The organism is Paenibacillus tyrphae, assembly GCF_027925525.1.
Taxonomy (GTDB): domain Bacteria; phylum Bacillota; class Bacilli; order Paenibacillales; family NBRC-103111; genus Paenibacillus_G; species Paenibacillus_G tyrfis_B.
In genome coordinates, this window is the sequence record NZ_BSDJ01000048.1 from 1 (window position 1) to 44,333 (window position 44,333).

Genomic DNA, 44,333 nt, shown 5'->3' on the forward strand with positions numbered 1-44,333 from the left:
ATCATTTGCGGCAGGGTCGATCTTCCGTGTCATAGTTTGTAATAATTTATCCATTTATTCGAATACAGCGAAAAATAGTCAGCCACCAACTCATTTTGCTCATGGAAGCTTAAATCCGTGAAACCTCTTATCTCTTCCATCGTCTCACTATGATCTATGCCGCTTTTTACAATGCCCTCTTCAAACCGCAACTCAAGAACATCCCGGAAATGATGCGTACATTCATAATCACTAAACCAATCATCGTACCCTACGACGTCAGCGCATAAAATTATGCCTCCCGAATAACCAAGGGGCAGATTCACCTGCTTGTATTCCCAAAAACCGCCGTAGCCCTTCTTTCCCGAAACGCCATTCAATTCAGGAGGACTAACAACCGAACAATTCAGAGTTACACAAAAAGACTTGAGAAGAAGCTGTAGATCATCCATTTCATATAGACAATGGAAACCTCTCCAGCATGCTGTAGAACGCTCAACAGGATGATACCCAAATTTTTCGGGAGTAAACGGCCAGTCCTTCTCGATAGCCGCCAGTTCATAGTGCTTTTTCTTGCTGTATTTATTGTCGTTTTCCTTGTTGTATTTGAAATAATCGGGGATCTGTTCAGACATATGGGTGTGCGCAGCTCACTTTCTATACGTTCTTTCGTAATCCTCAAAGCGGATTTTTCTAATCTGCTTGCGGTCCGACGTGCGAACGATAATGCCTTCGGACTTGCCTCTGGCATCGATCCCGACTTGGGTTTGCTCAAACTGCTTCAAAAAAGAAAACGTCTCTTCCAACGACTGCGGAAAAGCCGAGCCCTTCACGTTAGTCAACAGCGGCGCATATGCCAGCTCCATCGTTTTAACAAAATCGAGCTTCTCCGCCTCATGATAAAAAGGCTGGTTTCCATGATCGCGCCATTCCGCTATTTTTTCTTGCGGCAGCGTAAGGAGATGCTCCAATTGCTTCCTATCCAATGAAAACACGTCAAAAACTCTGTACGCTTGCGTCTTGTTTTCCGTGTAGTTTTTAGCCGCCTTCGTTTTCCCTCCGTACGATTCCTGATAGATGACGGTCAATGCCCAATCCTCGTCAGCACAAATCCGGTCTGTTAATTGATCGGCCAACGGGCGCAGAAATTCGGCAATATTCCCGTAAGGGTTGCCTATCCTGTCTCCTTTGGCAAACAACAGTTCCTCTCTGGAGCCGATGAGATAATCGATGTCGTTCCCATTTTTGAACAAAATGATCCTGGCGTTCTCCCCATCCACTTTTTCGTAAACAAATACATCGTCGGCCTCGGAGAAGCCTCTGGCTTCCGATAATTCTTCAGTTAAACGGCCTCTCTCCCCCAATTGATGATAGGTAAGAATGCTCGGATATTTCGTCAAAGAGTTCATTTTCTTTAAGTCCATGAATGGTTATCCCCCTGAATATCTCGTATGTTTTACCATAATAAGGTTTCTACAGATTCATTATCGTCTCCTTTGGGCAAAATTGTTATTTCTATTTTGGGATGGGCGATTTCGGGGCAAATGTCCGGATATTAACTAAAGTAAGCTTCCATATCCACCAAAATGTGCTATGATGCCTGATAACTATTTCCGAAAGACAGGTGTCCTGATGTCAAATACTTATGCCAACCATCGAATCGAAAAAGCCGATCTTGATTTTGACGGGGTCAACGGAACGTATTTTAATGGCGCCGCATATTTGTTTTATCACAAAAGGTCTACGACCCAAGGAGATCGTATCGTGTACTCCCGTGTCATCCTCAAAAACGAGAAGGGCAAGGAAAGCTTGGAAACGTACGATGCCAATACGGTGATGCATAATAAGAAAAACTACAACGTCAACGGCCATACTGAAATCTCCAACGTTGCCAGCGTCGTGCACCAAGGAGCGTTGTATGTATTTTGGACGGAGGACGGCCACCTCTGGCACAAGAAAACGGCGGACGGCCAGACGTGGACAACGGCCGAACAGATCGGCTTTGCCTTCAATCGGCGCACGCAATTCGCGGCCGTGTCATTGGGCGGACGACTGTATCTCATCGGCGGACGCCATGTGGACAACAAGGACACCTTGGTTGTGGTTTTCCTCGATAACGACGGAAAAACGTGGCGTTCCGAGAACCATCTCAACTGGAAAAATATTCGGAACGTGTGCGCCTGCGCCTACCATGACGCAAACGGCAGCCTTAGCATCATGATCGGCATCGTGACCACCAACGCGAATCTGTGGACGGCAGTGTATCGCTGCAGCATCGACCCGAACAGCGAAGGCAGCGGGCTGCGGGAGGTCAGCAGCCAGCGGCATAACGAATACGACGGACTTGTCGACTTCCTTGCCTTGGAGACCGGTACCGTTCAGGACGGCCTACAAGATCCTGCGATCCAGTTGTTCATCAATGGCTGGCACCGACCTCACGTCTGGGCCGGGTACAAAAACAACCAGAAGAAAGAATACAACATCCGTACAGGCGTATGGGGACCGAAAATGACCCGCTCGCACGGTCATACGAAATACCCGACCTGGAAATACATGGGTACCCTGCAATACTTCGCACCGTTCGGGGATAAGGGCGAAATGCAGCAAGAAATCTGGCTCTACATGTGTTATAACGACGACAGCGTCGTGCAGCAGGGGAGGAGCCAACTGGTGCTCTGCCGCTACAAGTCGGACAAGATGAAATATGTAAAGACGGAAGACGGCACGGTCAGCAAAGAATTCCGGGCTCTGATCGGCGTAGTGGAAGGCGCTCCTCCCTATGTGCGGAACGGCAGCGAATCCGGCAACTACGGGTCTACCTTCTATTATGGCCGTACCGAGACCAGTCAGGTAGCGATTTCCACCCAGTTCAAGTTCAGCGCGTATGTCAAAGCGGGCGGCAGTCTGCCTGTCGGCGTGGAGGCCACTTTGAAATTCACCACCGAGCATTCGTACAAAGCGACACAAGCCTCGGAAGTGACCACCCTGTTTGACAAAAGTATCGTTCCTGTCCCGGGGGAGAATGCCGTAACTTACATTTACCTCGCGCCTCATGTCTTCAAGACAACCTATGAGATGTACGACTGGAAAGGAGAAAGACCGTTCGGCATTCAGAGCTGTTTATTCCATGCGAAGAAGGCTAGTGTCGATTTTGACATGCACGATATTCTCCATACCTACGTGAACAACCCGAACACGCACAATTACGAGACCTTCCTTCTCCGTTCCGGCGACTTGGCTCCGTATGCCGACACCGAGCGCAGCCTCTCGCTCGATGTCACCTGGGTCCCGGGCGAGACCAGCGTCTTTTTCCAAAAGAAGACCTCGGCCGTCGAGATTGAGAGCAGCAAAGTGTCGGCCGAATTTGCGGAGGGCATCAAAAACATCTTCGACATCGGCGGCAATCTATCCTACGAGTATGAATTCTCTCACCGCTCCGACGTGTCGGAGAAGGTCGGTGTAAAATTGAATTTCCCGTTCCCACGACCCGATCACCCGGAAGACGTCAAAAAATATGTGCTTCGCATGCATCTGTTGGTGCCCGGCGAGAATCAGACCAAGCCATGCTATTGGATTCCAGAGGGCAAAGAAGAGCAGCGGCCGTGGTGCGTGGCATGGTCGGTTGAGGAAGTCGTCAAGCAGGGAAAGAAAACAACCTAGGCGAAATCCGTCCGGCTGGAACGACAGGAGCCAGACAAAAAGCGGCCCGATTGGATCGGAACCGCTTTTTTGTCTTCACTCCGCAGGAAGCCCCTTCACCTCGCATCCGGGACAATAGCGGATGTAGTTGAAGTTTTCGGTCGGAACGGTTTTGACCGTCTTGCCATTCCGATCTTTATAGATCTCGTATTGCCGGTAAGCTTCCACCAAGTAGCTTCCGTCTTGATACTGATCGGCCAATTTCCACTGCGTGAATACCGAGTATTGCTTGGCTCCGTTTATGGAGGAACCGGAAGTGGAGAATGCCCCGGTAGTAGCGATGGCCGGTTCACCGCCGACCTCAATTTTGCCTAACAGGCTCATCGCCCCATCGGATAAAAAAGGAAAGCTATGTTTCCTGTCCACCATAATGAGCAGAGCCAGCAGCATATTCAAAAACACAACGATAGAAATCCATACCGATTTCTTATGAACGATATTCATTGTTCGCTGCAGCACCGTATCCCCCCTCTATAAGACAAGTTGTCTTTTATCATTAGATATGCGCTTCAAGGGCGGAACATGCTTCGACTGGAGGTCCGGTCCGCAGGAACCTAGGGACCACGCGGGCTGCGGCCGTATCAAGCAAGCCAGCGGTTCAAATGGTCCATCGTCGGCCGATGAATTTGCATCTTTATTCGCTAAAGGATCTTTTATGAAAAGAAACAGGAATTTAACAGTTAACGTTGAATGTTGATAATACGGAGGAAAGATAACGTTTTCATAGAGGGGGCGGTTTTCGGATGCGGTTTCCACGCTACGAGGTTCGCGAAGAAATTCAAATCGGCAAGCTGATTTCCTGCTTCTATTTCGAGTTATCCAAAAACTACAGGTACGCCGGCGAAAAGCACGATTTCTGGGAAATATTTTACGTGGACAAGGGTGAGATCGAAATCGACACCGATTCCGGCCATTTCAACTTGAAGCAGGGTGACCTGCTGTTCCACGAGCCCGACGAATTCCACAGTCCGAAAAGCAACGGAAAAGTATCCCCGAACGTCTTCATCGTCACCTTCGAATGCGAATCCGAGCCCATGTCGTTCTTTCTCAAGCATAAGCTGTTCCATCTGGACGACAAAATACGTCCGGTGCTCGCCCGGCTGATCGAGGAAGGCTGGAACGCCTTCGGGCCAAGCCCCGCAGGCAGCGGCAGAATCCTGTATCCGCGGGACAACGCCCCGTTCGGAAGCGAGCAATTGTTCAAGCTGCATCTGGAAACGCTGCTGATCCACCTGATCCGCGCAAGCAACGAAGAGCGGGATATCAAATCGCCCCCCGTCCCCCGCAGCAAGCAAGAAAGCGGCATGGCCGACCAAGTGATCGGCTACATGAACGAGCATATCGGTGATAATTTGACGCTGGATATGCTGTGTGACCACTTCGCCATCGGGCGGACCCAAATGAGCATTATGTTCAAAAAACGGGTCGGCTGCGGCGTTATGGAATATTTAAACCAGCTCAAAATCGACCGCGCCAAAACCTACATCCGCGAAGACGTTTACAATCTGACCGAAATCTCCGAGCTCCTCGGCTACAGCAGCGTCCATTACTTCTCCCGCCACTTCAAGAAAGCGACCGGCATGACGCCGTCGGAGTATGCGAAGACGCTATCCGCCGGATACGCCCGGATCGTCAAATAAACGCCCGAACGCAGACGGCCCTCCGTTCCCATCGAGCAAGCGGGGAAGGAGGGCCGGACCGTTACAATAAAATTTCGCGGCGGCTCCGATACGATTCGTACGTACTGAGAATGATCTCCAGCGAATGCTTCCCGTCATGGCCGGTCACGACCGGCTCGCGATCGTGCAGCACCGCCAGCGCCATATCGCGGATCTGTGCGGCGTGACCGTCAGGAATGACGGTAAACGGCTCGAACTGCGGAATATCCACCTGCTCTCCGATCACATCAAGCGTCGTAATCTCGTCGCCGGTCAACACAATCGTGCCCTTGTCGCCGTGAAGGACGATCCGGTGGTCGGGCTGATTGTAGGCCGTTGTCGTCGCTTCAATCGACCCAAGCGCGCCGTTTTTGAACTGCAGCGAAGCGACAGCGGTATCCTCCACCTCGATATCCCGCAGGACGTTGCGGGCGTAGCCGTGCAGCGAATCGACCGGCCCGGCCAGCCATTGAAGCAAATCGATCGTGTGGATACCCTGATTCATCATCGCCCCGCCGCCGTCCATCGCCCAAGTGCCGCGCCAGCCTGCACTGTCGTAGTACGCTTGGTCACGGTAAAACTTGACGTAGCCGGAGCACAGGCTCAGCCGGCCGAGCTTCCCGTCGTCCAGCAGCTTCTTGACGAATCGCGAAGCGGGCGACATGCGCCGGGGAAAGATCGTCGCCAGCTTCACGCCGATGACGTCGCAAGCTTCGATCATCCGCTCGGCATCCGACAGCCGGATGGCCATCGGCTTCTCGCAGACGACATGCTTGCCCGCCTCGGCCGCCTGTATCGTCTGCCCGGCATGCATGCCGCTCGGCGTACACAAGCAGACGACGTCGACGTCAGGGTCCGCCAGCAGCCGTCCGTAATCGGTGTATGCCTTCACCCCGTACTTTGCCCCATACTGCTCCGCCCGCCCTGCATCGACGTCGCAGACGGCCGCAAGCTCCGCTTCCGGAGTCCGCTCGATGCCGGTAAAATGACTCGACGATATGCCGCCGCAGCCGACGACGGCAAACCGCACCTTGCGTGGTAGATCGCTCATTTCGTATCCTCGCTTTCAATTACTCGTATTCATCGTTCACGGTATGAATCAGCGTCGCATTCTCGTCGGCAAGGACGGTCGCCCGGCTCGTCGCGATAATGTCCCGGTGCGTCAGGAGGCTCGCCTTCCCTTCGATCCGGTTCAGAAAGTCGCGCGTAATCGTAACCTTTACGGGCTCCGGCTCCATGCGGACGAAAGGCTCCCCTTGCGTTATCCGGTAGTACAACTCGCCGCTCGCATCGCAGGAAGGATCGCCGTTTAAGCGCAGCTCCGCGCAGCCTTCCGTTCCGGTCACAAACAGGCGGCAATCGCCCCACGTCCAGCTTCTCTCCGGCGTATGCCAATCCGTGTACAATTGCGCCATCGTGCCGCCGTCCAGCAGCACCTGCGCGCAAGCCGTATCGTAGAACGTCAGGTGCTCGGGCAATATATGCTTGGCCATCAGGCTGTTCACCGACGCAATCTCCTGTCCAGTCAGCCAGCGCAGCAGATCGAAGTCGTGCACGAACAGGTCGATGATAATCCCGCCGTTCCGTTCCTTGGAGAAATGCCAGGCGTGACGGGTAGCCGGCGACAGCCGGTGCGGCTTGCGCATCGTGATGCCGACGATGCGGCCGAGCGTTCCCGCATCGATCTCACGCTTCAAAGCCGCCATCGCCGGGCGGAACCGCTCGGTCAACAGCAAGCCGATCTGGATGCGCCCGCGTCCGGCAACCGCCTCCAGCCTGCCAAGGTCGCCTCTTCCGGTAACGGCCGGCTTGTCGAGCATGACGTGCTTGCCGTGATGCTCGCACCATTCGATCACGTCGATTTTGTCGCCGTTGACGGCGGACGACCCGATGATCCGGATCGACTCGTCCTGCAGCGTATCCGCGCTGTCAAGCAGCGGAATGCCGTGCTTCTGTGCCAGCGACCGGGCCAGCGCGTTGCGCTCCGGCTCGTAAATGCCCGCGCACTCGGCCCCCTCCGCCATCATCTCGTCGACAAACGTCGCGATATGGCCGTGCTGGCAACCGTATAACGCAAATCGGATGGACATAAGACAGCTCCTTTCTCTTTTTACTGCGTTACCGCTTCCTCATTCCACGAGCCCCGTCCTCTCGACGCCTTCCACGAACCACCGCTGGGCGATCATGTAGACGAGGAGCGGCGGCATGATGATCAGGAAGCTGGCCGCCATGCGGACCGTTTCGTTCAAGTCGAAGCTGCCCTCCGTTTCCGGGTACATTCCCGTCAGCACCTTGTTCAGATTGAACAGGCTGAGCGACAGCGGCACGTCTTTGCCGCCAAGCAGCATGCCGGTGACGAACGTTTCGTTCCAATGCCAGACGAACGAGAACAGAAACACGACCAGAATAGCCGGCTTCGCAAGCGGGATCATGACCCGCCAGTACACCCGGAACGGTCCCGCACCGTCGATCAGTGCCGCATCCTCCAGTTCCTTCGGCAGTGTCAGGAAAAACTGGCGGAAAATGATCACGAACAACGCGCCCCGCACCCCATGCCCGAGCAGCGCCGGCAGCAGAATGCCCCAGTGCGTGCCAAGCAGGCCCAAATTTTTGAACAGCACATAAAGCGGAATGATGAGCGTCTGCGGCGGAATGAGGAAGCTGAAAATAAGCAGCAGGAACAGCGCGTTTCTGCCCGGGAACTTCAGTCTGGCGAAGGCATAGCCGGTAAGGGAGCAGAAGAACACCTGTCCCACGGCCGAGCCGCCGGACACAATCAGCGAGTTTTTCAACGCGTCCGGGAACTTGAGCCCCTGCCAGGCCAACTTCAGATTGTCCCAAGCCAGCGACGTCGGCACCCACTTGATCGTCGGGTCGAGCAGATCGGCCGTCGTCTTGAACATCGTCGACAGCATATACAGGAACGGCGTCAAATACATAAGCGCGACGTCGAGCAGGACGAGGTACAGCAGCGCCAGCACGACGATCCCCTTGCGCTCCCGGTCGCCGAACAGCAAGACGCGCGTCCGGTCCACCCACTGTCTCCATACCATGGCCTCCCCTACCTTTCTCCCGAGTAATGAACGAATTTGCGCGACAAGCCGAGTACGGCGAGCAGCAGGACGAAGACGGCCGTAAAGTAGATCCACCCCTGCGCGCTCGCGTAGCCGTAGCCGAGATTGGCCGTCGTCATGTTCGTGACGATCATATTCAGCACCGGATTGAGCAGCGGAACGGTAAACATGTCGACGATCGTATAAATGACGTTGAGCAAAATAAACGGAGTCAGCGCGGGCAGTGTAATTTTCCACAGCATCTCCCAAGGAGTCGCCCCGTCGATGAGCGAAGCCTCGTACACACTCGCCCCGATCGTCTGAAGACCGGCCAAATATAACAAAATCTGTACGCCGGAATACCACAAAATGACGACGAACAGGTTCAGCACGGTCAGGATCGGATCGGCCCAGAACGTCGGCACGTTGGCCGAGATAAAGCCGGCGATATCATATTTGTTCAGCATGTCGAGGCTGCCCGCCTTCTGGTTGAAAATTTCCGACAGCACCTGGCCGGTGCTGAAAATGACCGGAAGGAAGAAGACGGCGCGGAACGCCATCCGTCCGCGGAATTTCAAGTTGAGCAGAAGCGCCACGAACAGCGAAAACAGTACGATGATCGGGATGACGAGCAGCGTGTTTTTCATCATACCGACAAGCGCAGCAACAAACGTGTTGTCGGATAAAAACGCGTACGAATAATTTTCCCAGCCCTTGAACTCAAACTTCATCCCCTCCCCGGTAAACCGCACCTTCTGAAAGCTCATGTAAAGCGAGAAGCCGAGCGGGAACAGGACGAACAGCCCGAGTCCGGCCAGCCACGGAATGAGAAACAAGTAACCGGATATCGCCTGCTGCGTCTCGATCGAGAGGCGGGATCGCTTGGGACGCGTGAAAGACGAAGGCTGCATCTTACCCCTCCTTGCCGACGACGGCGAACTCGCGCGGCTTGACCGTGATGGCGCCCGCCGAATAGGCCGTATCATTGTAATTGACGACAATCGCCGTCCCGTTCTCGTAGCGGGTTTCGAACACGCCGTCGGCCAGCTCGCGGTGCCCCAAGATAAACAGGCCGCGCACCGGGCCGAGCGCTTCGTTCCAGCGTTTGTACTCCGAGGCGATCTGCTGCTTCCACACGTCGTATTGGCTGCTGTAAATAAAATCTCCCGGCGTATGGCGCAGCAGCGCGGGATCTTCGTAGGTGAGCAAATAGTGCGGAACGGCGCCGAACTCGATCGAGCGCAAAAACTCGGTCGTTCCCGTTTCCCGCAAGTTGCCCCATTCCCCCGAATAATCGACCAGACCATGAACGGCAATCGGCAGGAACGGAACCGCCTTGGTGGCGACCAGATCATAGCTGACGCCGATCGGCATCCGCTGGACGAAATCGAGCTGACCGATGAGGTAGCTATTGCCTTCCGCCGCCCCGGTGAAGCCAAGACGCTCCTTGGCGAGCCGGAGCAGCTTGCGGTAGCTTTCCGCCGCATCGGCGCGCGTCGCAGGGTGGGACGAACGATAATCCGAGTACAGGCTGCCGAGTCCTTCGAAGTACATGCCATCGATGCCGAGCGCCTCGTAGCTCCCGACGTGCTCCTCGAACAACCGCAGAGCGACGGATGCGGGATTCACGTATTCGGCCTCGCCAAGCCTTTCGTCGTAGCGCGCCTTGTTGTTGATGTCCCGCATCACGTCGCGGGACGGAACGAAGCCGCCGTTCTGCCGCGAGCGCGTAAAATCGGCCTGCAAGTAGACGCGGTCGCCCCGCTTCCGCGCTTCGCGGGCAAAAGCCCGTAGCCCTTCGTCGCCTCCGAGCCCCTTCTCCGCCGGCGGCACGTCGGGCATGACGCTGCGGTCCCCGCCTTTCGCCCAGCCGTTGTATAGTACATGAATTGGTCCGATTCCCGAGGCGTGCAGCCCTTTTAAAATGTCGATCCCCTGCCCGAACGTCGTGACGGGCACGAAATTCGGCGAGAACAAGCCTTTTTCCTCGGCGCCGCCGTAGAGCGTCACAAACAGCGGAAGTCCGTTCGCGTCGGGCGCGATTTTTTTCATCCCTTGCGTTTCCATCAAGTAGCTGCGGTAATCGGCCGCCATTCCGGCGTAATCGGCTTTGCTGCCGTTCTGGAAGTAGTAGCGGATGCGCCGGTTTTCCGTCGACCTCGTCTTCTCCACCGTCTTATACCCGGCCCCGAGCTTGCTCGTCTGACGAAAATACTCGTTCCGGTACACGAATTGCGGCGCAATCCAGTGGAACGACGTGTACAGCCCGGCGGGCGTCGCGTGCACGGTCGACGTCGCTTCCCCCTCCTCGATGACGGCCAGGTACGAATGATCGTCCCGCTTCAGGCCGAATGCCGGAAAAATCGTATGGGTCCCCGGCTGGCCCGGAATCGCGTCGTCGCTGCCATAAATTTTCGCGGAGACGCGGGACAGCAGCTGATGCTCCGCCTTCATCGGAACGAGCGCGCCCATCTGCAGCGGCACCAGCATGTAGCCGTCCCGCTGAATCGACTGCTTCTGGACCGCGCCGAAGAACGGGAACGGCCAGATCGAGACGACCTGCTTGCCCGCGCTTTCGGCGATTTGGTCGCTCGGCACGCTCACTTCCAGGTACCCGTTCTTCAACCGGACGACCGTCTTGAACCGGATGCCGAGCGTCTGCAGGTCGAACGTCAGCTCCGCTCCACCCTCGACCGGGGCGATCGTCGTTCTCGTTTTGGCGTCGCTCCCGTTCGCGGTGTTGATCAGCACGCCCGTGCTTTGCTTCGCGGCATCGACATAGTCGAGCATGAACGGGGAATCGGCGTTGCTTTTCCATAGCCCTTTCAAATCCGGCTCCAGCTTCGTGTCCGGATCGCTTCGCCAGACGAAATCGCCTTGTTTGTCCCGGACCCGGATATGCCCGGCGTCGTTCACGAGCAGCTCCAGCCGGCCGTCCTCGGCCATTCGCCGGTAGCTGTCCGGGTTGTAGTCGATCCGCTGAATCGAGGCCGGGTTGATCGGGGGTGGCGAACCTGCCTGCCGCTGCTCCGGCTTACCGACGAGGGCCCCCGCGAAGCCGAGCGCATACGCAGCTCCGGCCGCCGCCGCCAGCAGGAGCAGGCCCGTTACGATACGTCTAAACACGGTAGGCTACCTCCTTCACGATCTGCGCGACGAAGTCGTAAAGCTGGAACGTCAAGCCCGCGAGAATAAACAGCAGAATCCAGATCGCGAACATGAACAGCACCGACAGCACGACGTTGACGGCGGTCTCGCCGATATCGTAATTGTGAATTTCTTTGACCATGATGAAAAAGAGCAGCAGCGTCCAGCCGATCATCACTCCGTTGCCGAAATCGTATACGACCTTCTCGTTCAGCGTCAGCACGTTGGACAGCAGCGCGAGCGGCAGCGAAAGGAGCAGGAACGGCATGAGCGCATACGTACTGCCGACGAACACTTCCGTCCATCGGCCCTGCCCTTTCATGATCGAACCGATCCAATAGTTGGCGGCGACCCACGTCAGCCACGGCACGAAGAATTGCAGCAGCAGCGTCAGCGGACTGACGTTCTCGACGCCCGACGGATTGAACAAATACGATGTGGCCAGCTTGCTGAGCAGCAGTACCGCGAAGGCGGCGATCAGCAGCAGCACGGCCGCGAGGAAGCTGCCTTCGCTGCGATAGCGCAGCTCCCCGAACGCGTCGAACGGATGCTTCAGCACCCGCAGCGCCTGCTTCCATTGAAACCTCACGTCCTTCGCCAGCTGCCCCAAGTACGGCGACAAATGCATCGCCTTGGCGGACCCGGCAGACCCTGAGACGCGGCGCTTGTCATCGGGCGACATATGTAACGCGGTCATCGTTCTTCCCCCTCGATGCTTCGCGGCGTAAGCCACAGCTTGCGCTGCCGGTTCCCGAGCTTGTTCTTCAGTCTCCGCCCCAGCGCAGCCGCAATCAGCAGCACGGCGCCGCCGAAAGCCAGCTGCGCAAAATGCTTCTGCATCCACAGCAGCCGTACTTGCCAGAAAGCGTCGGAATAGCCGTTAAGATCGCCGCCCGCCCGGAATTCCCGCATCGCCTGCGCGTAATCGCCGTTCTTGTAGTACGCTTTCGCCAACCCGAGATGGGCGCGGAAATATTTGCTGTTCCTGTGCAGCACTTCGCGCCACGGGCCTGCGCTCTCTTCGTAATGGCCTTGGATGAACAGGTCGGTCGCCTGTTGGACGAGCGACCCGAACTCGGTCCGCTTGAACGTCTGGATCACGTTCGCTGTCCGGTCCAAGACGAACAGCTTGCCGGCCGAATCGATCGCCAGCGCCGACGGGTATTGGAACAAGCCGAGCTTCTGAAACCCTTCGTCCCTGGAGCCGAAGGCAAACATCAAATCACCGTTCGAATTATATTGGAACAACATGCCGAACTGCGCATCGACCGCAGTGATGTTACCGAGCGAATCGACGGCGATGTCGGTGAACTGCTTTTGCTGTCCGGCTAGCAGCTTCGTAACGCCGTAGTCTTTTTCGCCGAGCAGATCCTTGCCGTCGTAGTTGAGCTTCTTAACCTGACCTTTCGTCACCTGCATGGAGGTCGTATACAGCAAGCCGTTCGGCCCTATCGACACGTTCGATACGGAGCCCGGCAGCTTGAGCAGTTCCTTCTGCAGCTGCTCCTTCGTGAAAAAGAGCCGTTTCAACGCGTCAGTCAAGCCGAAGTCGACTTTGTTGGCGCCGAAAAACCCTTCGAAAGCGCCCTCCGGATCGAGCAGCAGCAGCCCTTGATAGCCATTTCGCGTCGCCACGTACAGGTACCCCCGCTCGTCGACGGCCAGCTTTGTCGGCTGGTAGACGAAATTCGGCGGCAATACCGCCGATTGCGGCCGACGGATCGCGCGGATATACCGCCCTTCGGCGTCGAACACCGCGATGCGCTCATTCTTCGTATCGGCCACATAGATCATGCCGTCGGGACGCACGAACACGCCGTTCGGCTCGTTCAGCTTCCCCTCCCCGTCAGGCTGAAGGATGCGCACCGTCCGGCCCCGTTCGTCCAAATGGACGATCCGGTTGTTGCCGGTATCGGCCACGAACAAATGATCCTTTGCGTCAATGTACAAATCCTCCGGATTTTTCAGTCCGCCGTGCATGAACGTATCCGGCACATAAGCAGGTTGAACCGGAATTTCTTGGCCCTCCAAGTCGTAGATGAACGTGCCGTACGGCACATCGGCGCTCGCGATCCCACCGCTCCATAGGCCTAACGCGGCGAGCAGAAGCAGCGCAGTCAAGCAGCGCATCCCCCGCCTTCTCATCGCCATCCCTCTCCCCCTTTCCTCGTCCGGACGTCGCAGCCGGTCATTTCAATCCCGAATGCGCCATTGTCGAAATAACTTTTCGTTGGAGCAGCAGGAACAGGATAAAGCTCGGAAGGAACATGAGCAGCCCCGCCGCAGCCGCTACCCCTTGACGCGCCACGCTGTTCGCGAGTCCGCTGGTCAGCGTGCTGACAAAGAACGGCAGCGTCTTCATCGTCTCGTCCTCGACGTACAGCGTGGACGTCTCCATGTTCCCCCAGGTCGACTGGAAGATGAGAATGCCTGCGGTCGCCACCGCCGGCATGCACAGCGGCAGTATGATTCGGCCAAACAGAGTGAATTCGTTCGCTCCCTCCAGCCGGGCCGCTTCCAGCAACTCGTCGGGCAGCAGATCGATGAACTGCTTGAACAGAAAAACGATGACGGGCAGCGCAATCACCGGCAAAATGTGCGCCCAATAAGTATTAATCAAGCCAAGCTGGCTGATCACGTAATAACGCGGAATTTGCACCGTCTCCGGGGCGAACATCAACGAGACGATAATGACGGAAAACATCCACTTTTTCCCAACGAATCGGTGCTTGGACAGCGCATAGGCGCACAAGGCGCTGATCAGCGTTCCCAGCACGATGGTGGCGATCGCGACGATGCTCCCGTTGAACAGGTAGCGGCTGACCGGTACGACCGCCGTCTTCGTCACGACAAGCAGATCGTAGAAGTTCTCGAACGTCGGCTGACGCGCCAAAAATGTCGGCGGATACAGAAACAGCTCGTGGTATGGCTTCAGCGCATGATTGAACAAGTACACCATCGGCAGCAGCATGAACGCCGCCAGCAGCGTCAGCATGACGGTCAGTGCCCATTGGAAAGGCGTCGTCCGGTTCAGCCTGCTCTTTTTCCGGAACCGCAGGTTCGCCATCGGTCATTCCCCCTTCGAGCCGAATAGCTTCCAACACAGCTTGCTGGACAAATAAATAATGACGAGCAGCACGACCGACACCGCCGAAGCGTAACCCATCTCGTAGCGGATAAAGCCGAAGTCGTCGATATGGTTGATCATCAGATGCCCCGCATAGTTGGGCGACGGGTTGGAGCCGGTCAGCTCGACGCTGATCGCTCCCGCCTTCAGCGTGCCGACAACGGACATGACGGCGCCGAACAGCATTTGCGGCTTCATCGACGGGATCGTGATATACCAAATCTCCTGCAGCCGGGAACGGATGCCGTCGATCCGGCCGGCTTCGTATAGCTGCCGGTCCACGTTCTGGATGCCTGCCAGCATCGCCAGAAAACCGACGCCCATGCTCGACCAGAGCGAGACGGCGATCATGATTTTCATGATGTATAGCGGCGAAGTCGTCCAGAGCTGCGGCTCGTTGATATACCCGATGTTGAGCAGGAAGCTGTTCAAATACCCAAGCCGGTCGCCGCTGAACATAATGAGCCAGACGACGGACATGGCGATGCCGGCCGTCATCGAGGGCGCATACATGGCCAGCGTGTAGAACGCACGGATGTTGTGCGGCAGTTGGGCGATCAGCCAGGCGAGCGCGAACGATAGCGCATACCCTACCGGGCCGACGATGACCGCGAACAGGAACGTATTCGGCAGCGCATACTGCCAGAAGACGAGGTCCTGCGTCAGCAGTGCCTGATAGTTGAACATACCGATAAAGGCAGGCCGCTCGATGGCGTTGAAGCTTGTGAACGAAAGCGCAATTGCCGCGACCGTCGGCAGCGCAATGAACAGCAGGAACAGCAGGAAGAACGGCGACACGAACAAGTAGGAAACCCACGTCCGCTTCATATCGGCCACAGCCGCCCGGACCCGCTCCCCCAGCGAGACGGCGGCCTTCCGCTTCTTGCGGGTGACGCTGGAAGCAGGGGCCATCGCGGCCCCGGTATGGCGAGACGGATTCGTCATGGCTTGCCCGCTCCTTCCGATGGCTGCTTGATGTCAGGCACTTTCAGCTTGCGCACGATGCTGCCTTGCTTATCGACGAATCCAAATTCCCGCTGCTTGCGCTTCAGCTCGCTATCGATTTGGAATACCGCCTTTTCGAGCATTTCCCGGTAGTTTTGGTTTTGCAGCACGGTGCGCGTCCAGGCGAAGTTCAGCTCCCGAGGCGTAAAGTAGCCGCCAGGCACGTTCGGCATTTCCTTGTACCATTTCCATTGATCCAAAATCGCCTTGCTCTCTTTCTCGGGCCACGGCAGCTTTTTGAACGCTTCGACATTCGCCGTATTCCAGCGGAATTCGACGCCGTTCAGCAGCTCGATCTCGTTACCAAACTGCGACTGCGTCTCGGTCGACGTCCACCATTTCAGAAACTCCCAGGCATCCTGCCTGCGTTCGGACGAGCGGAAGATCATCCCGGAGGACAGGTTGCCGCCGGACCAGCGGACGACGGTGCCGTCCTTCCGTTTCATTCCCGGAATCGGGGCGATCTCCCACGACCCGGCCAGCTCGGGCGCGGCGACAAGCAGCTGCATATACGTGTTGTAGTCGGCGATGCCAACCGGCATATCACCGCTGCGGAAGTGCATGTAAAAGCTCGGCACCTCGGTCGGCAGCCCATATACCGTAAATAGCTCTGTCCACTGCTTGAACGAGTTGAACGCCTCGCGCGAATTAAGCCCCGAATTCAGCCCGTCTTCCGTATAGAAGGAAGCTCCGTTTTGCAGGAAAATCGGCACATAGTTCAGCTTCGCAAAATAAAAATTGTACCCCTTCTGCTGGAGCGTCGGCAGTATCGCGTACAAGTCGTCCCACGTGTCCGGCGGCTTCAACCCGATGCTTTTCAGAATGTCCGTACGGTAAAAAAGCACGTTCAGCGCCACGGTCTCGGGCAGCGCGTACACGCTTCCGTCGTAGGTGAACGGAATGAGCGTCCCCGGCTGGAACTGTTCGGACACGCTCGCAAAATCGGGAAATTCGCTCAGGTTGACGAGCGAGTTCCGCATCGCGAAATCGGCCGGAGTTCCTTCGGCGATACCGAGAGCGACATCCGGCTCCCGGCCGGCGGAATTGCTCAAGATGAGCTGACCGGGATTCGGCATCAGGTTGACGTTGACTTTGATCCCCGTCTTCGCCGTAAATGACTCGTCCGCAAGCTGCTGCATCAGCGCCACGTAATCGCGGCCCCGGTTGACCCATACGTCGATTCCGTCCAGATCGCGTCTGCCGTAATAATGGTAGTTCGGCGAAAACGTGCGGAAGAAGTTGCCGACCAAGTCGCCGACAACGGTCAGCGTTCCCGATGGCTCGACCGGCCGCTCGGGAGACGAGGAAATAAAGATCCGGTCGAGCGTCAGCGGCTGACGCCCGAGGCTGTCGATAAACGACGTGATTTTCTCCAGGTTTTGGGCATGCATCTCCGGCGGACGCTTTGACAGCAAATCCGGGCTTTCCGCCATGTTCCGCAGATCGAAAATGACCGAGCGCAGCCCTTCCGCACCCTGCAGCGAATTACCGTACAGCCCTTGCAGCCGGTCGACCTGCTCCTGCAGCCGGTCGGCCAGTGCGCGAAGCTTGCTAGCCACGTCCGGCATCGTTTCCGCCAAGTTCCAATCGCGGTTCTGATCGACCATGTTGCGGTTTTTAATGCCGGTGACCATCGCCACCTGACGATTGATCTCCTGGTAGCCGTCCACAATCGATTGGAGCGACTCGCGGACGGGCGTCGTCGGCGACGGAGCGGCGGTCAGTCCGATCCGGTGCGTCCCTTGGCGGAAATAAAACGCGAACGGCGCGCCCTTGTCGTCCTGCAGCGCCTCCACGCTCCATTTCCGCGAATACGGAAACGGATACGATTGCAGCTCGCGGAACGGCACCTGGCCGTCGATACGGATTTCCCGGAAGCTGATGACGTCCTTCGTGAAGTTCTGCAAATATTGGAAGTGGATGTAGTACAGTCCGTCTTTCGGAACGTCGAAGGTCCACTCCGCCGATTGGCCGCCCCGGCTCCAGCGGGCTCCGCCCATCGTGTTGTAGATTTGCCTGCCGTCGGACGCCGGACTCGCCAGATTGTCGTTGCTCGCCTGAACTTGCACGGAAGGGTCCGATTTGGCGCTCATCTGCTCCGCCTCGACGCTGAGCAGCCAGCCGGGCTCCGCGCCGTTCGGCAGAGCTTTCCAGTCGGCCGCGGCCTGTTCGTACGCCGGCAGCGGGCGCGGAGCCTTCACGGCGATTTCCGCCAAGGCGAACGAATCGAGCACCGACTCCAGCCGGATCGTATGCCGGCCATTGGCCAGCCGGAAGCGAAGCGGGTCGGGGCTCGTAAATTTGGCATCCGTCAGCAAGCGAACGCCCCATTCGGACAATTCCTGCTGCGACGGCCGGATTTGATCGCCGTGCTCGTTGAGCTTCGGCGGATAGACCGAATCTTTCCATTTGCGCGGGATCTGAATAGTTTTCGCTTCGAAATAAGGAAACTCGCCATCAACCTTCACCCCGATCTGTACCGGGCCGGACGAGCCTTCGCCGGGCAATACGGTCAATTCGAGCTGGTATAGGCCGTCCTGCGGCGCGTCGATTTCGTACTCGACCCAGGCTTTTGGCTGCGGTACCTGCACGACGCCGTTCTTCCCTTCCAAGACATCGGCACGCACCGTGACGTCCGGGGATGCGCTTTTGTACCGGCTGCCCGGCAGGCGGTCCGCATCGGAGGGCGCATCCTTCCAGCCCTGCTCGTGCCACGCAAGAAGCGTCTGCGAGTAAAGCGACGCATACGCCTCGGGCAGCTTCCGGACCGGCGGCAGGATGAGCGAGCCGGACCGCTCGCCCTTCGCGGTTCCGCTTTCGAACGGGCCGACGGCAGGCAGCGCGAGCAGCAATCCGGCAAGCGCAAGCTTCGTAACGGTTACAGTCTTCGTTCCCATCGGCAATCCTCTCCACCTTTAGCCTTTATGCGATGACCTGCTGCGTATCGCGGTTGAAGAAGAGCGTAAACTTCGGGTTCAGCGTTAGCTCCAGCTTCGTCCCGTCCGCAACGCGCTCGTAGGCGGCCGCCCGCATGACGATTTTGTCTTCACCGACCTTGACATGGATGAACCGGTCGGCTCCGACCAGCTCGCTGAAGTACACGTCGCCCCGGATCGGCGCTTCCGTCGGCAGGCCGAGTCCCGGCACGTCCTCCGCTCGGTGCACGTACTCGGCGCGAATGCCAAGGACGACCGCTTTGTCCACATAGCTTTGCTCCAGCAGCGCCTTGCTTTTCTCCGGCGACAGGGGGAGCGCAAAACGCGGCGTATCGAACACGAGCCCCCCTTCCTTGCCCAGCCGCAGCCGGCCTTCGAGGAAATTGATCGGCGGCGAGCCGATGAAGCTCGCAACGAACATGTTGGCCGGTCTCATGTACACTTCTTCCGGAGCCCCGACCTGCTGGATGATGCCGTCCTTCATGATGCAGATGCGCGTCCCCATCGTCATCGCTTCCGTCTGGTCGTGGGTGACATAGATCATTGTCGTCTCCAGGCGGCGGTGCAGCTCGATAATTTCCGTCCGCATCTGCACACGCAGGCGGGCATCCAGGTTCGACAGCGGTTCGTCCATCAGAAACACCTTCGGGTGACGGACGATCGCCCGCCCCAAGGCGACCCGCTGGCGCTGGCCTCCGGAAAGCTCCCGGGGCTTGCGGCCAAGCAGGTGCTCGATCTCCAGCGTTCTGGCGTTTTGCCTCACCGACGTGTCGATGAGATGCTTCTCCGTTTTACGGAGCCGGAGCCCGAACGCCATGTTCTCGAACACGCTCATATTCGGATACAGCGCGTAATTTTGAAACACCATCGCAATGTCCCTTTTCTTCGGAGGAACATGGTTCACGAGCTCGCCGCCGATGTAAATCTCCCCTTGGGTGACCCGCTCCAGACCCGCCACCATGCGCAGCGTCGTCGATTTGCCGCAGCCGGACGGTCCGACGAACACCATAAATTCGCCGTCCTCGATATCCAGGCTGACGTCCTTGACGACGAACGGACTGTTTTTGCCGTAGCTTTTGAACAAATGCCGTAGCGATACCCCTGCCATACGGATTCCAGCTCCTTTGTGTCGGATTCGCGCACCAAGCATAGAAATCAAATTGATAGCGTTTTCATTCGCATTATACCTACATGATACAGGGCGGAGTCGAGAAAAGCTTTAGCCGATCTGCCGTACTTTTTGCATTTCCGTTTACACAATATTCCGCTTCTTTTGCACTCCCTTTCATTTCGCGCAAATCGGGAGCTTCGTTGCATACAAGGGACGCCCGCCGCCTTTTCCCCCATAATGAGAACAAACGATTCCGCCTATCCGGAACCGTTTGCTTCCTCGCTTATTTTTTCTTGCTTGCGTAAAAGTCGTCGATCCGTTTCTGCACTTCTTTGTTCACGTGGTCCATCATTTCTTTGGCCGTTATTTTGCCCGCCATGAAGTCCGGGAACAGCTTCTTGTACTCGGTGTCGTACGGCACCGGGAACTGCGGAATCCATTTTGTAGCCTGCCGACTAATATCCAGAAACACCTTCAGATCGGGGTCGCTTTTGCTTTTCCCCTCCAGAAATCGGCTCGATTTCATTGCCGTGAGCAGTCCGAGCCGGTTATACAGCGACTCCGCGCCCGCCTCGGTCGAGGTCATCCATTTGATGAACGCCCAAGCAGCATCCTTGTCTTTCGCGGCCTTGACGATCGCCAGATTCGAGCCGCCGTTCCACAAGCTCGCTTGCGGCGCCGGTAGGACGGTCATGTCGAGGTCCGGCTTTGCCTTGCGGAAATCCTTCACATGATTGGATGTCACGATCAGCATGGCTTGCTTTTCCGCTACGAACGGATGCGTGTTTTTCGGCAGCTCCGCTTTCATTTGCGTATAGGCTTGCTGGTTGATCGTGTCGCGGTTGAACTTGAACATCCAGTCGAGCGCATCGACGATTTTCGGATCGTTCAAGCCGACCTTTTTCGTCTCCGGATTCCAGAACGTGGACGGCTCTGCGCCGTTCAGATAGGAGACAAAGAACAAGCCTGACAGATTGCCGTAATAGAACAGCGGATTATCCCCGGTCATTTCGTACTGCCCGTTTTTCATCACCCAGAACTTTTTGAAAAATTCGTCGGTATCCTTCAGCCCTTGCAGGCTCGGAATCGATTTCTCGCCGTACTGGTTCATGACTTTGTTGTTGACGATGAGCGCATACGTCGGATTGGAGTACATCGGAATGCCGTACTGGCCCTTCTCAAACTGCGGAATTTCATACAGCACCTGCTGGAACAGCGCCTCGGGCTTGTAATCGGGGTCCTGCTTAAAATAAGGCGTCAGCTCCTCGAACAAGCCGTCCATAATCCAGCCCGCTTCCAGCCGATTGTTCGTTGCGACATTCGGCGGATTGCCCGCCGCAATCATCGGCTCAAGCTGTCCGAGCACCGGCTTCACCGTAATGTTCGGGTACGTCTTGTTGAAGTCGGCGATCAAATTTTTCAGCTCCGCCTCGGGCCACGTCGTATTGCCATACTGCCAGACGACCTCGCCTTTGATGGAAGCCGGATCTGCCGTTGTCGTCTGCGGTCCGCCCTCCGTGCCGGAAGGGCTACCGCCCGGTTCCCCGCCAGAAGCGCTGCATGCCGCTACGATTAGCGAAACCAGCAGGACCACCATCCAAGCCGCTGCGGAACGCTTGTGACGCTTCAAATTCATCATGGCCGCCTCATGCTCCTTTGTCCGTGATCTGTTGTTCACCGTGCACGCTACCAACTCTGCCGCGCGTTTTAGGCCAACACTCCGTAGCTGCGCATCGCCTGCTTGAGCCGGTTTACCTCCGCTTCCAGCTCGACGAGCGTCAAGCCGCTCGTATCGGCGATGCCCGGCAGCTTCCCGATCGGACCGAACGGTATAAATTCGGGAGCGGCAAAAGCAACCGGGCTCGGCACGGATACGCTGGCCGCCAAGCCGACATGCAGGCGCACTTTGTTGCCGGAAATGCGTACGATGCGGTAGGACTGGCTGCCTGGTTGGATGCGGACCCACTGCCCCGGCTTCAAAGGCGAAGCGTCGTTGACGACGATGGTCGGGTCGCCGCCGGTGCCTGTCGCCGTTACGCCGGCGAGTGTGCCTGCCGTACCGGTCGCGCTCACCTTGTAGCCGGCGGCCGTCTGGCCGGAAGTCACGTCTGTGCCCGTGACGAGCACGATCTCTCCATGGTAGAACGTGCCAGCTTCCGGGGGATACGAAGCCACCGTCTTCACCGGCGGCGCATCCGTCGTCACCGACGGACCGAGGCTCAGCCATAGGCCACCCTGCTTCGACGCGATCAAATTGTTCGTCACCGATACGCCACGGAACGTACCGTCCGCCTCGTTGACCCGGATCGAGAACATGCCTTGCGCCTCGTCGTAAGTGTCCGTGATGAAGTTGCCCGAGATGTTCCCTCCTTCGACCGTCGAACGCAGCAGAATACCGGCGCGGTATGGCTCGTACGCGGGCAGCGCGGGATAATGACCGGCATTTTCAATCACGTTGCCGGTAATCTGGATATTGCGGGAGACGCCGACCTTCGACGTGCTGCCGATCCGGATGCCCGAGACGGGGGCGTTCTTGATCGTATTGCTGCTGATGACGACATTCGTCATATCGATGTCCTTGACCAGACCGATGCCGTAAGCCGCATCGTTGAAGGCAGCCCGCTGCGTTCGCTCTTCCTGGAACACGATCGTGTTGCCGGTAATCGTAATGTTCTCGAATGCCCCCTTCTCTTCCGGGCCGCCGGCGCTCGATACGCCCGTTGTCGTATACCGCTTATGTACGGTATTGGCCAGATGAATCGTATTGCCGGCAATCGTCACATTCCGGAGCGCGTAATTTTTCCATGGCCATAGCTGGATGCCCTGGTTCGCGTTGCTGAACGTGTTGTTGCTGACCGTGATGTCGCCGTGCTGGTCGGAGCCGTTCGCCTGAATGTTGACGCCGGTGTAATATCCGTCGCTCACGTTGTTCGAGACGACGCTTTGTCCGCCGTGCGTCTCGATCGCCCCCCGCGCCTTCTGGCCCGCCGCCGCATAGAACAAACAATTGGACACCGTATGGTTGCGGCCGTTCAAATAGATCGCCGAATTATCGTACCCTGCCGGGTCGTCGCTCTTCGCCATGACGAAGCTGAACCGGCAGTTCGTCACCGAAGCGTTATTTCCCCGCTCGTTGTTCATCGTGATCGTGTTGATCCCGCAGGTCGGATCGAACGCGACGTTGTCGACGAACACGTTCTCGTAATTGTACAGGCCGATCGCGAACTGCCAGAAATACGGGTCCTTCCGGCGCAAATCGACGTTGCACGTCAAATTGTTTTGCGTATTCTGATCAACGCGCAGGTCGGAGATGCGGACGTTCCGCAGCGGCACTCCCGACGAAGCGGCCCCGAAAATCATCCCGTAGTCCCCGGCGTTGTCCTTCACCTTAATCACCGAAGCGGTCCCTTCGCCTAACACATGGACATTGTCGCGCAAACTGATTTTAGTGCTTCCCGACGGCGATACGATGTACGTCCCCTTCGGAAGGAACACCGTCCCCCCGCCCAATGCAAACGCGGTATGGATCGCGTTCTGGATGGCTGCCATATCGTCCGTTGCTCCGTCGCCCTTCGCCCCGAACCATCTGACATTCAAATACGGCGTCTCTAGCAGCCGCTTCAATCTCGCGCCTGAAGCGGCTACGAGCACCGTGCCCGTGTTGTCCGCCGTCGTGTGGTCGTCCGGATCGACGATAAAATGACCTTCCTGCCCTTTGTCCGTTACCAAATAGACGAAAGACGCATCCGGCGCCGTCATTGACCGCAGCTCCGCGACCGTTGCAGGTACGACGTATTGGAGCGCCGCCAGCCGCTTGATCTTCTCGAATAGGCTGTCGGGGTTTCCATACCCGGTTAAGCCGTACACCGACCCGGTCACCGAGCCGCCGCCATTCCCGCTCGCCGTGCCGAACGCCGCACCGTACATGACCGCCGCCGCTCCGGCTATGCCAAGCGACGCGAGCAGCTTTCGCCGGCTAAGCATCGGGCCGCCCGGCTGCTGCGGTGACGCGGCGATATCCTGTCCTTGAAGCCGGTCCCCCTTTTGTTCCTCGCCGGGTATCCGTTCTTGCGCTTCCTTCATTGCAATTCCCCCTAACGGATAGAATGGAAGATCGAAGCAAGCCTTTTGATTAGCCCTCTTATTGGTAAGCGTTTTCATTCAGCGATTACCGCTATCATAGCGCGGTTGCCGGGCGAAATCTTTGTAGCTTGAATCGTTCTTTTTGCATTTCGTGTTGGATATTCGTTCAATTTTTTTGCACTACGTTGCATGCGGCATGTTCTTTATGCAACCCCCATAAAACGGGATTTTCGTCCGAGTCGCAGCTCCAAAAAGCCAATTTGCGCCCTATTTCGATATGATGCAACAATTTTTGCATTCAATAAACAACAAAATGTGATGCGATTTGCCACCATGAATACTACAATTTTAGTATAATTATGGAATTTCAATTAGGGATTTGGGATAACCGACAGCAACGAATCCCAAGGATGGAGGATACCCGATGCGCACACTCAAAGACGATTGGCTCATTCAATGCTACATGGATGCGGTCCACCTTCAGCTCGATCCCGAATTTATCGATCTGCTGCTAGAAGAAATCCATAGACGTTCGACCGATCCCGCTTTCCGCCGAATGTGGATGGCCGTCTCCCACTCTCTATGGGGGCAAAAGGCTGCGGCTGGCGCCGTTCTCCATGCGAATTGAACCTCGCCATCCTTTTCTTATTTTTCCGGGCTCTTACGCTGTGCCGTACGAAACGCGCAGCGCAGGAGCCTTTTTGGTCTGTTCCGCAGACTTGTTGGGGACGGGAAGAAGATGATATAATTTTGACCAAATTAACTTGTGCACAATCAATCCTTCCGGGACATGAACAGGATTGAGGAAAGAAGGTTCCTCCCATGAGTCATAATGAATATTTGAAACTCGACAATCAGCTATGCTTCAGTCTGTACGCCTGTTCGAGAGCGATTTCGCGAATGTACCGGCCGCTGCTCGACGAGCTTGGGCTGACCTACCCCCAATATCTTGTGTTATTGGTTTTGTGGGAAAAGGAAGAAAGCACGGTCAAAGAGCTGAGCGAAATCCTCGATCTCGACTCGGGAACCTTGACGCCGATGCTGAAGCGGATGGAAGCGGCCGGGCTGGTGCAGAGGAAGCGGTCCAGCGAGGACGAGCGCGTCGTGATCGTCCGGATCGCGGACAAAGGCTTGGCGCTTCGGCACAAAGCGGTCTGCATTCCGCAAACGCTTTTCGCCTCCAGCGGCATGACGCTCGAGCAGATGACCGAATTGAACCGGCAGGTCAAAGCCATGATGGCTCATATCCATGAGCTGAGCGGCACGGTTGCCGGGGAGTAACCGTCCTCGCTTCCGGCCGCCTGCGGCCCTTTCTCGCGAGATGCTTAGCAGGACTCCGATGCTGACCATACACAGCAGCAGCGACGAACCGCCGTAACTAATGAAAGGAAGGGGCACCCCCGTGATCGGAATGCTTCCGGTAACTCCCCCCAGATTGATCAGCGCCTGAATCCCGATCGTCGTAACAATCCCGATACCGCACAGGGTACCGAACAAGTCGGGACTCCGCAGAGCGATGATGAGGCCCCTCCATAGAAAAGCCAAATAAATCAGCAAAAATAAGGCGCTTCCGATGAAGCCGAATTCTTCGCCTATGGTTGAAAAAATAAAGTCCGTATGCGCTTCGGGCAAATAGAACAGCTTTTGAACGCCCTGCCCGAAACCGGAGCCGGCCAGACCGCCATGGCCAAAAGCATATAAAGACTGGACCAGCTGATAGGAGGAGTTTTGCGTATCGCTCCAAGGATCCATGAACGAGGTCAATCTTTGAATCCGGTAGCTTTTGGCCATCACAATCACCAGTCCGACCGGCATCGCACATAGGGCAACAAGCAATAGATGCTTCCTGTTGGCCCCGCCTACGATCATCATGATGACGGATGCGGAAACAATAATAATGTTCGAGCCGATATCCGGCTGCAGCATAATCAATCCGGCGATGAACCCGACAATGAGCAGAACGGGCGCCAAGCCTTCTTTAAAATTTTGAAAACGGGCACCCTTCTTTTCGATCAGAGCCGCCAAATACAAAACGAGGCTCAGCTTGGCCAATTCCGTAGGCTGCATACCCAGCGATCCGATGCCGAACCAGCTTTTATGTCCGTTCACCTTCGTCCCTACAATAAGGACAAGCACAAGCAATACAACCGTGAGCAGAAAAAGCGGGCGAAACCATTTTTTTAGCTTTCGGTACCGTATATTCATAAAAAAGAAAAGCAAAAACAATCCTGCGAAAGCCCACGTCACTTGTCTTAGTTCAAAATACCACATGTTATGGTACTTGATGGACGAAGTCATGGCACTGGAGCTGAATACCATGACCAAGCCGATGGCAGCAAGCAGAACGGTCAAAAAGAGCATGAGAAAATCGGGCCGGCCTCTGTTGGTCGTGTTCATAGGCGGAACGCCTCCTCTAATCGCATGGGTCTATAAATAAAACATCCGGTCACGGTTACAACGTCGGTCGTCATCAAAGCGCCTGCCGAGCCTTGTTTATACGTCAGCAGCTGCTTGATCTCGTCGGCTTCGTGCCTCCTTGTCAGACAACAGACCGAAGAAATCGGCCGCATCGTCGGAGGGCAGCTCGCTCAGCATCTCAATTGCGTAATGGCGATCCAGCTCGGCGATACATGTTTTCTGTATAAACGGGTCCAGTTCGCCGAAAATGTCCCCGAACTCTTCCGGAGACAGGAAAGCGTACACCCGCGACCGTCTGGCTTCGTCCAATTCGATGAAAAATTGCATCTGATCGGTCGGATGCAGGTTCAGAAAATCTTTGCGGAACGCCTCCTTCTTCCCTACCTTTAACGCTTGGAGCATATAGTACGTATATTCTTCCTTGAATTTGTATTGATCCAGTTTGAACATGCGAGCTCCTCCTCCCATTTACAGATTTTCAATTTCAACGCTGAGCACATGATCGATCTTCTTGATGTAATAATAAATTTCCGTCGTATACTGTTCTTCCGGTACCGAGAGTACGAAGTCCATCCGTTGGCGATCTTCATCGATATCTTTAAGTTTAAAATGCCGGATTTTATATGCTTCCTTGGGGGAATATCCGCTTGTTCCTTTGCGCTCGATCCTTTGGATCAGCTCGGTCATCCGGTAATTCGACTCCACCACAATCCGAACGGCCACTTCGTGCCGGCTCAGCTTGGCGGGACCGACGGTTTTGATCAGAAACGGGACGACATTCACCGCAGCCATCAAAAGAACGACTGCACATGCCGCTTCCAGATAAAAGCCCGCCCCTATCGTGATGCCGAGCGCCGACGCCGACCAGACGAGCGCCGCGGAGGTGAGCCCGGAGATGACCTCGTTGCTTCTGCGCAAAATAACGCCGGCTCCGATGAAGCCGACTCCGCTCACAATTTGCGCCGCAAGCCGCATCGGGTCCATATTCGGGTGATTAGGGCCGCCGAACTTGCCGAACGCTTCGATCGATACGATCGTCACCAGACAGCTTGCAACACAGATGACCATGCTCGGCCTTAGCCCCAGCTGCTTCTGTTTAATTTGTCTGTCAATGCCGATCAATAATCCGAACAATAAGGCAAGGCCAAGCTTCATGATCATTTCCATCGTCATCTTTATCACCTCTTCAGCCATGAAATGCGAAAACAAAAAAAGCTCTCCCGCAAAGAGAGAGCTTGTCGCTATACGTCTGTTCTATGGTCCGGCTCACATGTCAAATAAGCTTGCCGAATAGACCCGTCCGGATAAAAGCCGACGGGCAGCGCAGCAAGGGGAGCATGGAAGGGACAAGCGAACATCGCGTTCTCTTTGGTCTACATCATAATGAGGATTAAAGTGAAGTAAGTTTCGACTCGCATAACTGTCCATTCGGCTGTCCCCCCCTTATTTGGCGTCAAAATCGAAAAGCCCTCCAGCAACAAACCTGGAGGGCTTAAAAAGACGCACGACGACGCTTCCGCTCCCCCTGGTCGAGTTTTGGCACTATACAACGTAAAGAGCAGCGCTCTTAGCCACCTTAAGAAAAGCCTTAATCCGGCAGTTCCTGTTCTACCCATGGGCATCTTTCGATATTTCTGGGCAGTGGCCTATGTTTGTATAGGAGCCTCACCTAACGAGGACTTCTTCGTTACAGATGGATTTTACTTCGGGTCATGGAGATTGTCAAGATTAAACAGTTGACTTCACGCTTACGCGCCGATCAGCCGCTTCACCGTTTCCCTGAGCGTCGTGGCGCTCCGGCCGATCAATCTTTCCAGATCCGGGGACGTGGAGGAGGTATCGATCCTGGCCAGAAAACGGTACAGCCAGCTGTCGGCCGCCGAATCCTCACGATGAATAACGGGCTTACCCGTAAGCTCGGATACCGTTTGCGCCAGTTCGCCGAAGGTCCAGGAGCGGGGCGCGGTAAGCTCGTAGCTCCGCTGATCATGGCCCTCTTCGGTCAGAACGGCCGCTGCAGCGAGAGCAAGATCGTCCCGTGTGACGGCATTAAACGCCCAGTCTCCCGGGTATGTAATCAACTCGCCCCGGGCGGCGGCCTCCTTCAGACCGATCGCGGCAAGGAAGTCCGTATACAGAGCGCTGCGCAGAAACGTGTACGGAATTCCGGTCGTACGGATGGCATACTCCGTCGCCAGATGAAGCTGCGTGAGCGTGACAGAGCTTTTTTCCGGATAAGCGAAGCCCGTGTACACCAAATGCCCGACCTGAGCTTGCTTGGCCGCTTCGATCGCATGAACATGCTGGCGGATGCGGACCGTATCGTCGGGGTGAGGGCTGGAAATCAGCAGCAGCTTCGCTCCCCCGGCCCCGGCGTAAGCCTCCGCGAGAGATTCAGGCCGATCGTAATCGCCGTAGCGGACCTCGATTCCGAGACGGGCGAAGTCCGCCGCCTTTTCCGGATGACGCACGCACGCGATGATTTGACCGGCTTCGACTTTCTGCAAGAGATGTCCTACGATCAAACGGCCTAATTGTCCGGTGGCACCTGTAATAAGAATCGTCATTGCTTCGAAACCTCGCTTTCGTCAAAGCTGCTTTAAGCTTGTTGAGAAAGTGATCGAAACGGGAGTATAGAGAAGTACGAGGGGGCGGGGTATCTACTTCCGGTCGCTGTTGTCTGCAGGAAATTTTCATTAGAATCCGCTTAACAGCGGGTATTTCCCGCAGACAAAGGCGAACGCTATCGCTCCTCCAGTAGATACCCCACCTCCGATGTTTCTCTTTCTCAACACTCTGCTGCTTTTCCGCTTCCGTTTAAGCATGCGTATGAATCTTGTTTAGTAACGAAATCAATTGCTTCAGCTCCTGCTCCTCCAAGCCTTTCATGCGTTCGGCGATTTCCTCGCGGTTGCCCGGCAAGTAACGCTGCAGCAGTTCCCGGCCTTCGGCGGTTATCGAAATCACCGTCTTCCTGCCGTCTTCCGGATGGCCGGAGCGGCGGATATAGCCGTCGTGCTCAAGCGGAGTAAGCAGAATGCTAATATTCGGCTTCGTCACCCCGATTCTCCGGGCTAACAAGGACGGGAGAATCGTCCCGCCTTCCTTGGAGATTTCGACCAACACGCGCATTCGGGCGCCATGAAGTCCTTTGGAATTCCAGTACCGCTCGGAAGCCCCAACTAAATTTGCCGTCGCATCGACCAACGCGAAGAAAGCCTGCGTAGGCAGCGGTGGATCGAGTACGTAAGCTTGAAGATCCTGCACCAGTAAATCACCCGCAGTCCAACATAGTTAAATACTTAACTAAATTCACAATAGTATAAGCGTTACGCCGCTGTCAACGTTATGTTTTTGATTTTGCGTTCATTTTCCATATATTGCAATCCTTTTTGCCATCGGACGAAAAACAAAATGTGATGCACACGCGACCAACTAATACTATCATTTTAGTATAAATATGGAAACGCTTTGAGTGGGGGCAAGTAATGGCAAGCATGCGTTCTCTTAAAAACGATTGGCTCTTGGACTGCTACACCGACGCAGTCCAGCTTCAGCTTGATCCGAAATTTATTCGTTTGCTGCTGAATGAAATTCATCGGCGATTGGACGATCCGGTTTTCCGCCGGACCTGGTTCGTTCTTTCCGGAAAATAAGTTCTGGAAAGAGGAGAGAAAGCAAGGGCTTGAGCTGCCGCTCGGCAGCGATTCGAGAAACTGAATTCTGGCATGGAAGGACTACTGGATATGATATTTGAGGGAGATATTACAAACGACTCTTTTAAATCGATCGGTTTTCGCGAGTCGCATCTTTTTTTCAACAGCGTTCCGCTTACGGAAGACACCCTGCGCATCGGCGCCTGGGGAATAGATATCAGCAAAGACTGGTGCGTCCGGAATCGGATTCATAGGCCGGACGAAGGCAGTCATTTTTATTTGGCCGGCATGGCGAAGCTCGAGTTCCATCAGGTATCGAAAGTAAGCGTTTCGACCGTTCTGTATCAATCTTTGGAGCAAAACAACGATTTTGTCCGAACCGCCGACGGCAGCAAGGTTTCCTTGGCCAAAGAATGGGCCATTCGGGGATTCACCCCCCGGAGCCCTTATCTGTATCGTCTGACGGGAATGCTGGATTGGCCTCACGGGTACTGCGATCTCGACATTTATGCCGAGGGCCCCGTCCGTATAAGCTTCGATCCGGGCCGATTGGTCAACGTCAGCCATTTCTTCGAAGCACCGCAAAACTACGCGTACCCGTTCGTTTAGGGGAGCCGCCTCCGGAAGGAGCGGACCGGACCGCGTCCGAACAAGCACCTGCCAAGCCGTTCCTTGGCCAGGTGCTTGTTTGCGCTGCCTCTACATGGATGGCGCCGGAGGCGTCGGTACGGCCGGGTCGCTATCCCGTCCGAGCCTGCGCGCAGCGGTTTCACGGCGCCCGGTGGCGGGCACGTGCCGGCCGGCCTTCGCCAGCCCGAAGACGGGCACGTTATGGTACAAGCACTCGTACTGTCCCTGCTGGACGATGAACGTCTCGTGAAATATGCCGACGGCCCCGCTGGCCGCCACCTTCCGATTGAACTCGCGCCAAGCTTGCAAATGCACGGCGCCGTGTCGCGCATACCGTTCCAGGTGCTCGAACGAACGCCAATATTGCAGGATGACCGGCCCCCGCAGCGTCACATAGTAATTGGCGTGCAGGAACCCGAGCTCCGGGTTCTCGTACAGCTCCCGGATCATCGGCGGCATCGCCTTGAATACCGGAAGCCACTTATGGACCGCCCACGGCTTGTTGATCCTCATCCCGATCTGGAATACGACGAAGTCCCCGTCGATCTCGGCCGTATAGCGGCCGTTAACCACTTTGCTCATCCCTTATCTCCCCTTCTCCCGGTCAGCGCACAGCACCTCCAGATGCGTTTCGTAGACTCCCATCAAATCCGTGCTACCGTACAAATGCCCGGTCAAATAAGCGCCGTAAAAAATCGTATGCAGCAGTACTACCGCCGATTCCGCGGATACTCCCGGACGTAGCTCCCCGTCCTCGGCCGCTTCCTGCATCCGTTTCGTAAATTCCTGATGCAAATCCGGCTCCTGCGCCCCCAGCTCCTCTTGGCCCGGGAACAACAAGCGGACTTCCGCCGCACTTAACTCCGGCATACACGGGTGCATCTTCATTTCCGACAAAAAACCAATCAGACTCAGCATCAAGCCCGGCTTCGTCTCCGCCTCTTCGACGACCTTCCCGAGCATATGCCGGATGGCCGCCATTCCCCGCAGCGGCCGCTCCGCCAGCTCGATCCGCCGGAAGGTCAGCCATACCCGCATGAAGTAGACCAGCACGTCCTCTTTTTGCCGGAAAAACTTGAAAAACGTCACCTTCGACACTTCCGCCTTGCGGCAGATGTCATCTACCAGCAGCTCGCGAAACGAACGTTCGCCGATCAGCTCCAAGCTCGCCTCGTACAGCGCCAGCTTGGTCCGCGCTTTTTTGAGTTCCCGCAGCGGGATCGATTGCGCGTCCATAGAGCGAAATCACCTCACACAATTTACTTTTGTTCCATTGTAAACTCCAATAAATAAATTAACTCAAGTTAACTTAATAGTCAACACTTATCCATCACCAAATTCAAATAAATCTATCGAATTCTATACATTTCTATTAGAAGATTTTACTATAATATATGGTATATATTTGAAATAGGTGATACAATAAATTCTTGTAAATGCTGTAAACACAAGTCGAATCGGGGGTGACGATTCACTTCAGCTCTCAAAATCATAGTGAAAAGGAGTTTTGATATGAGAAGAGCAAAGTTTTCGCGTCTCTCACTGCTGTCTACTCTATTAACCGCAGGTTTAATGATGCAAAGCGTTGCACAGGCGGCGCCTTTGACATCGGTATCGGGTACCCCGTCCGGCATCGTCGATGCGCAAATCATCCGCACTCTTTCTTTTCATCCGAATGCCAATGCCTTTATTTCCGACAAGCTGGACACCACCTCCACGAACAAGGTGAACGTCATCGTCCAACTGAGCGGACAGCCGGTATCCGTCGGAAAATACGCTGTCGAGCTGGGCCAGCAGCAGCTTTCTGCAGAATCTTTAGAAAGCGCTGTCAATAGCGAACAATCGTCCATGATCAGCTTGGCGAAATCCGAAGGCATCGATTTGAAAGTCAACTACCAATACAATACCGTGCTCAACGGCATGGAAATTACGCTGCCGGCCAACAAGATCCCCGAGCTGGCCGCCATCCCCGGCGTCAAGTCGATTCATGAGAACCGGACCTATTATGCTTTGCCCGTCGAAGCTCCGCAGCCGGTCGATGCCGTGACCGGCAGCTACGATGTCGCGCCCATCAAGCAAATCGGAGCCCAGGACGCTTGGGCCAAGGGCTTGACCGGCAAAGGCTTGAAGGTCGGTGTCATCGACAGCGGCGTCGATTATTTGCACCCGGATTTGAAGGATGCCTATAAGGGCGGGTACAACTCTTCATTCAATACGCCCGATCCTTATGAGGAACCGCCGATTCCGAAGGCTCAGGACCCGTTTGGAAAAGGCTTCGAGGGCACGTCTCACGGCACGCACGTATCCGGTACGATCGCCGGCCGGGCCAAGAATACGAACACCGATATCGTCCAAAAAGGCGTGGCCTACGAAGCGGACCTCTACGTCTATAAAGTGTTGTCCCGCGACCCCAAAACCGGCAGATCGTCCGGCTCTTCGGCCCAAGTGATCGACGGAATCGAGCGCGCGGTCAAGGACAAAATGGACGTGATCAACCTGTCGCTCGGCTCGGACGAGGAAAAGGACCCGAACTCCCCGGATTCGATCGCGATCAACAATGCCGTTCTCGGCGGCATCGTCGCCGTCGTGGCCAGCGGCAATGCGGGAGATAAAGGGCCGTACTTCTACTCGATGGGCTCGCCGGCTTCTTCGCAGCTTGCGATCTCCGTCGGCGCGGTGACCAGCCCGTCCAACCGTTATAAGGCTTCGGTTACCAGCTCCGTGTACGAAGCCGTTTATTATCCGTTGAACGTCATGGCCTGGAAAACCGGGCAAGAGGACTTTAAAGCGATCCTCGGGACGAACTCCATCGAAGCTGTATATGCAGGGCTTGGGCAAGAAGAAGATTTCGCAAACGATAAAGCGAAAGGCAAGATCGCCTTCGTATCGCGCGGTTCGCTGGCCTTCGTAGACAAAATTAAAAATGCGAAAAAGGGCGGAGCCAAAGCCATCGTGATTTTTAACGGCAATATCACGAAGGATGCCAGTGGCAAGGACATACCGGATCTTTCCCCCAGCATAAACGGACGGGACGGGCATATCGACTCCTTCATTGGGGACGACTTTGAATATATTCCCGCCTTCGACATGTCCGGACAGCAGGGACGCGCATTGGCCACTGCCGTATTGGCCAATCCGGCCAAGCCGTTCCGCCTGACGTTCGGCCCAAGCTATCCGCAAACGATCGATAAGGGCGATACGATGGCAACGTTCAGCTCTCGCGGTCCTCTGTCGGACGACAAGCTGAGCATTAAGCCGGATATTAGCGCGCCGGGTGTGAACGTGCTGTCGACTTATCCGGCCTACGGCAAAAGCATTCCCGGCGCCTCCTACGCGCAAGCGTACAAGCGGAGCAGCGGAACCAGCATGGCGACTCCGCACGTAGCGGGCGTCGCCCTGCTTCTGAAGCAGCAGCACCCGGATTGGACGCCGTTCGATATCCGCGCGGCGATGGCCAATACCGCGGACGGGATCAAAGACGCTAAGGAAACGCCATACGATGTATATTCTCAAGGCGCAGGCCGCATCAACGTGTCTCAGGCGGTCTATACGCCGGCCGTGCTCCAGACGGTTGAGCAGATCACCATTCTTGACAAGAACCTGAATCCGCAAGAGGTCGTCAACTATGGCAGCAGCGCCAGCTTCGGGTTGATGGCTGCCGGAAGCAATGCGAAGAAAGAGCAACTCCAGCTCAAAAACACTTCGGACAAAGCGGTAACGTATAAAGCGTCGATCAAGCTGCATCCGAACGTCACATCCGATCCGAACAACCCGGTGAAGACACCGGACGTGAACAACATCGTCGCGACGCTGGAAGGTCTCGGCAGCGGCAATACGATTTCCGCCGGAGCCAAGTCGACACAGAAGTTCTCCCTTTCCGTAGCGCCCAAGGCTACAGCCGCCGACGGCGTGTATGAAGGAGAAGTGCTGCTGGAGAGCGCCGGACTGCCTTCGCTGCACCTGCCGTTCGTCGTGCATGTCGGCACAAAACGGCCGGACAACGGCTTCGGGCTGCAAGACGTGACGCTGACCCGAACCGTCATTACGCCAAGCAAGTCGACGGACGTCTCCGTGACCCTGACGGCGAAAGACGCGAACTATTTGGATCTGAACGTTTACGGCGTGGATGACAAGTACGTCGGCACCATGGGACAAATTCTGAAGCAAGACGCAAGCGGGAAACCGCAATTGCTTGCTCCGGGGACCTATACGTTCCAGAACGTCGACGGCACTTATATTAACGATAAAGTGGATGGCAACGGAAAGCCGATTGTTCAGCGCCTGAAGGAAGGCACGTATAAACTCATGGTCCGCGCTCTTATCCTGGATGCGAAAGGGCAACCGAAACGTGATGCCAGCGGCGAGCTTATTCAATATGTCGCATGGAAAACGCTCCGCGTCAGCAGCACGGACGACAGCAGTACGCCGATTTACAACAGCGGCAGCGGTGGCGGCGGCTTCTATTATGGCGGATCTGTAAGCGGCAGCACGGAGACGCCCGGCAGCACTCCTTCTGTCGATGCAGTCGTGAATCAAGGACAAACCTCCGCTTCGCTGAAACGGACGGTAACGACAGACGGCAACACGCTGACGGCGACCATTACGGACACAGACCTGAAAGCCGCTTTAAAAACGGAGTCCGGCACGCCGGTTGCCGTGGTCGTCTCCGTCTATGCAACGGCGTCCCAGCAAGTCATCGTCAAGCTGACGCCTGATCAAGTGAACACGTTGAAAGCGTCGGGCGAGCAAAACTCCGTTGTCGTCAGCAACGGAAATGCGTCGATTTCGCTCCCCGTTTCGGTATTGAAGCGCGTACCGGCAGCGGCAGGGCTGAACGTAACCGTCCGGTATGACGCGGAACGCGCATCGGCCTTCGCCGACGGGTTCCCGGGAGCCAAAGTGGCCGGTACACCGGTTTCCTTTGCCGTGAACACAGTGAACGGCAGCGATACGCAGCCGCTTGCCGTATCCAACCGCGATTTCCTGAAAAGCTCCTTTACCGTGAGCGGCAATACCGACGCTAACGCACTGGGCGTCTTGTATATCGACAACGGAAAGGTTTATGCCGTTCCGGCGAGCGTCGCTCAGAACAAAGACGGCACGCTCACCGTAACCGTCAACCGCCCGGGCATCTCGACCTATGCGGCTGCAACCCGTTCTATCGCGTTTACAGACATCGGCACGTCTTGGGCGCAATCGCACATCCAGGCCTTGGCCAACAGGCTGCTGCTGAACGGAACTTCAGCTTCGGCGTTCTCGCCGAAAGAACAGGTAACCCGCGCGCAATTCTCGGCCATGCTGGTCCGCGCGCTCGGTCTGCATGCCGGCTCGAAAGCTCCGTTCCAAGACGTGAGCGCCTCCGACTGGTTTGCCGACGATATTGCCGCCGCCTATGAAGCGGGTCTGATCAACGGCGTGGAAGAAGGGCGATTCGCTCCGCATGCCAGCATCAGCCGCCAAGACTTGGCCGTGATGCTGTCCCGGGCATCGTCCCTCATCCAGCTTACGCCGAAGAGCAATCCTTCGCGCAAGCCGTATGCGGATGCTTCCGAATTTGCCGAGTACGCCATGAACAGCATCGATGCGGTTACAAAAAGCGGTTTGATGAGCGGCGACGAGATCGACGGAACGCCGCACTTCCATCCGGCCGACCCGACGACCCGGGAAGCCGCCGCAACCGTCCTGTACAATTTGTTGCAGAACGGCAGCTTGATTAACTAAGCTATTGGACCAGCCTTTCTTACACACAGAGCCCCATTGCCTGCTTATCCAGGCAATGGGGCTCCTGCTTTTGTCGGTCTGCGAGCCGTAAACCCAATTTGTTACCGGCGGCTTTTCTTTCGGATCGTTCGTTCCACCACCCGCTTCATGCCGGCCCCGGCACGGTTCCACGTGAACTGCATCACGTCTCGCCTGCCTTGTTTTCCTTTCTTTCGACATACGGCGCGCTGCTGAAAAGCAGTTCTCATCTGCCTCTTCAAGCTGCCGATTTTCGGCTCGGCCCAGCGCTGCCCCTTTTGCGCAAAAAAACTGCGGAAGAGGTGCGAGATCGCATGCTTGCTTCTCATGCTGACACCCGGGTTTTGCAGCCGGTATTTGACCAGGAACGAATTTCGGCGCTTGACGAAATCCATGTGTCCGCCCCAGCCCGTTGCGATGACCGGCACGCCGCTTGCCAGCGATTCGAGAAACGGCAGTCCGACCCCTTCTCCCCTCGTTGGAAGCACGAACGCGGAACCGAGCGTATACAGCCCCTTCAGCCGATGCTCCGGCATGCGGCTGGAAATTAAAATTACCGGGGCCGTTTTCCGAAACCCGAGCCTTTTTTTATACCCGTTGATTTTATTTTTGATCCACTTCTCGGTTTGCCGGGAACCGTACCCGTTCGTCTTGATCACCAGCGCAACCTTCTCGGAGGGTTTAAATTCTTCCCAGTAAGCCCTTAGCAAGCCTTCCGGATTTTTGCGGTGCTGGAAGCCGAAGACGGAGACGAAAACAAACCTTCCGGCCGTCCCCTTTACTGCCAGCTTCTTGTTCCGTGGCGTAAACTGCTTGGTGTTGACTCCATGCGGTACGATATAGATCGGTACCTTCACCCCGCTGCGGAGCAGGGCGGCTTTGTTATGCCGGGAGGGAACGAGGATGGCGTCGAAGCGGTTAAGATTTGGGAACCAGTTCCGGGGCACGCGCGTTGTCTCCCAGACAGTATTCAATATGATATGGTCGTATTTTTGGCGTTCCTTCCGCATTCGTATCATATAAGGGAAATAATGGTAAATCAAAATTTTGCGTTTGCCTGCGGCACGTGGCTTGCGAAGCAGACGCGCCAAGGCGCTGCCTGCTGCCGGCTTCTTCTTCCCAGACCTTCCTACCTCTACCCTGACATCCACGCCTTGTCGGCTTAAGGCAAGCGCATATTCCCGGCTGGCTCTTCCGATCCCGCCGTACCTTGTGACAGGGCCCTTCCATGTGACCTGATACGATGTCATTTCCCCAGCCCCCTCGGTTTGAGCGAGTACCCTCTGCGCTTGTGGAAGGAAAGCGACCGGAAGGAGCCGGCCAACGCTTTTATGCGCTTCGGCGAAAGGCTCTTCACGCTTTGGTTCAAGCTTTTGTTCTGGCATCGTTTGAGCACGACGCCCCTTGGATTGGCGGCATAGACGAAGTTGCCGTACAATTCGAATTCCGAGAAGCCGAACTGCTTCGACCTGTCAATGCTGCGAAGAATGGCTTGGTACCAGCGCGTCCCGTGTCTAGCTTCCATTCTCTTTTTCATCCGGGCCAGCTTCGCTTTCTCGAACAGCATGTAATGCGCGACGAACGACGAGGGGGCGGCGCGTTTGCGGCCCATTAGCCTCTGGCTGACTCTGAAGTATTCGGGATGGCTCCAGTTGCGGCAATAAAACACGGGTTTCCCCTTTTGCCAGAATACGTGCGGGCGGATGAGCACCGTATCGGCATCCATCGTCAAAAAATACCGACTCGAACCCAGCCTGTCGCCGCTCAGCTTAAGCAGTTGCTGAAGCAGCCACCCGGAGCGTTCCCATCGTTTCGAACGGTAACGGATTTGTTTTTTGGTGAGCGGCAGCACCGTCCGCTCATGCACGAAAGTGCATTTTTTTTTGGCGCACAGCGCCTTAATTCTCGGGCTATTCGGAGAAACGATCATCATTTTGCCGATCGGATGCTTGACCTGCTTCCGGATGGCGTCGATGACGAACGGCAAGGTTTCCAGATCTTTGTCAATGGCAGGGATCAGAACATCAATTTTGATCCTGCCGCTCCGGGAACGAAGGGGGGCGAGAGACATCTCTTCAACTCCATTTGCAAGGTTTTGCACCAGTTTATGTCATGAAGGCAGGGTTGGTCCCGGCACCTGTCCGAGCGCCGGACAGGCGCGCAAAATTTCTGTCGAAATGGGAGAACTTACTTTAAACTTTTTGTCGATTCGACTCGTCAAAGTATTTGCAAAGCACGAACTTGTGAAAGAGGAATGCTACATGGCCATACGAATCCTATCCGACCGAAAACTAGTCGTACTCGGCGCATCGCTGCTCAGCGCCACGACGATTGTCATGTTCGGCATCCATGCGGCGGAGACGCGGCAGCCGCTATCTCCCGGCCAGCACGAGGCCCAAACGCCGAACAACGCGTCTGTACCGGGGGTAGTCCCCGAGCAGGCGATCCACGCAAAATACACGGGGGACCCGAAATCCTCTCAAGAGGCCGGTTCGCCGACCACGCCGGCCATGCAACCAGCCGACGGACGGACGCCGGAGAGTAAGCCGGGAGCCGCCGCGCAGCAAGGAAATTCTGAGCCGGTCAAAGCGACGAAGCAAGTAGCGCTGACGTTCGACGACGGCCCGGATAACAAGTATACGCCGCTGGTGCTGGATATTTTGAAGCAGCATGAAGTGAAGGCCACCTTCTTCGTCGTAGGCAGGCAGGTAGTCAATCACCCGGATGTGCTGAAACGCATTCATGACGAAGGCCATTCCATCGGCAATCATTCCTGGGATCATGCGAACCTGACCAAGCTGTCTGCCGACAAGATTCAGAAAGAAATCAAGAGCACGGATGAAGCGATCGAAAAAGTAATCGGCTCCTACACCCCGATGGTCCGGGCGCCTTATGGCGCCGTCACCGCTTCGATCAAGCGCAATCTGACCTCCGCGGGACGTCAGATCGTCAATTGGACGGTCGATACGAAGGATTGGACCGGAGCGGCTTCGGCCGACATGGTAGAGCTCGTTCGCAATCGGACGAAGAACGGCGGCATCATCCTGATGCACAGCTTCGGCGGGAAAAACGGCAAGCTGGACAATACGGTAGAGGCACTGCCGCACATGATCGAAGCGCTGAAACAGGACGGGTATGCCTTCGTTACGGTACCCGAGCTTGGGGTAAAGAAAGAGTAAGGCTTGCATGACCGATTCGGTCAAGCCGCAACTCATCTCTCAGCAAAGGAGTGCTTGCCGCATGCATACGATCAAGAGAATGAAGCTGCTCACCGCAGCGGCCGCCGGTTTGCTTGCGCTGACCGCCTGCCAGTCCGGCGCGCCGTCCGCAGCGTCCAAACCGCCCGAATCCGCAGCGCCATCGCAGCAGCCGGGGACGGCGACAACGCCCGAAGCCCCGGCCAAGCCTGCGCCGTCTTCTCCCGCAGCGCCTTCGAACGCGGAGCCTGACTCCGCGTCTGTCGAAACACAGCTCAAGGATATGCTGGTCCTCGCCCGCAAAGGTCAGGTGAAAGGCAGTGAATACGCTGCACACACGGGTCTGATTGACGAAGTCGAGAAAAAATGGGGCAAGGCGGACCAGATCGATTCGGCCGGCAAAGGGTTGTACGCCACCTACAAGAAACGTGGCATCACGTTCGGCTTCAACAAAGGTGAGCTGATCTTCGATGTCCGCTCCTATGATCCGGAGCTTCACAAGCTGACGCTGCCCGTCATCGAGAAGACGCTCGGCAAACCGAAGGAGACGGCGAAGAACGGCGACGATCAGATCTACGTCTATCAAGCAAGTGAACAGTTCGAGTTGAAGTTCGTCATTCCGGCTGCCACCGGCAAGGTCGACCATATTTCCGTGTTCAGTCCGCAGGACGCGAAAAACAATATGGCCGGGTAACCGGCGAGCTGGAAGCGGTTGACGTTTCGTCAGCTTCATTTTGCCCCTTTCTTTCGTCGGACGATCGCAGTACACTGGGTAGAGAAGGCACGGACCTGGGCCCCTTTTGCGGGTCCGGCTCCGTTCCGATTGAACCGTAATGTCGGGGAGATCGTCTAAAATTAGAGGTGGCAGCTTTGGAATCGAATGTCAATTTTGACTATTTGAAATACCTGTCCGCGAGCTCCGACAAGAAAACCATTTTGAACGAGCTGATGAACGCGTACGGGAAAGACGTATGGAATTACGCCTACAGCATCACACGGAAGTGGGATCAGGCTGACGATATAACCCAAGAGGTTTTCATCAAGGTTTACCGCAATTTGAGCACGTTCCGCAGCGAATCCTCGGTGAAGACGTGGCTGCTCGCCATCACCCGCAACATGACGCTCGATTACCGCAAGGCGGCCTTCTACCGCAAGGTGACGCTCGTCGACTTCATCGCCTCGCGCGGGGAGTACGAGCAGGCCGCCGCTTCTACGGAACACGAGGTGCTTAACAAGATGGCCGTGAACGAGATGTGGGATATGGTGCTGAAGCTGCCCGTCAAATACCGCGAGGTGCTGATCCTGCACGCTCACCATCAACTGTCCATGAAAGAGATGGCGGAGGTGCTCGGCGTAAGCGAAGGAACAATTAAATCGAGGCTGTTCCACGCACGGGGGAAAATATCGAAGATGAAGGAGAGTCGAAGCCTTGGATCCGATGGATAACGAGCTCAAGAAAGAATTGGCCCGCGGGCCGTTCAGCCAAAACGGGTTCAACGACAACTTGCGCAAGCGCATCGAAGAACGCATCGATAACCACGTCGCCGTTCGCAGGCCTCGCAGGTGGAGCGCCTGGAGTGCCGGCGTTTCTGCCGTGCTGGCGTCGGCTCTCATATTCTTGTTCGTTACGGACAGCCGCCCTCTCCCTCTCATGCAGCAGGAAGCGGCGGAGAAGCCGGAGATGCAGCAGCAGCCCTCTGCAGCCGCTCCCGCGCCCCACGGCCCGGATTGGGAAGCCTCCGTCCGGTCGGCGCTGTTGATCGGCCTGCGCTCCGATGCGCCCGCAGCGGAAAACCCTCAGGCTCCCAGCACATACCGCACCGTTCTTATCGCACCGGACCGGAACCGGTTGCAAAAGACGGCGGAAGGCGAAGGCATTCTGATGCCGTATAAGCTTGATTTCTGGAAAATCGGGAACGAGCGGAAAACAACCGGCTCGCAGGAAACGTATACGCTGACGGCCCAGTTGGCCTCGGCCAAGCCGAAGACAAGCGGCAGCGCAGACCGCGGAAAGCCGGCACAGACCGTCGTCCGGGCAGAGAAGCTAATGTTTGCCGGCAATCGCTACGTTGCCGTGGCGCAAACGACGGCGGGCAAAAGCGGCGCAGCCCCATCCCCGGCACAGCAGGACTATGTGTGGGTAAAAGAGCTGGAGCAGATCGCCCCGGATCGGCGGGCGCCTGCTCCGCTATCGGAGCCGCACGTCACACTGAGCAGCGTATTCGCCGCTACCGCCGTCCCCGTGCTGAAGGAGTTGAAGCCTGCGCCGCCGGTAGGCTCGGGACACGCAGAGCCCGCAGCAGCTGATCTTTCCGGCGAGAGCTGGACCATCGCCCGCAAGCAAGGGAAATGGACGGCGCAGCTCGCTTCCTATGACGGTCCGGCAAACGGCGCAGCAGAAGGCACAGCGTACCGCTTGCGGGAAGTGCCGCTCGCGCTGCCCCAATCGGTCGTCTCGCACGACGAGTTGGCCGTTCCCTGGCGCGATATCGTGCGGGTGCAGCCGGGGGCGGTGGATGCTTTCTCCTCCCCGAACCGCGATATGGTCGCCGTCGTCACCGAGCAAAATATTATCATCTACCCGTATGCGGACCAGTGGATTCCGATCCCTCTCATGACGCTGCCGCTTCAACCGAAGGAATCGGTCGTCATGATTCAATGGGCCATGGGATCTTACGTCGAGCTGTGGAAGCGGCAGGTGAAAGCTTACTTGCAGCCGCAGTAAGTGAACCAAGAAGTATGGGGCGCGCTTGATTACCGTTCTTTACAAAAGCAAGTCCGGTCTCCGGAGGCATCATGCCAGGGAACCGGACTTGCTGCGTTATATCGACTTATTCCCAATCGATCGGAATTTTTATTTTCACCGGTTCTTTAGGCTCTTGGGAATACTCATTAACGATCAGTTTAAATGTAAACCGGTCTGAAGGAAGCTTCGGATATTGCAGCTTGTAGGCGAACGAATTTCTCGAAGTCCGAACGTCTTTTTTTTGGGATGTGAAACGTTCACCCGACGAATCTTACAAAATGAGGAAAGGTCTCTGGCTGACGGCGTCACTGGCTTCGTAATAGACGACCGTAGAGTCCTCCAGAAATTGGACACCGGTAATGGTCACCGTTCCTCCCTTATTACCCTTTAACGTGACAGGCAAGCTTCCGGGACCGGTATAGTCCGCATATTCCTCCCGCTGCTGCACCAGCGTATTCGTTTGTTGGCTTGCCACTTCGCCAACCAACAAAGTAACATAGGGAGGCTTCGGATTAACCTCGGAAAGCGGAGCAAAATTACTACGATCCTCCCCACCTCCTCCCATACCGCCACCAGCACCAGGCAAGCGAGTCTCCAGATCATCCTCCAAGAAATAATATAAACTTTCCGAATAATCGGTCTCGATGACAACTTGGGTACTTACCGGAGTAAAGGTAATTTGATCGATCATAAATTTCTTGTCCTAAGCGCCGGCAATTTTAGGCCGAACGTTTTTGATAAACAGTTTGGTTTTGTCGAGCGACACCGGAACCGTAACGTCCCAATTCCCATCCGTGTTCCCGATTCGCCGGATCGCGATATGAAGCCGCGCATTCTCCGGCAGCGGGTCGGTATTGAACACCGTCGTCCCTATGAAGGTATGATCACCGGTAATTGTAAAGGCATGTGTGCCTATCATCGCAGGGTGAGCATCTTTAAATTTGTACTTGTAATACAAGGCGGCATCTTCTTCCTTAATCTTCTGCTTTTTGAGATAGTCCACCTGATAATTGACTACGAATTGAATTCCGTCGTAGAACACCTCGGCAACGGTAAGCCGAATATCCTGATCCGTAACCGATACGTCAGTTGCCGTACCAAGATTTTGCTTTTCAATCTGATATAGCCCGCTGTCCATACCGCCTCGTACATTTTTATAGAACAAATCGTTGAACACTCCCACCACCTGCGCTATGGCCCTGAGGTGGGGGATTCTTGCGAACAGAGAAGCACCCTTCTCTTCTTGAGCAAGCGATCCCTGCGGTTCCCGCAGTTCAGTTGGGCTTTGCCAACAAACGCAGTCCTTCTTGCAAGATGTTCATGCTGGCATTGTGGTCACGGTCATGGTGCGTCCCGCATCCTGAACAGGCCCACGCTCGCAAGTTTAGATTTTTCACTTCGGGGTTGCGCCATTGGCATACATGACAAAGTTGACTGCTTGGATAGTTTTTGGCGACCATGCTGATCGTGCGACCATACCACGTTGCTTTATATTCCAGCATCGTGCGAAGGGTCGACCAGCTTGCTTCGGCAATGGACTTTGCTAACTTGTGATTTTTCATTAGACTTCGAACCTGCAAATCTTCCAGACAGATCGTTTGGTTTTCACGGATCCACTTGGTCGAGAGCTGATGTAGAAAGTCTTGCCGAGCGTTAGCGATTCGCTCATGTATGCGAGCGACTTTTTGCCTCGCTTTTAGATAGTTGGATCCACCTTTTAGGCGACGAGACAAACGTCGCTGCCAAAACGCAAGTTGCTTTTCGTAGGTGCGCAGGTGCTTGGGGCTCGCAACGTTTTCTCCGCTGCTGCAAACGGCAAACGACTTGATGCCAAGGTCTATGCCGATGGCGGTATCAACCTGAGGAAGCGGCTGGATGTCTACTTCACATAGGATCGAAACGAAGTATTTGCCTGTGCCGTGTCGACGCACCGTAGCAGACAAGATCCGTCCTTCGATTTCACGGGACTTGGCAAAGCGCATCCATCCCAGCTTCGGAAGCTTCAGCAGATCGCAGGCAACGGCAATATTGCCGTTCGTAAACTTCGTGGTGTAGCTTTGGACGGGATTGCGTTTGCTCTTGAAACGAGGCGGATCGTTTTGCTTTCGAAAGAAGCGATCAAACGCATCGGCCAGGCTGCGAACGGCGG

The 44,333-nt window shown here is 55.9% G+C and carries 38 protein-coding genes, 1 pseudogene and 1 riboswitch; of the genes and pseudogenes, 11 read left to right on the forward strand and 28 right to left on the reverse strand.

Translation table 11 applies throughout. From position 1 onward, the window contains the following. Positions 1–29: 29 nt before the first annotated feature. Positions 30–614, reverse strand: a complete 585-nt coding sequence (locus QMG93_RS33185) for a hypothetical protein (RefSeq protein ID WP_281944188.1) — start codon at positions 612–614, stop codon at positions 30–32. A 15-nt stretch (positions 615–629) separates the two neighbouring features. Next, complete coding sequence (locus QMG93_RS33190; RefSeq protein WP_281944190.1) at positions 630–1,403, reverse strand: RNA ligase family protein; 774 nt, start codon at positions 1,401–1,403, stop codon at positions 630–632. Positions 1,404–1,611: 208 nt separating this feature from the next. Between QMG93_RS33190 and QMG93_RS33195 the strand changes: the two genes are divergently transcribed. Beyond that, on the forward strand, positions 1,612–3,639 hold the full coding sequence (locus tag QMG93_RS33195; protein ID WP_281944192.1) for a Kelch repeat-containing protein: 2,028 nt from the start codon (positions 1,612–1,614) through the stop codon (positions 3,637–3,639). A gap of 75 nt (positions 3,640–3,714) precedes the next feature. Here the strand turns inward: QMG93_RS33195 and QMG93_RS33200 are convergent, their stop codons facing one another. Beyond that, the gene (locus tag QMG93_RS33200; RefSeq protein ID WP_281944194.1) at positions 3,715–4,137 is read right to left on the reverse strand and encodes a hypothetical protein; all 423 of its coding nucleotides are present in this window, start codon (positions 4,135–4,137) and stop codon (positions 3,715–3,717) included. 284 nt (positions 4,138–4,421) lie between these two features. On the opposite strand from QMG93_RS33200, the gene QMG93_RS33205 reads away from it, so the two are divergent. Next, positions 4,422–5,318 (forward strand): helix-turn-helix transcriptional regulator, encoded by an 897-nt coding sequence (locus QMG93_RS33205; RefSeq protein WP_281944195.1) that lies wholly within the window; start codon positions 4,422–4,424, stop codon positions 5,316–5,318. Positions 5,319–5,379: 61 nt separating this feature from the next. On the opposite strand, the gene QMG93_RS33210 is transcribed toward QMG93_RS33205, so the two are convergent. The 13 genes from QMG93_RS33210 to QMG93_RS33270 all read right to left on the reverse strand — a co-directional run bounded on the left by QMG93_RS33210 (position 5,380) and on the right by QMG93_RS33270 (position 23,798). Further along, the gene (locus QMG93_RS33210) at positions 5,380–6,387 is read right to left on the reverse strand and encodes a Gfo/Idh/MocA family protein (protein ID WP_281944197.1); all 1,008 of its coding nucleotides are present in this window, start codon (positions 6,385–6,387) and stop codon (positions 5,380–5,382) included. A 19-nt stretch (positions 6,388–6,406) separates the two neighbouring features. Further along, on the reverse strand, positions 6,407–7,426 hold the full coding sequence (locus tag QMG93_RS33215) for a Gfo/Idh/MocA family protein (protein WP_281944199.1): 1,020 nt from the start codon (positions 7,424–7,426) through the stop codon (positions 6,407–6,409). A gap of 39 nt (positions 7,427–7,465) precedes the next feature. Then, on the reverse strand, positions 7,466–8,389 hold the full coding sequence (locus QMG93_RS33220) for a carbohydrate ABC transporter permease (RefSeq protein WP_281944201.1): 924 nt from the start codon (positions 8,387–8,389) through the stop codon (positions 7,466–7,468). 8 nt (positions 8,390–8,397) lie between these two features. Beyond that, positions 8,398–9,300: a carbohydrate ABC transporter permease gene (locus tag QMG93_RS33225; RefSeq protein WP_216791518.1), complete on the reverse strand. Its 903-nt coding sequence runs from the start codon at positions 9,298–9,300 to the stop codon at positions 8,398–8,400. Between the two features lies 1 nt (position 9,301). Continuing rightward, positions 9,302–11,515 (reverse strand): DUF5696 domain-containing protein, encoded by a 2,214-nt coding sequence (locus tag QMG93_RS33230; protein ID WP_281944204.1) that lies wholly within the window; start codon positions 11,513–11,515, stop codon positions 9,302–9,304. After that, entirely contained in the window at positions 11,508–12,233 is a 726-nt protein-coding gene (locus tag QMG93_RS33235) for a YIP1 family protein (protein WP_281944205.1), read from the reverse strand. Before QMG93_RS33235 ends, QMG93_RS33230 begins: the two co-directional genes overlap by 8 nt. After that, positions 12,230–13,687 carry a hypothetical protein gene (locus QMG93_RS33240; protein ID WP_281944206.1) on the reverse strand — a complete coding sequence of 486 codons (1,458 nt, stop codon included), beginning with the start codon at positions 13,685–13,687 and terminating at the stop codon, positions 12,230–12,232. The genes QMG93_RS33235 and QMG93_RS33240 overlap by 4 nt, the downstream gene beginning before the upstream one ends. Positions 13,688–13,724: 37 nt before the next feature. Then, the gene (locus QMG93_RS33245; protein ID WP_281944207.1) at positions 13,725–14,603 is read right to left on the reverse strand and encodes a carbohydrate ABC transporter permease; all 879 of its coding nucleotides are present in this window, start codon (positions 14,601–14,603) and stop codon (positions 13,725–13,727) included. A gap of 3 nt (positions 14,604–14,606) precedes the next feature. Beyond that, the gene (locus QMG93_RS33250; RefSeq protein ID WP_413789367.1) at positions 14,607–15,575 is read right to left on the reverse strand and encodes a carbohydrate ABC transporter permease; all 969 of its coding nucleotides are present in this window, start codon (positions 15,573–15,575) and stop codon (positions 14,607–14,609) included. A gap of 29 nt (positions 15,576–15,604) precedes the next feature. Further along, positions 15,605–18,565: an extracellular solute-binding protein gene (locus QMG93_RS33255; RefSeq protein ID WP_281944208.1), complete on the reverse strand. Its 2,961-nt coding sequence runs from the start codon at positions 18,563–18,565 to the stop codon at positions 15,605–15,607. A 25-nt stretch (positions 18,566–18,590) separates the two neighbouring features. Continuing rightward, the gene (locus QMG93_RS33260; protein ID WP_281944210.1) at positions 18,591–19,712 is read right to left on the reverse strand and encodes an ABC transporter ATP-binding protein; all 1,122 of its coding nucleotides are present in this window, start codon (positions 19,710–19,712) and stop codon (positions 18,591–18,593) included. 286 nt (positions 19,713–19,998) lie between these two features. Continuing rightward, entirely contained in the window at positions 19,999–21,354 is a 1,356-nt protein-coding gene (locus tag QMG93_RS33265; RefSeq protein WP_281944211.1) for an ABC transporter substrate-binding protein, read from the reverse strand. Positions 21,355–21,422: 68 nt separating this feature from the next. Next, positions 21,423–23,798: a glycosyl hydrolase family 28-related protein gene (locus tag QMG93_RS33270; RefSeq protein ID WP_281944212.1), complete on the reverse strand. Its 2,376-nt coding sequence runs from the start codon at positions 23,796–23,798 to the stop codon at positions 21,423–21,425. Positions 23,799–24,222: 424 nt separating this feature from the next. Between QMG93_RS33270 and QMG93_RS35260 the strand changes: the two genes are divergently transcribed. Continuing rightward, positions 24,223–24,426, forward strand: coding sequence for a sporulation histidine kinase inhibitor Sda (locus QMG93_RS35260; RefSeq protein WP_309299718.1), 204 nt, complete (start codon positions 24,223–24,225; stop codon positions 24,424–24,426). Positions 24,427–24,620: 194 nt separating this feature from the next. After that, positions 24,621–25,079: a MarR family winged helix-turn-helix transcriptional regulator gene (locus tag QMG93_RS33280; protein ID WP_281944213.1), complete on the forward strand. Its 459-nt coding sequence runs from the start codon at positions 24,621–24,623 to the stop codon at positions 25,077–25,079. Positions 25,080–25,118: 39 nt separating this feature from the next. Here QMG93_RS33280 and ftsW read toward each other — a convergent pair. The 5 genes and pseudogenes from ftsW to QMG93_RS33305 form a co-directional block, all read right to left on the reverse strand. Next, positions 25,119–26,195: pseudogene (gene ftsW, locus QMG93_RS33285) on the reverse strand (putative lipid II flippase FtsW); the annotation flags it as partial. A 96-nt stretch (positions 26,196–26,291) separates the two neighbouring features. Beyond that, positions 26,292–26,666 (reverse strand): magnesium transporter MgtE N-terminal domain-containing protein, encoded by a 375-nt coding sequence (locus tag QMG93_RS33290; protein ID WP_281944214.1) that lies wholly within the window; start codon positions 26,664–26,666, stop codon positions 26,292–26,294. Positions 26,667–26,684: 18 nt separating this feature from the next. Beyond that, the gene (locus QMG93_RS33295; protein ID WP_281944215.1) at positions 26,685–27,389 is read right to left on the reverse strand and encodes an MgtC/SapB family protein; all 705 of its coding nucleotides are present in this window, start codon (positions 27,387–27,389) and stop codon (positions 26,685–26,687) included. 341 nt (positions 27,390–27,730) lie between these two features. Then, a riboswitch (M-box (ykoK) riboswitch) is annotated at positions 27,731–27,900 on the reverse strand. A gap of 64 nt (positions 27,901–27,964) precedes the next feature. Then, entirely contained in the window at positions 27,965–28,783 is an 819-nt protein-coding gene (locus QMG93_RS33300) for an NAD(P)H-binding protein (RefSeq protein ID WP_281944216.1), read from the reverse strand. Between the two features lie 250 nt (positions 28,784–29,033). Further along, entirely contained in the window at positions 29,034–29,483 is a 450-nt protein-coding gene (locus QMG93_RS33305; protein ID WP_309299719.1) for a MarR family winged helix-turn-helix transcriptional regulator, read from the reverse strand. A gap of 221 nt (positions 29,484–29,704) precedes the next feature. Between QMG93_RS33305 and QMG93_RS33310 the strand changes: the two genes are divergently transcribed. Both QMG93_RS33310 and QMG93_RS33315 read left to right on the forward strand, forming a co-directional pair. Further along, a complete protein-coding gene (locus QMG93_RS33310) occupies positions 29,705–29,872 on the forward strand; it encodes a sporulation histidine kinase inhibitor Sda (RefSeq protein ID WP_309299720.1) in 168 nt (55 codons plus the stop codon). A 90-nt stretch (positions 29,873–29,962) separates the two neighbouring features. Continuing rightward, entirely contained in the window at positions 29,963–30,481 is a 519-nt protein-coding gene (locus tag QMG93_RS33315) for a hypothetical protein (RefSeq protein ID WP_281944217.1), read from the forward strand. A 90-nt stretch (positions 30,482–30,571) separates the two neighbouring features. On the opposite strand, the gene QMG93_RS33320 is transcribed toward QMG93_RS33315, so the two are convergent. Both QMG93_RS33320 and QMG93_RS33325 read right to left on the reverse strand, forming a co-directional pair. Beyond that, entirely contained in the window at positions 30,572–31,084 is a 513-nt protein-coding gene (locus QMG93_RS33320) for a DUF4188 domain-containing protein (RefSeq protein WP_281944218.1), read from the reverse strand. 3 nt (positions 31,085–31,087) lie between these two features. Then, on the reverse strand, positions 31,088–31,738 hold the full coding sequence (locus tag QMG93_RS33325; RefSeq protein WP_281944219.1) for a TetR/AcrR family transcriptional regulator: 651 nt from the start codon (positions 31,736–31,738) through the stop codon (positions 31,088–31,090). A 276-nt stretch (positions 31,739–32,014) separates the two neighbouring features. Between QMG93_RS33325 and QMG93_RS33330 the strand changes: the two genes are divergently transcribed. Continuing rightward, positions 32,015–36,223, forward strand: a complete 4,209-nt coding sequence (locus QMG93_RS33330; protein ID WP_281944220.1) for a S8 family serine peptidase — start codon at positions 32,015–32,017, stop codon at positions 36,221–36,223. Between the two features lie 101 nt (positions 36,224–36,324). On the opposite strand, the gene QMG93_RS33335 is transcribed toward QMG93_RS33330, so the two are convergent. Both QMG93_RS33335 and QMG93_RS33340 read right to left on the reverse strand, forming a co-directional pair. Then, positions 36,325–37,491 (reverse strand): glycosyltransferase family 4 protein, encoded by a 1,167-nt coding sequence (locus QMG93_RS33335; RefSeq protein ID WP_281944221.1) that lies wholly within the window; start codon positions 37,489–37,491, stop codon positions 36,325–36,327. Beyond that, entirely contained in the window at positions 37,488–38,312 is an 825-nt protein-coding gene (locus tag QMG93_RS33340; RefSeq protein WP_281944222.1) for a DUF6492 family protein, read from the reverse strand. The genes QMG93_RS33335 and QMG93_RS33340 overlap by 4 nt, the downstream gene beginning before the upstream one ends. Before the next feature lie 190 nt (positions 38,313–38,502). On the opposite strand from QMG93_RS33340, the gene QMG93_RS33345 reads away from it, so the two are divergent. From QMG93_RS33345 to QMG93_RS33360, 4 genes are all read left to right on the forward strand, one after another. Next, on the forward strand, positions 38,503–39,420 hold the full coding sequence (locus QMG93_RS33345; protein WP_281944223.1) for a polysaccharide deacetylase family protein: 918 nt from the start codon (positions 38,503–38,505) through the stop codon (positions 39,418–39,420). 61 nt (positions 39,421–39,481) lie between these two features. Further along, the gene (locus tag QMG93_RS33350; protein ID WP_281944224.1) at positions 39,482–40,132 is read left to right on the forward strand and encodes a YjgB family protein; all 651 of its coding nucleotides are present in this window, start codon (positions 39,482–39,484) and stop codon (positions 40,130–40,132) included. A gap of 176 nt (positions 40,133–40,308) precedes the next feature. After that, positions 40,309–40,884, forward strand: a complete 576-nt coding sequence (locus QMG93_RS33355; RefSeq protein ID WP_281944225.1) for an RNA polymerase sigma factor — start codon at positions 40,309–40,311, stop codon at positions 40,882–40,884. Further along, on the forward strand, positions 40,868–42,163 hold the full coding sequence (locus QMG93_RS33360) for a hypothetical protein (RefSeq protein WP_281944226.1): 1,296 nt from the start codon (positions 40,868–40,870) through the stop codon (positions 42,161–42,163). The genes QMG93_RS33355 and QMG93_RS33360 overlap by 17 nt, the downstream gene beginning before the upstream one ends. Before the next feature lie 292 nt (positions 42,164–42,455). Here the strand turns inward: QMG93_RS33360 and QMG93_RS33365 are convergent, their stop codons facing one another. The 3 genes from QMG93_RS33365 to tnpB form a co-directional block, all read right to left on the reverse strand. Further along, positions 42,456–42,875: a hypothetical protein gene (locus tag QMG93_RS33365; protein WP_281944227.1), complete on the reverse strand. Its 420-nt coding sequence runs from the start codon at positions 42,873–42,875 to the stop codon at positions 42,456–42,458. 12 nt (positions 42,876–42,887) lie between these two features. Further along, positions 42,888–43,370 (reverse strand): DUF4179 domain-containing protein, encoded by a 483-nt coding sequence (locus QMG93_RS33370; protein ID WP_281944228.1) that lies wholly within the window; start codon positions 43,368–43,370, stop codon positions 42,888–42,890. 88 nt (positions 43,371–43,458) lie between these two features. Further along, positions 43,459–44,333 (reverse strand): IS200/IS605 family element RNA-guided endonuclease TnpB (gene tnpB / locus QMG93_RS33375; RefSeq protein ID WP_281944229.1); only part of this gene is annotated, 875 nt, incomplete at its 5' end.

Bases quoted from the DNA above. Each gene is read 5' to 3' on its own strand.
- QMG93_RS33300 (WP_281944216.1), bottom strand. From the start codon at position 28,783: ATGACGATTCTTATTACAGGTGCCACCGGACAATTAGGCCGTTTGATC.
- QMG93_RS33290 (WP_281944214.1), bottom strand. From the start codon at position 26,666: ATGTTCAAACTGGATCAATACAAATTCAAGGAAGAATATACGTACTAT.
- QMG93_RS33315 (WP_281944217.1), top strand. From the start codon at position 29,963: ATGATATTTGAGGGAGATATTACAAACGACTCTTTTAAATCGATCGGT.
- QMG93_RS33270 (WP_281944212.1), bottom strand. From the start codon at position 23,798: ATGAAGGAAGCGCAAGAACGGATACCCGGCGAGGAACAAAAGGGGGAC.
- QMG93_RS33240 (WP_281944206.1), bottom strand. From the start codon at position 13,687: ATGGCGATGAGAAGGCGGGGGATGCGCTGCTTGACTGCGCTGCTTCTG.
- QMG93_RS33225 (WP_216791518.1), bottom strand. From the start codon at position 9,300: ATGCAGCCTTCGTCTTTCACGCGTCCCAAGCGATCCCGCCTCTCGATC.
- QMG93_RS33365 (WP_281944227.1), bottom strand. From the start codon at position 42,875: ATGATCGATCAAATTACCTTTACTCCGGTAAGTACCCAAGTTGTCATC.
- QMG93_RS33325 (WP_281944219.1), bottom strand. From the start codon at position 31,738: ATGGACGCGCAATCGATCCCGCTGCGGGAACTCAAAAAAGCGCGGACC.
- QMG93_RS33220 (WP_281944201.1), bottom strand. From the start codon at position 8,389: ATGGTATGGAGACAGTGGGTGGACCGGACGCGCGTCTTGCTGTTCGGC.
- QMG93_RS33265 (WP_281944211.1), bottom strand. From the start codon at position 21,354: ATGATGAATTTGAAGCGTCACAAGCGTTCCGCAGCGGCTTGGATGGTG.
- QMG93_RS33310 (WP_309299720.1), top strand. From the start codon at position 29,705: ATGGCAAGCATGCGTTCTCTTAAAAACGATTGGCTCTTGGACTGCTAC.
- QMG93_RS33195 (WP_281944192.1), top strand. From the start codon at position 1,612: ATGTCAAATACTTATGCCAACCATCGAATCGAAAAAGCCGATCTTGAT.
- QMG93_RS33190 (WP_281944190.1), bottom strand. From the start codon at position 1,403: ATGGACTTAAAGAAAATGAACTCTTTGACGAAATATCCGAGCATTCTT.
- QMG93_RS33250 (WP_413789367.1), bottom strand. From the start codon at position 15,575: ATGGCCCCTGCTTCCAGCGTCACCCGCAAGAAGCGGAAGGCCGCCGTC.
- QMG93_RS33245 (WP_281944207.1), bottom strand. From the start codon at position 14,603: ATGGCGAACCTGCGGTTCCGGAAAAAGAGCAGGCTGAACCGGACGACG.
- QMG93_RS33335 (WP_281944221.1), bottom strand. From the start codon at position 37,491: ATGACATCGTATCAGGTCACATGGAAGGGCCCTGTCACAAGGTACGGC.
- QMG93_RS33345 (WP_281944223.1), top strand. From the start codon at position 38,503: ATGGCCATACGAATCCTATCCGACCGAAAACTAGTCGTACTCGGCGCA.
- QMG93_RS33295 (WP_281944215.1), bottom strand. From the start codon at position 27,389: ATGACGATGGAAATGATCATGAAGCTTGGCCTTGCCTTATTGTTCGGA.
- QMG93_RS33215 (WP_281944199.1), bottom strand. From the start codon at position 7,426: ATGTCCATCCGATTTGCGTTATACGGTTGCCAGCACGGCCATATCGCG.
- QMG93_RS33260 (WP_281944210.1), bottom strand. From the start codon at position 19,712: ATGGCAGGGGTATCGCTACGGCATTTGTTCAAAAGCTACGGCAAAAAC.
- QMG93_RS33350 (WP_281944224.1), top strand. From the start codon at position 39,482: ATGCATACGATCAAGAGAATGAAGCTGCTCACCGCAGCGGCCGCCGGT.
- QMG93_RS33235 (WP_281944205.1), bottom strand. From the start codon at position 12,233: ATGACCGCGTTACATATGTCGCCCGATGACAAGCGCCGCGTCTCAGGG.
- QMG93_RS33320 (WP_281944218.1), bottom strand. From the start codon at position 31,084: ATGAGCAAAGTGGTTAACGGCCGCTATACGGCCGAGATCGACGGGGAC.
- QMG93_RS33210 (WP_281944197.1), bottom strand. From the start codon at position 6,387: ATGAGCGATCTACCACGCAAGGTGCGGTTTGCCGTCGTCGGCTGCGGC.
- QMG93_RS33205 (WP_281944195.1), top strand. From the start codon at position 4,422: ATGCGGTTTCCACGCTACGAGGTTCGCGAAGAAATTCAAATCGGCAAG.
- QMG93_RS33280 (WP_281944213.1), top strand. From the start codon at position 24,621: ATGAGTCATAATGAATATTTGAAACTCGACAATCAGCTATGCTTCAGT.
- QMG93_RS35260 (WP_309299718.1), top strand. From the start codon at position 24,223: ATGCGCACACTCAAAGACGATTGGCTCATTCAATGCTACATGGATGCG.
- QMG93_RS33255 (WP_281944208.1), bottom strand. From the start codon at position 18,565: ATGGGAACGAAGACTGTAACCGTTACGAAGCTTGCGCTTGCCGGATTG.
- QMG93_RS33330 (WP_281944220.1), top strand. From the start codon at position 32,015: ATGAGAAGAGCAAAGTTTTCGCGTCTCTCACTGCTGTCTACTCTATTA.
- QMG93_RS33340 (WP_281944222.1), bottom strand. From the start codon at position 38,312: ATGTCTCTCGCCCCCCTTCGTTCCCGGAGCGGCAGGATCAAAATTGAT.
- QMG93_RS33185 (WP_281944188.1), bottom strand. From the start codon at position 614: ATGTCTGAACAGATCCCCGATTATTTCAAATACAACAAGGAAAACGAC.